This window comes from Streptosporangium minutum (assembly GCF_002149035.1).
Lineage (GTDB): Bacteria > Actinomycetota > Actinomycetes > Streptosporangiales > Streptosporangiaceae > Streptosporangium > Streptosporangium minutum.
On record NZ_NGFP01000013.1, the window covers coordinates 1 to 57000 of the forward strand.

At 70.2% G+C, this 57000-nt stretch carries 50 protein-coding genes, 2 tRNA genes and 1 pseudogene (1 of these 53 only partly in view); 17 read left to right on the top strand and 36 right to left on the bottom strand.

Features of this window, described 5'->3' with window-relative positions; genetic code table 11:
- Positions 1 to 104 precede the first annotated feature (104 nt).
- The 3 genes from CA984_RS04780 to CA984_RS04790 form a co-directional block, all read right to left on the bottom strand.
- Positions 105 to 332 (bottom strand): DUF4287 domain-containing protein, encoded by a 228-nt coding sequence (locus tag CA984_RS04780; RefSeq protein WP_086568675.1) that lies wholly within the window; start codon positions 330 to 332, stop codon positions 105 to 107.
- 199 nt (positions 333 to 531) lie between these two features.
- Positions 532 to 1317 carry a Bax inhibitor-1/YccA family protein gene (locus CA984_RS04785; protein ID WP_086568569.1) on the bottom strand — a complete coding sequence of 262 codons (786 nt, stop codon included), beginning with the start codon at positions 1315 to 1317 and terminating at the stop codon, positions 532 to 534.
- 436 nt (positions 1318 to 1753) lie between these two features.
- Positions 1754 to 3349 (bottom strand): tetratricopeptide repeat protein, encoded by a 1596-nt coding sequence (locus tag CA984_RS04790; protein WP_133061551.1) that lies wholly within the window; start codon positions 3347 to 3349, stop codon positions 1754 to 1756.
- Positions 3350 to 4328: 979 nt separating this feature from the next.
- Here CA984_RS04790 and CA984_RS04795 point away from each other — a divergent pair.
- Positions 4329 to 4811, top strand: coding sequence for a hypothetical protein (locus CA984_RS04795; RefSeq protein ID WP_086568573.1), 483 nt, complete (start codon positions 4329 to 4331; stop codon positions 4809 to 4811).
- A gap of 688 nt (positions 4812 to 5499) precedes the next feature.
- On the opposite strand, the gene CA984_RS04800 is transcribed toward CA984_RS04795, so the two are convergent.
- The 11 genes from CA984_RS04800 to eno form a co-directional block, all read right to left on the bottom strand.
- A tRNA-Leu gene (locus CA984_RS04800) sits at positions 5500 to 5572 on the bottom strand.
- Positions 5573 to 5792: 220 nt separating this feature from the next.
- Positions 5793 to 6650 carry a DUF2382 domain-containing protein gene (locus tag CA984_RS04805; RefSeq protein ID WP_086568575.1) on the bottom strand — a complete coding sequence of 286 codons (858 nt, stop codon included), beginning with the start codon at positions 6648 to 6650 and terminating at the stop codon, positions 5793 to 5795.
- Between the two features lie 121 nt (positions 6651 to 6771).
- Positions 6772 to 7302 (bottom strand): peptide deformylase, encoded by a 531-nt coding sequence (locus tag CA984_RS04810; protein ID WP_207620735.1) that lies wholly within the window; start codon positions 7300 to 7302, stop codon positions 6772 to 6774.
- Between the two features lie 5 nt (positions 7303 to 7307).
- Complete coding sequence (locus CA984_RS04815; RefSeq protein ID WP_086568579.1) at positions 7308 to 7805, bottom strand: glycine cleavage system transcriptional repressor; 498 nt, start codon at positions 7803 to 7805, stop codon at positions 7308 to 7310.
- Between the two features lie 106 nt (positions 7806 to 7911).
- The gene (locus CA984_RS04820) at positions 7912 to 9276 is read right to left on the bottom strand and encodes an NAD(P)/FAD-dependent oxidoreductase (RefSeq protein WP_423229281.1); all 1365 of its coding nucleotides are present in this window, start codon (positions 9274 to 9276) and stop codon (positions 7912 to 7914) included.
- Positions 9277 to 9398: 122 nt separating this feature from the next.
- Positions 9399 to 10196 carry a uracil-DNA glycosylase gene (locus CA984_RS04825; protein ID WP_086568584.1) on the bottom strand — a complete coding sequence of 266 codons (798 nt, stop codon included), beginning with the start codon at positions 10194 to 10196 and terminating at the stop codon, positions 9399 to 9401.
- 164 nt (positions 10197 to 10360) lie between these two features.
- Positions 10361 to 11719 carry a hypothetical protein gene (locus tag CA984_RS04830; RefSeq protein WP_133061552.1) on the bottom strand — a complete coding sequence of 453 codons (1359 nt, stop codon included), beginning with the start codon at positions 11717 to 11719 and terminating at the stop codon, positions 10361 to 10363.
- Positions 11720 to 11949: 230 nt separating this feature from the next.
- A complete protein-coding gene (locus CA984_RS04835; protein WP_086568588.1) occupies positions 11950 to 12909 on the bottom strand; it encodes a Ppx/GppA phosphatase family protein in 960 nt (319 codons plus the stop codon).
- Positions 12906 to 13520 carry a DUF501 domain-containing protein gene (locus tag CA984_RS04840; RefSeq protein ID WP_165781104.1) on the bottom strand — a complete coding sequence of 205 codons (615 nt, stop codon included), beginning with the start codon at positions 13518 to 13520 and terminating at the stop codon, positions 12906 to 12908. Before CA984_RS04840 ends, CA984_RS04835 begins: the two co-directional genes overlap by 4 nt.
- 41 nt (positions 13521 to 13561) lie before the next feature.
- Positions 13562 to 13969 carry a septum formation initiator family protein gene (locus tag CA984_RS04845; protein WP_086568593.1) on the bottom strand — a complete coding sequence of 136 codons (408 nt, stop codon included), beginning with the start codon at positions 13967 to 13969 and terminating at the stop codon, positions 13562 to 13564.
- A 180-nt stretch (positions 13970 to 14149) separates the two neighbouring features.
- The gene (gene eno / locus CA984_RS04850) at positions 14150 to 15427 is read right to left on the bottom strand and encodes a phosphopyruvate hydratase (protein ID WP_086568596.1); all 1278 of its coding nucleotides are present in this window, start codon (positions 15425 to 15427) and stop codon (positions 14150 to 14152) included.
- A 111-nt stretch (positions 15428 to 15538) separates the two neighbouring features.
- Between eno and CA984_RS04855 the strand changes: the two genes are divergently transcribed.
- Complete coding sequence (locus tag CA984_RS04855; RefSeq protein WP_086568598.1) at positions 15539 to 16282, top strand: class I SAM-dependent methyltransferase; 744 nt, start codon at positions 15539 to 15541, stop codon at positions 16280 to 16282.
- An 8-nt stretch (positions 16283 to 16290) separates the two neighbouring features.
- Here the strand turns inward: CA984_RS04855 and CA984_RS04860 are convergent, their stop codons facing one another.
- From CA984_RS04860 to mfd, 3 genes are read right to left on the bottom strand one after another with little or no spacing between them, the layout of a single operon-like run.
- Positions 16291 to 17256 (bottom strand): nucleoside triphosphate pyrophosphohydrolase, encoded by a 966-nt coding sequence (locus CA984_RS04860; RefSeq protein ID WP_086568600.1) that lies wholly within the window; start codon positions 17254 to 17256, stop codon positions 16291 to 16293.
- A 10-nt stretch (positions 17257 to 17266) separates the two neighbouring features.
- Positions 17267 to 17887, bottom strand: coding sequence for a SurA N-terminal domain-containing protein (locus CA984_RS04865; RefSeq protein ID WP_165781105.1), 621 nt, complete (start codon positions 17885 to 17887; stop codon positions 17267 to 17269).
- A 27-nt stretch (positions 17888 to 17914) separates the two neighbouring features.
- Complete coding sequence (gene mfd / locus CA984_RS04870) at positions 17915 to 21445, bottom strand: transcription-repair coupling factor (protein WP_086568604.1); 3531 nt, start codon at positions 21443 to 21445, stop codon at positions 17915 to 17917.
- Positions 21446 to 21793: 348 nt separating this feature from the next.
- On the opposite strand from mfd, the gene CA984_RS04875 reads away from it, so the two are divergent.
- From CA984_RS04875 to CA984_RS04885, 3 genes are all read left to right on the top strand, one after another.
- Complete coding sequence (locus tag CA984_RS04875; protein ID WP_086568606.1) at positions 21794 to 22528, top strand: class I SAM-dependent methyltransferase; 735 nt, start codon at positions 21794 to 21796, stop codon at positions 22526 to 22528.
- 79 nt (positions 22529 to 22607) lie between these two features.
- The gene (gene cysC / locus CA984_RS04880; RefSeq protein ID WP_086568608.1) at positions 22608 to 23837 is read left to right on the top strand and encodes an adenylyl-sulfate kinase; all 1230 of its coding nucleotides are present in this window, start codon (positions 22608 to 22610) and stop codon (positions 23835 to 23837) included.
- 141 nt (positions 23838 to 23978) lie between these two features.
- Positions 23979 to 24932, top strand: a complete 954-nt coding sequence (locus CA984_RS04885) for a sulfite exporter TauE/SafE family protein (protein WP_086568610.1) — start codon at positions 23979 to 23981, stop codon at positions 24930 to 24932.
- Here the strand turns inward: CA984_RS04885 and CA984_RS04890 are convergent.
- Positions 24816 to 25847 carry a glycoside hydrolase family 26 protein gene (locus CA984_RS04890; protein ID WP_133061553.1) on the bottom strand — a complete coding sequence of 344 codons (1032 nt, stop codon included), beginning with the start codon at positions 25845 to 25847 and terminating at the stop codon, positions 24816 to 24818. The two genes, CA984_RS04885 and CA984_RS04890, sit on opposite strands and share 117 nt — an antisense overlap.
- A gap of 354 nt (positions 25848 to 26201) precedes the next feature.
- On the opposite strand from CA984_RS04890, the gene CA984_RS04895 reads away from it, so the two are divergent.
- The 6 genes from CA984_RS04895 (at position 26202) to CA984_RS04920 (ending at position 32807) form a co-directional block, all read left to right on the top strand.
- Positions 26202 to 27482, top strand: a complete 1281-nt coding sequence (locus CA984_RS04895; protein WP_086568612.1) for a YveK family protein — start codon at positions 26202 to 26204, stop codon at positions 27480 to 27482.
- Positions 27479 to 28771: a hypothetical protein gene (locus CA984_RS04900; RefSeq protein WP_086568614.1), complete on the top strand. Its 1293-nt coding sequence runs from the start codon at positions 27479 to 27481 to the stop codon at positions 28769 to 28771. Before CA984_RS04895 ends, CA984_RS04900 begins: the two co-directional genes overlap by 4 nt.
- Positions 28768 to 29667: a hypothetical protein gene (locus CA984_RS04905; RefSeq protein WP_086568616.1), complete on the top strand. Its 900-nt coding sequence runs from the start codon at positions 28768 to 28770 to the stop codon at positions 29665 to 29667. Before CA984_RS04900 ends, CA984_RS04905 begins: the two co-directional genes overlap by 4 nt.
- The gene (locus CA984_RS04910; protein ID WP_086568618.1) at positions 29664 to 30521 is read left to right on the top strand and encodes a sulfotransferase family protein; all 858 of its coding nucleotides are present in this window, start codon (positions 29664 to 29666) and stop codon (positions 30519 to 30521) included. Before CA984_RS04905 ends, CA984_RS04910 begins: the two co-directional genes overlap by 4 nt.
- Positions 30522 to 30603: 82 nt before the next feature.
- Complete coding sequence (locus tag CA984_RS04915; RefSeq protein WP_086568620.1) at positions 30604 to 31908, top strand: lipopolysaccharide biosynthesis protein; 1305 nt, start codon at positions 30604 to 30606, stop codon at positions 31906 to 31908.
- Positions 31905 to 32807 carry a sulfotransferase gene (locus tag CA984_RS04920; protein WP_086568676.1) on the top strand — a complete coding sequence of 301 codons (903 nt, stop codon included), beginning with the start codon at positions 31905 to 31907 and terminating at the stop codon, positions 32805 to 32807. The genes CA984_RS04915 and CA984_RS04920 overlap by 4 nt, the downstream gene beginning before the upstream one ends.
- 44 nt (positions 32808 to 32851) lie before the next feature.
- Here CA984_RS04920 and CA984_RS04925 read toward each other — a convergent pair whose 3' ends face one another.
- The 7 genes from CA984_RS04925 to CA984_RS04955 form a co-directional block, all read right to left on the bottom strand.
- The gene (locus CA984_RS04925; RefSeq protein WP_242675736.1) at positions 32852 to 33664 is read right to left on the bottom strand and encodes a WecB/TagA/CpsF family glycosyltransferase; all 813 of its coding nucleotides are present in this window, start codon (positions 33662 to 33664) and stop codon (positions 32852 to 32854) included.
- Positions 33665 to 33690: 26 nt separating this feature from the next.
- Positions 33691 to 34632 carry a glycosyltransferase family 2 protein gene (locus tag CA984_RS04930; protein ID WP_086568625.1) on the bottom strand — a complete coding sequence of 314 codons (942 nt, stop codon included), beginning with the start codon at positions 34630 to 34632 and terminating at the stop codon, positions 33691 to 33693.
- Complete coding sequence (locus CA984_RS04935) at positions 34629 to 35588, bottom strand: sulfotransferase (RefSeq protein ID WP_086568627.1); 960 nt, start codon at positions 35586 to 35588, stop codon at positions 34629 to 34631. Before CA984_RS04935 ends, CA984_RS04930 begins: the two co-directional genes overlap by 4 nt.
- Positions 35589 to 35819: 231 nt before the next feature.
- Positions 35820 to 37082, bottom strand: a complete 1263-nt coding sequence (gene cysN / locus CA984_RS04940; RefSeq protein ID WP_086568629.1) for a sulfate adenylyltransferase subunit CysN — start codon at positions 37080 to 37082, stop codon at positions 35820 to 35822.
- A 118-nt stretch (positions 37083 to 37200) separates the two neighbouring features.
- Positions 37201 to 38115, bottom strand: coding sequence for a sulfate adenylyltransferase subunit CysD (cysD, locus tag CA984_RS04945; protein ID WP_086568632.1), 915 nt, complete (start codon positions 38113 to 38115; stop codon positions 37201 to 37203).
- A 20-nt stretch (positions 38116 to 38135) separates the two neighbouring features.
- A complete protein-coding gene (locus tag CA984_RS04950; protein WP_086568634.1) occupies positions 38136 to 38903 on the bottom strand; it encodes a 3'(2'),5'-bisphosphate nucleotidase CysQ in 768 nt (255 codons plus the stop codon).
- Positions 38903 to 40369 (bottom strand): sugar transferase, encoded by a 1467-nt coding sequence (locus tag CA984_RS04955; RefSeq protein ID WP_086568636.1) that lies wholly within the window; start codon positions 40367 to 40369, stop codon positions 38903 to 38905. The genes CA984_RS04950 and CA984_RS04955 overlap by 1 nt, the downstream gene beginning before the upstream one ends.
- A 117-nt stretch (positions 40370 to 40486) precedes the next feature.
- On the opposite strand from CA984_RS04955, the gene CA984_RS04960 reads away from it, so the two are divergent.
- Entirely contained in the window at positions 40487 to 40990 is a 504-nt protein-coding gene (locus tag CA984_RS04960) for a 3'-5' exonuclease family protein (protein WP_086568638.1), read from the top strand.
- A gap of 129 nt (positions 40991 to 41119) precedes the next feature.
- On the opposite strand, the gene pth is transcribed toward CA984_RS04960, so the two are convergent.
- The 6 genes and pseudogenes from pth to CA984_RS04990 all read right to left on the bottom strand — a co-directional run bounded on the left by pth (position 41120) and on the right by CA984_RS04990 (position 45232).
- On the bottom strand, positions 41120 to 41725 hold the full coding sequence (gene pth / locus CA984_RS04965) for an aminoacyl-tRNA hydrolase (protein ID WP_012894976.1): 606 nt from the start codon (positions 41723 to 41725) through the stop codon (positions 41120 to 41122).
- 63 nt (positions 41726 to 41788) lie between these two features.
- Entirely contained in the window at positions 41789 to 42406 is a 618-nt protein-coding gene (locus tag CA984_RS04970) for a 50S ribosomal protein L25/general stress protein Ctc (protein WP_086568641.1), read from the bottom strand.
- A gap of 162 nt (positions 42407 to 42568) precedes the next feature.
- Entirely contained in the window at positions 42569 to 43546 is a 978-nt protein-coding gene (locus CA984_RS04975) for a ribose-phosphate diphosphokinase (protein ID WP_086568644.1), read from the bottom strand.
- Entirely contained in the window at positions 43543 to 44994 is a 1452-nt protein-coding gene (glmU, locus tag CA984_RS04980; protein WP_086568645.1) for a bifunctional UDP-N-acetylglucosamine diphosphorylase/glucosamine-1-phosphate N-acetyltransferase GlmU, read from the bottom strand. Before glmU ends, CA984_RS04975 begins: the two co-directional genes overlap by 4 nt.
- A gap of 109 nt (positions 44995 to 45103) precedes the next feature.
- Positions 45104 to 45169 (bottom strand): annotated as a pseudogene (locus CA984_RS49180) (PEP-CTERM sorting domain-containing protein); the annotation flags it as partial.
- A tRNA-Gln gene (locus tag CA984_RS04990) sits at positions 45158 to 45232 on the bottom strand. The pseudogene CA984_RS49180 and the gene CA984_RS04990, both read right to left, overlap by 12 nt.
- Positions 45233 to 45556: 324 nt before the next feature.
- Between CA984_RS04990 and CA984_RS04995 the strand changes: the two genes are divergently transcribed.
- The 4 genes from CA984_RS04995 (at position 45557) to CA984_RS05010 (ending at position 50723) form a co-directional block, all read left to right on the top strand.
- Complete coding sequence (locus CA984_RS04995) at positions 45557 to 46498, top strand: acyl-CoA desaturase (protein WP_086568648.1); 942 nt, start codon at positions 45557 to 45559, stop codon at positions 46496 to 46498.
- A 229-nt stretch (positions 46499 to 46727) separates the two neighbouring features.
- On the top strand, positions 46728 to 47726 hold the full coding sequence (locus tag CA984_RS48565) for a TetR family transcriptional regulator (protein ID WP_278248982.1): 999 nt from the start codon (positions 46728 to 46730) through the stop codon (positions 47724 to 47726).
- Positions 47727 to 47788: 62 nt separating this feature from the next.
- The gene (locus CA984_RS05005) at positions 47789 to 49852 is read left to right on the top strand and encodes an RNA degradosome polyphosphate kinase (protein ID WP_086568652.1); all 2064 of its coding nucleotides are present in this window, start codon (positions 47789 to 47791) and stop codon (positions 49850 to 49852) included.
- The gene (locus CA984_RS05010; protein WP_086568655.1) at positions 49845 to 50723 is read left to right on the top strand and encodes an NUDIX hydrolase; all 879 of its coding nucleotides are present in this window, start codon (positions 49845 to 49847) and stop codon (positions 50721 to 50723) included. The genes CA984_RS05005 and CA984_RS05010 overlap by 8 nt, the downstream gene beginning before the upstream one ends.
- Positions 50724 to 50895: 172 nt before the next feature.
- Here CA984_RS05010 and CA984_RS05015 read toward each other — a convergent pair whose 3' ends face one another.
- Positions 50896 to 52374, bottom strand: coding sequence for a CYTH and CHAD domain-containing protein (locus CA984_RS05015; RefSeq protein WP_086568657.1), 1479 nt, complete (start codon positions 52372 to 52374; stop codon positions 50896 to 50898).
- A gap of 90 nt (positions 52375 to 52464) precedes the next feature.
- On the bottom strand, positions 52465 to 53229 hold the full coding sequence (locus CA984_RS05020; RefSeq protein WP_242675737.1) for a trans-aconitate 2-methyltransferase: 765 nt from the start codon (positions 53227 to 53229) through the stop codon (positions 52465 to 52467).
- A gap of 56 nt (positions 53230 to 53285) precedes the next feature.
- Here CA984_RS05020 and CA984_RS05025 point away from each other — a divergent pair, with 56 nt between their 5' ends.
- On the top strand, positions 53286 to 53828 hold the full coding sequence (locus CA984_RS05025; protein WP_012894986.1) for a MarR family winged helix-turn-helix transcriptional regulator: 543 nt from the start codon (positions 53286 to 53288) through the stop codon (positions 53826 to 53828).
- 49 nt (positions 53829 to 53877) lie between these two features.
- On the opposite strand, the gene CA984_RS05030 is transcribed toward CA984_RS05025, so the two are convergent.
- The 3 genes from CA984_RS05030 to rsmA all read right to left on the bottom strand — a co-directional run.
- Positions 53878 to 55686 carry an ABC-F family ATP-binding cassette domain-containing protein gene (locus CA984_RS05030; RefSeq protein ID WP_086568661.1) on the bottom strand — a complete coding sequence of 603 codons (1809 nt, stop codon included), beginning with the start codon at positions 55684 to 55686 and terminating at the stop codon, positions 53878 to 53880.
- Positions 55687 to 55713: 27 nt separating this feature from the next.
- Positions 55714 to 56616, bottom strand: coding sequence for a 4-(cytidine 5'-diphospho)-2-C-methyl-D-erythritol kinase (locus CA984_RS05035; RefSeq protein ID WP_086568664.1), 903 nt, complete (start codon positions 56614 to 56616; stop codon positions 55714 to 55716).
- Positions 56617 to 56706: 90 nt separating this feature from the next.
- Positions 56707 to 57000, bottom strand: the 3' portion of a protein-coding gene (gene rsmA, locus CA984_RS05040; RefSeq protein WP_031163360.1) for a 16S rRNA (adenine(1518)-N(6)/adenine(1519)-N(6))-dimethyltransferase RsmA. Its footprint extends 552 nt past the window's final position; the window shows 294 of its 846 coding nt (coding positions 553-846); its start codon lies beyond the right edge, outside the window; its stop codon occupies positions 56707 to 56709.

Sequence of the window (57000 nt, forward strand, 5' to 3'; positions counted from 1 at the left end):
GCTCTCCCCGGAGGCCGGAGAAGTCACGCACGCCAAGATCATGACTGCACGTGCGAGGGCCCGCACCGCCGGACGGCGGTGCGGGCCCTGCGAAGATGGACGGCTTACAGGTAGCGACTACGGCGGTGGCGCTCGTGCTCGTGCACGATGGCGGCCGCGTAGCCGTGGGTCAGCCCGTGCTCGTCGGCGAGCCAGTTGGCCCGCTCGTCACAGCGCAGGAAAGACGGGCCGTTGTCGATGGCTTGGAACCACTCTGGGAGGGCGCGTCCCGTGATATCCGGGACCCTTGCGATCAACTTGCTCTGCGTCTCCAGTGAGTGGTTCAACGACATGGGCACCTCCACGGATAGGGCTCCTTTGCTCGACAGTGCATCACGAGTCCGCAGATAGCAAGCCCTCACTAGCTGGTCATCCGTGATGATGCGTCGCTCATTGGTGGCTTCTCGTTCATCGGCTTGCCCACCCCGCGCAAGAAGAAACCCCCGCCGGAGATGCTCCGGCGGGGGTTTTCGGTCATGCCTGATCGCTTGCCTAGTCGCTGCTGGAGAAATAGCTCAGCAGACGCAGGATTTCCAGGTAGATCCAGACCAGGGTGACCGTCAGGCCGAAGGCCATCAGCCAGGAGTACTTCTCCGGGGCGCCGGCGCGCACGCCCTGCTCGACCGAGTCGAAGTCGAGCAGCAGGAAGAAGCAGCCGATCAGGATCGCGGCGATGCTGAACACGTAGGCCAGCGGGCCGCCCGAGCGGATGCCGATGCCGTCCTCGATGAAGAAGGTCGCGACCCAGTTGACGAGCATGAGGCCCATCAGGCCCAGACCCGCCGCCACGACGAACTTGGTGAACTTCGGGGTGACACGGATGATCCGCAGCGAGTACACGGCGAGCATGGCGGCGAAGGCCAGAGCCGTGCCGACCACCGCCTGGAAGACGATGCCGTTGTACAGGTTGTTGTACATGTGGCTGATCACGCCGATGGCCACGCCGTAGGAGACGGCGTATCCGAGGATCAGCACCGGGTTCGTGCTCTGCTTGAACGAGACAATCAGGCCGAGGACGAGACCGGCGATCACACCGACGAGCAGGGCCGCCGTGCCGAGGTTGAGCGCCCAGGCCACCGCCGCGGAGACGACCAGCGTCCCCAGCGTGATGAACCCGCGCACCACCACGTCGTCGATCGTCATGGTCCGCTGCGCGGGGGGCGCGTACGCCGGCCTGTCGTACATCCCCTGAAGCTGGTCAGGGGTGGGGGTCGGCGCTCCCCATGCCTGCTGCTGCCCGTTGGACTGCCGACTGAATACGGGGTTCTTACTCTCCATCGCTGCCTCCACGCTGCGACCTACGCGATCAGCGTATTAGATCGGTTGTCACACGGCCGTATCGTGTTGATATCCATGTCTGTCTCATCCATGTGGCCGTACGGCTACCGCCGAGTGATCCAACGAACGGCCTGCCCGCCAGGTTCCCGTCTCTCACAGCTATCACGGCCCGCTCACCGGGAACCCACCGGAGAGCCGCCGGGCCACCGCCCCACCACGGTCCGGGAGACAGAACGGGCCCGTGACCGCGTCACCGGTCACGGGCCGTTCATCCGCATGGGCGCGCGGTGCCCCGGGAGGGACTCGAACCCTTTTAAGAGGCGCAGCGACTCCATCTCAACATCCCCTCTGACCTGCATCGGGATGCGATTCCTAAGGGTGGTGCCCCATTTTTGCGCCGGGATTTGACCGATCGGCGCCCTGGACGAGTTACAGATCACTCCAGCGCCTGGGCTTCTCCCAATTGGCCCAGATCCCTCAGCACGCAAGCCAGGTTGTTCCGACTGATCAACGTGGACGGGTGCTTCTCACCTAACACCCGACGACAAATCCCCAACACCGCCCGATGCTCGGCCTCAGCCTCCACCAACCGCCCCAAATCCTTCAGCACGCCGGCCAGATTGCCCCGGCTGGTCAACGTGGACGGATGCTCCTCACCGTCGCTGTCGCGGCGAGCCTGAACGGCCTGCTGGAAAGCTGCAGCGGCAAGGCCGTAACGGCCTTGCGCCTGCATCTGCAGGGCAACGGCCTCGGTGTCGGTTGTGACGGCATGACGGAGGATGACGGGAATGACCCGGTCAGGAACATGTGCAGTCGGCCCGAGGCGTTGCTGGTGGCGGTCCACCAGATAGTCGAACACCTCCGTCCTCGCCCCGTTCTCGTCCACCGATTGCAGCAGGGCTGCGGTGGAGCGCCGCTGCCGGGTCGCCCACTGCCAGGCCTGCTCCAGTGGTTCGGGCCGTAGCCGCTGGCCGCCGTGCTCGTCGAGGTAGCCCTGGTGCAGCTCCTCCAGCAACGCCTTGGGGAGGGGGGACAGGTGGCCGGCGCGGCGGCAGTCGACCGCGGCCGCCACCAATGCCGCTCCGCGGGGGTTGCGGCCGACCGCCCAGGCATTGTCATAGGCGTCCTGCAGGTGCGGCCCGGCCGCCAGATACTCGGCGATGCCGTACTCGCCGGCGTAGTCCAGGGCATCGGCGATCCGCTCATCGGCCGCCCGGACGTGGGCGCGCTCCAGCTCCGCCGGGCTGAAGATCCGCTTCAGGCGGATCCGGTGCGCCTGCTCCAGCACGTGGGCGGCCTGATCGCCCAGTCCCCGCTGGGTGGCGTCGGAGTCGGGCGGAAGGTGGGTCAGCTGGTCTTCCTCGGCGCTGCGCAGCGTAGCCAGGATCACCTTGTGGCCCCGGCCGCCGAGGATGCGAGCGAGCTGCACCGAGGTGAGCGTCCCCGAGCGCAGGAAGTGCTCCAGGTCGTCCAGCCACAGCACCGCCTTGCGCGCCCGGCCGATCCGCTCGATGAGGGCGGCCATCACGTCCTTGCCGGCGTTCTTGTCTCCGGGCACGAACACCTGATGGTCGGGAAGCTGGGCGCGCAGCGCCTCGAACCCCGCCCGTGTTTTGCCCGCCGTGGAGTCTCCCACCAGCAGCACGAACCCGCCCGCGGCGAGCTGCTCGCGTAGCTCGCCGTCGACATCTCGCGGCACATAGACCGGCACCCGGTTACCCGCTACCCGCCCGGGCTCCGCCCCCGTCGCCTGAGCCGGGGCACTGGGGTGGACTCCCAGCGGCAACGGATCACGCACCTGCCGCACCTTCGGCACCCGGCCCGACCTGAACGTCAGCAGACCGTCGGCGACCTTGAACCGCTGCTCGTCACGGCGTTGCCCCAGCCGCTTGAGCCGCTCCTGCCAGAACCCGGCCGCTACCAGCGCCAGTGCCGCCACCAGCGCAACTGCCCCCAGCACCCACGGATCGGTGACCTTGAACGCGGCCAGCACCGCCGGAGCGGCCGCCACCAACACCAGTCCGCCGATCACCGCAGCGATCCGGCCCCGCCCCATCCCTGCGCCTCCGGCCCATGTGATCCCGCCGTTGCCAAACCTCCGTAGATCACAGGAAAACGCACATCACCAGCAGCGTCCACCGCTTCGGCGCATCTGCCGCACCCTGGTACGGCCCCGCGCACATCCCTCCGCTCTGATCATCTGCAGCCGGAAGAAAGGCGTTGTGCTCGGGATCTTGTGGCCGGAGCATGGTAGTGCGACTGCTCCTGTGGCGGTCACGCAAGTCCCTGTAGCTCAACTGGATCGAGCGGCCCAAAAACGAAGGGTGTCATGCCAGGAGGTTGCGGATGCACCGGGACCGGGCCTGTGCGGGCAACCGTACGGGTTGGGGAACCTCAGCCCCCGGCAGGGAAGCGCGTTTCCAAACCTGGCAACGTTGATACGGGTTCGAATCCCGTCAGGGACACAGATGGCAGCGGCGTGACCGACGACGAAACTGAAGATAGCGGCTTTACAGACCCGCCGCGAAACCGCTCCGACCAGCAAAAATATTCTTCCGCAAGATAGTTTCGGCAGGCATTCGGCATGATCAGGCCCGTGAGCCCCGCAGAACCACGCTTCACAAGCCCCATCCACCAGTCCGTGTTCATAAGCCGGTCACTCGGGTGACCTGCTGCGTCAGGGCCGCCCACGTGTTCCCCGCAGACACGGGCGGGTGCGCTCTCCCCGGGCCTGATCCCGCCGCCCGGCGTGAACGAGGCGTTGTCGGTGTCCTTCGTCGGCCCCAGCCTGGGGTACGCCAGGATGCGATCGCTGTCGTCCACGAGGACGACGTAGACGAAGGGGCGAAGGGGTGCGAGATCGCGGAGAATGACGGCACGACCCGCCAATAGTGATATCTCAGAGCCAGCGCGAATGGCGGAAAACTGTAACCCTCCCAGCACCTTCGAGCGTCCATAGCGTCGAGAGAGTCTTGGGGGCGTTTCTTCCCGCCCATCACAGAGGAGCCATCATGCAGCCGGTACGGTACCGTCCACCCCCCGCCGCCCTCGACGTTCTGCTGATGCTCTCGAATTACCTGCGCGACCTCAATACAGAGAGCACAGGTCCCTTCCTGGCCCATCACCTCAAGAACGTCGTCTCCAAGAAACCGCTCGAGAACATGGTGCGTGCGAAACTCAGGGAGATCAACACCAACGCGGGCCAGGACGACGAGCTACGGCTGACGCTCAGACTCAGCATGGCGCAAGAGATGTTGGAGCAACTGCGCACCGGAGCGCAGACCGATCCCGGCTTCGCCGAGGTGCTCAACGAGCAGCGGGAGTACGACTTCAACGAGATTCTGCCCGGGGGGAAGAAGACACTCACCCTGGCAGGGGTGCTCGACGAACTGGGCAAGATTGACTTTTTGGGGAACGCGCCCTGCATGAACTATGTGGGTGGCCAGGTCCAGGACTACCTGGACGAGCTGTCCGGCCGCCCGCGTCGCCCGTAGGAACAGCCATCCGGTCGTGGCGGCCAGCCGTACGGCATGCGTGCTCAGCCCGACGTATTCCGGCAGCACCACCGCCACGACCGCGCATTCGCCGGGGGCGGACGCCCATCCACCTCAGCAGCCTGACTACCGTCCAACCCCGTGATCGTTTCCAGTCAGCTCGCCTACTCCATGAAGGCCGGCGCACCGTCAGCATGGCGGCCGGAGCACGGCCGTGCGGGAGAACAATCCCGGACCACACGCGCAGAGTGCCGTTGAGCGCAGGGCCGTGTAGTGGCGCGCCACATCGCCACTTTGGATAAAAGCCACCCGACATCACTCACGGCAGCCAAGACGCCTCAAACTCCTGGCCTTCTGATCCGTAGGGGAACCCTCACCTCGACCCCTTCACTCCTTTGACCTGCCCGAACGCCGAGTCCGTGAGTTGACAGCATCCCCTATGGCAAGGCATTGGGAATGACCATGGCCGCAGAGACCCTCCCACAAGTCGCATAGCGGGTTCGTGCCAGCAGGGCCGGCAGCAACGCCCAGCTGAGCCGGCGCTTTTACAGAGCCCTGGCTGATATAGGGCGGCACCGGCGTTGACACCGCACACCATCGGGGACAGCCGTAGACAGCCGGAGGGCACAGAACGGCCCGTGACCGTGTTTCTATTGGTCACGGGCCTGATCTGGCTGATCACTATCAGTGCCCCCGGAGGGACTCGAACCCTCACTCGAACCCTTTTAAGGGGTTTGCCTCTGCCGTTGGGCTACGGGGACGCCGTAATCATACGTAACAGACCACTCATCCGAGGAGCACAACTTCGCATCATGCGTCACACGAACATGTGACCGGCGTTGTGTCTCTAAGGCCCTTGTACGTAACCGATCCGGGCCGCCGGAGCGCGGCCGCGCGCCCCCGGACCAAGGCGCGGAACGCCGTCGCCCCGGTGCCTGCGGGCCCGGGGCGACGGTGGGAACGAGGGGTCGCGAGTGACGGTCAGCGGCCGCGCCCGGGGTCGTCGACGTCGCCTTCAGCCTCGAGACGCTCCTTGCGCACCTGACCCGAGACGGTCTCCTGCCCGGTGACCGTCTCCTTGGTCATCCGGACCCGTTCGACCGGCACGGTCTCGGTGTCCACCACCGGCCGTTCCTCGTGGAGGGTGACCTCGTGCTCGGCCTCGGTGATCTCCGGCCCGTCCATCGCCGCCGCCCGGTTGGCGTCGGTGATCGGCTCCCGTTCGAGACGCACCTCTTCGTGGCTGACCGGTACGGTGATCTGCTCCTCTTCGGTGACCACGTACTTGCGCAGCCGCGCCCGGCCCGTCTCCTGGGACTCGGTGTGCGCACGGAGTCTCTCCTCCGAGCGGGTCATGGCGTCGTCCTCGCGAGCCGTCGCGTCACCCGTACGGGCCGTCATGTCGTCCTCGCGAGCCGTCGCGTCACCCCCGCTCCACTCACGGCGTTCCCGTTCCCGCCGGCCGCCCGAATGGGCCCACCCTCCTTCGCCGGGCTCGTTGGCCTGTTCCCAGGCCCCTTCCCAGGAGATCTCGTAGTAGCGGTAGAGCTCGCGCTCCTCCTCGGCGGACAGATGACCGCCGGCCTCGACGTCGACGTTGGGAGCGTTCTTGATGCGGGCCTTGTCGTAGCCGACCTCCACATGGTCGGCGACCACATCTGCGCTCTGCACCGGCACGAAGGTCTCCTTCATGCCGAAGAGTCCGGTCTTCACGCACAGCCACTCGGGCCGGCCTGTGGCGTCGTCGAGGTAGACGTGCTTGACCTCGCCGACCTTCTCTCCTTCGACGTCGTACAGCGGGTGATCGATCACCATAGGAATCTGCTCTTGCGTGATCATGGTGTCTTTCCCTTTCTCGTCCGGTCCCCGCGTGGTCTACCACGGAACAAAAGGAGGAAAACGGACTTAAGGAACAGAACTGCTAAATAACTATAAAAACCTTAAAATGCCACAAGAGGGTTTATTCTCCGGTCGGCTCCGTCGCCGGTTCCGCTCTGCGGACCGCCCAGGCGCGGATGACGCGGTCCAGGAAAAGCACGCCGTCGAGATGGTCGAGCTGGTGCTGGATGCAGCGGGCCTCGAATGCGTCGGCGTCGATGGTGACGGGGGCGCCGCTGCCGGGGCGTTCGCCCCGGACGGTGATGCGGGTCGCGCGCAGGACGTCACCGGTCAGGCCGGGGACGGACAGGCAGCCCTCGCGGGCGGGTTCCCAGCGGGAGGCGGCGACCAGCCGGGGATTCGCCACGACCAGCTCCCCGGCGCAGGAACGGGCTCCGGGATGGAGGGAGACGTCGACGGAGAGCAGCCGCCAGCCCAGGCCTATCTGGGGGGCGGCCAGGCCCGTGCAGTGCCGTGCCCGGCGCATGGTGGCGAGGAGGTCGGCCGCCGCGACGACGACCCCGGGGTCGGCGGGGTCCACGGGGAGTGCCCGGGCGCTCAGCACGGGGTGCGGGGCGGCGATCAGCTCGCGGGGGGTCCCTGACGCGGGCACGCCCATCACAGCACGTCCGGCTCGGCGGGACGGAAGGTGATCTCGGAGCCGAGGCCGGCGCCCACCGCGGCCAGGCGGCACATCAGATCCGCCACGTCCACCGCCTCCGGCAGCCGCACGTCCGCGATCAGGACGTACAGCCGGCCGCAGAGACGGGACGTCATGCCGGTGATGTCGCCACCGGCTCCGGCGAGCACCGCGCTGACCGCGGAGATGATGCCGGGGCGGTCGGGGCCGTGAAGCGTCAGCACGTAGCCGAGGCCGTCCGGGTCGCGGCCAGAGTCACGGCGGGACTCGACATCGGTCACGGTGACCGCCACCCCGGGGAAGGCCGAGGCCGGCGGCAGCCCGCCGGAGACCAGCAGCATCATCGCGACATGGCCGCCGAGCAGCGTCATCGCCGAATCCTCGACGTTCGCGCCACACCCGGCGAGCACCGCGGTCACCTCGGCGATCGTTCCCGGTCTGTCCACTCCCAGCACGGTGATCGCAGACAAGCCCACCCCCGCCCCCCTCCCGGCTTGGGCTGGGGCTCAAGGGACGAGCATGACGATCAGCAACAAACCCCGACGAGAACCCAGCAGTTTCCCACCTGTGGGTGCCCGGGACTCAGGACGTCGTGGCCTCGCGGAACTCCGTACGCGGCGCCTCGATCTCTCCGAGTGAGACGGTCTCCCGCTTGAAGAACAGCGCCAAGGTCCAGTCCGCCATCACACGGACCTTGCGGTTGAGAGTAGGCACCCGCGACAGATGGTAGGTGCGGTGCATGAACCACGCAGGCAATCCGCGAAGCTTGACCCCGTAGACGTTGGCGACGCCCTTGTGAAGGCCCAGCCCGGCGACCGATCCGACGTACTTGTGCCGGTAGTCGACCAGTTCCTCTCCGTGGAGCAGGCGGGTGATGTTGTCGGCGAGGACCTTGGCCTGCCGTACGGCGTGCTGGGCGTTGGGCGCGCAGTACTGGCCCGGGTTGGTCACGTCGGGCACCCCGGCCACGTCTCCGGCGGAGAAGGCGTCGTCGACCCCGGCGACGGTCAGGCGGGTGGTCGTCTTGATCCGGCCGCGCTCGTCCAGCGGCAGGTCGCCGGCGTTGACGACCGGGCTGGGCTTGACGCCGGCGGTCCACACGATGGTCGCCGACTCGAACTCCGAACCGTCGGAGAGCTTGACCAGACCGCCCTCGCAGGAGTCCAGGCGGGTGTTCATCTTGACCTCGATGCCCCGCTCGCGGAGCTGCTCGGCGGTCCACTTGCCCATCTCGGGGCCGACCTCGGGCAGGATGCGGTCGGTCGCCTCGACGAGGACCCAGCGCATGTCCTCGCGGGAGACGGTGCGGTAGTAGCGGACGGCGTCGACGGCCATGTCCTCCAGCTCGGCGAGCGCCTCGACGCCCGCGAAGCCGCCGCCGATCACGACGAACGTCAGCGCCCTGCGACGCAGAGCCTCGTCGTCGTCGGACTCGGCCCGGTCGAGGAGTTCGAGCACCCGGTTGCGGAGCGCGATCGACTCGCCGACCGTCTTGAAGCCGATCGCGGCGTCGGCGAGACCGGGGATGGGGAGGGTGCGGGAGATCGAGCCGGCGGCCATGACCACGATGTCGTAGCCGATCTCGTGCGGCGTGCCGACGTTGGGCGCGAAGGTGACCGTCTTGGCCGCGTGGTTGACCTTGGAGACCTTGCCGTTGAGGATCGTCGCCTTCCTCAGCACCCGGCGGAGCGGGACCACCACGTGCCGGGGCGAGAGGTTCCCGGCCGCGGCCTCGGGGAGGAAGGGCTGGTAGGTCATGTGGGATTCGGGAGTGAGGACGGTGATGCGCACGCTGCCGTCGCGCAGTTCCTTGCTGAGCGTGTGCTGCAGGCGCAGCACGGTGTAGAGGCCGACGTAGCCCCCACCGACGACCACGATGTGCTTGGAGTTGCGGTTCACTTCGGCGCCATCCTTAGATCCAGGCTTTGTGAAAGCTTTCACAAGCATACGTCCACCCCGCCGGTCGCGCCATGCGCCCTCCAGGCAACTTGCGCCAGTCTTTCCAAAATCGGGATGAACTATCTCCCTTCTCCCCAAAAGTACGGTCAGCACTCTCTTTATGGTCGAGTTCACGGGGAACGGAGAGCGTTCGCCCTGGTGAAGACCTGGTCAAGCATCTCGGCGGTCACCCGGCCGGTGAAAGTGTTCTGCTGGCTCGGGTGGTAGCACCCGAGAAGCCAGGCCGGAGCCCCGTCGCGGGAGATCTCCACCTCGGCGCCGTGCCCGAAGGGCGGCCTGGGCCGCGGCAGGTCGTACCCGGCGTCCTTCAGCGCGGGCCAGACCGCCTGCCAGGCGAAGCCTCCCAGCGCGACCACCACGCGCACGCCGCCGGCGACCAGCGCGACCTCCCGGGACAGCCACGGGAGGCAGGTGGCCCGCTCCGACGGCTCGGGCTTGTTGGCCGGCGGGGCGCACCGGACGGCGGCCACCATGCGCGTGCCGATGAGCCGCTGCCCGTCGCCCGCGTGGACGCTGGTCTCCCGCGCGGCCAGGCCCGTCCGGTGGAGCGAGGCGAACAGCCAGTCCCCGCTGCGGTCCCCGGTGAAGATGCGGCCGGTCCGGTTGCCCCCGTGCGCGGCCGGGGCCAGTCCGACGATGAGGACCTCCGGCCTCTCATCCCCCCACCCCGCGATGGGCCGTCCCCAGTAGGTCTCCCCGGCGAAGGCCCGCCGCTTGACCGTCGCGACCTCCTCGCGCCACTCCACCAGGCGCGGGCAGGCCCGGCAGACCGACTGCCGGGCCGTGAGTTCGGCGAGGGTACGGCTCCCGGCCGCGAGCTCTCTCACCTCGGAGGGGTCATGGGCGACGGGGGTGTCCGGCCGGGCGGGATCGCCCGGCCAGCCGGATCCGGGAGGAACATAGGTCATGACCTCGATGGTGCCCGATCGGACGAGGTCGATGGGCCGGGAGGCCGAGCGCGTCCCGGTCTCCCAGTGGGGAGAGCTCCGGCCCCGGACAGCGAAAAGCGGCGCCCGCCGGAAGCGGGCGCCGCCTGTTTCAATCAGGACGAGACGCTGAGACGAGACTCGGGTCAGGCCTTCGGGGTCCCATCAGCCTTGGGGCAGACCGCCTCGTAGTCCACGGTGGTCGAGCCGCCGCCGACGATCCCGAACCGGGCGTTGCCGCCCTTGAGGCCGTCCGAAGCGCTGGTGAAGGAGACGGACTTGGTGCCCTCCGAGGTGAACTCCAGGTCCTCGGACTTCACCACGGAGCCGTTGAGGCTCCAGGTGACGGTGAGCTTGATCGGGCCGGTGGCGTAGATGCTGCCGGTGCCGGTGACCGAGCCCGCCGGGCAGCCGGCCTCGACCTGCTTGACCGACGTGCCGGCCTGGATCCAGGCCTTCGACGCCGGCGGGGCGGCCTTGCAGGTGACCTTGCCCTCGACGGTGCCGCTGGTCGAGCCGCCGTAGATCTCGATCGAGCGCTTGCTGGTCCCGGACGCCGAGGCGGTCCAGGAGTCGCTCACGCTGCGGCTCTGGTGGCCGTAGCCACGGCCGTCGAAGTAGACGCTCTGCCAGCCGCCCGCGACACCGTCACGGATCCAGCGGTACTTGACCTCACCACGACCGTGCGAGGCGCTGATCGTGCCGGTGAAGGTGCGGGTGACCGGGCAGTCGCCCTCGTAGTTCGAGGGAGCGTTGACGGAGGCCGAGACCTTCGGCGACCAGTCCCGGCACGAGATCTTGAAGTAGGCGCGGTTGGAGGAGGCGTCACCCGGGTCGAGGATCTGCAGAACCGCCCAGCCACGCAGGTTCTCGTGCGGCCTGATCACGTGGTAGACCTTGCGCGAGCCGTAGACGCGCACGGCGTCCCGGTCGACGACGCGGCCGTTGACGACCCACTGGTAGCGCACCCAGCGCGTGCCGGAGGCGGTGATGCGGCCGATGAGGGTCGCCTCACAGTTGCGCTCGTCGACCCACGCCTGGGCACCGACGGTGTGGGTGTTGACGACGTGCTTGTCGCCGTCCCACTCGTCGTCGCCACAGGAGACCTTGAAGTAGCCCTTGGCGGAGGTGACCTTGCGCGGCGCCAGGACCTGCAGCGCCTGCCAGCCCTTGAGGTCGCCGCCCTTGAAGGTCGAGGACTCCTTCACCGTGACGTACTTGACGCCCTTGCCCTTGAGCACGAACGTCTTGACGGCGCTCTTGGAGCCGTTCCCGCGCAGCCAGCGGTAGGCCACGGTGGTCTTGCCCCCGTAGGCCTTCACCTTGATCCGCGAGGAGAACGTCACCCGGGTGGGGCACTCGTCGGAGTTGGACGGGGAGGCCTTCGTCTTGCTCACCGAGACCGCGGGCCTCGGCGTGGCGGAGGAGGAGGAAGCCACCTTCCCCGCCTGGTTGGTGGAACCGCTGGCCGCCGCTGCGGGCGTGGCCAGAAGTCCTGCCGCCATCGTCGCCAGCATGGCCGTGCTGGCTCCTACGGCGGCTAGCTTACGAGCTAGTCCGGACATGAGGGGATGCTCCGTTTCGTTAGGAACGAAAGTGCGCTCCGGAGACGGTTGCCGCCCCGACACCAGCTGTGCCGGGCCCCACGGCAAAGCCTCGCTAAAGCTTCTTTACCTAACCATAAAACGGAAGGATCCCTCAATACTCCCTCGGCATAGGAAATGTCCAGATGTTGTTAAGGTTTAGACACGGACCAGGCGATTCCATCCAGAATGTCGTGTTCACTGACAACGACATCGGTGAAACCGAACCGTTCCATAATCCGGTCCAGAATCAGCGCACCCGCGCCGATCACGTCGACCCGGCCGGGATGCATGACGGGAATGGCCGCCCGCTTCTCGTGGCTCATCGCCAGCAGTCGCTCGGAAACCTCGCGGACCCTATTTACCGCAATCCGCGAGTGGTGAATTTTATCCGGATCATATCCAGGCAGGTCAAGCGCTATTCCCGCGACGGTGGTAACGGAGCCTGCGAGGCCGACCAATGTGAGCGCCCGCTCCACCGCGACCTCCTGGGCGACCCGGTCGAGCGCCTCGTCGATGTCCGCGACCACGGCCTCCACCACCTCGGCCGACGGCGGGACGCCCGCGTCGCGCAGGTGCCGCTCGGTCAGCCGGACGCAGCCGATGTCGACCGACAGCGCGGCCTCCACGTGCGTGGAACCGAGCACGAACTCGGTGGAACCACCGCCGATGTCGACCACGAGGTACGGCGGGCGGGTGCCGTCGGGGGTGGGCAGGCCGGTCTCGGGCGAGAGCCGTACCAGGTCGCGGGTGGCGCCGGTGAACGACAGCTCCGCCTCCTCGGCGCCCGTGATCACCTCGGGCTCCACGCCGAAGATCTCGCGCACGCCGTCCACGAAGTCCTGCCGGTTGGCGGCGTCCCTGGTGGCGCTGGTGGCCACCACGCGGACCGCGGAGGCGCCGTGCTGGTCGATGAGCTTGGCGTAGCCGCGCATCGCGCCGAAGGTGCGCTCCAGAGCCTCCGGAGCCAGCCTGCCGGTCTCGTCCACTCCCTGGCCGAGCCGGACGATCTCCATCCGCCGCTCGACGTCGGTCAGGGTGTCGGCCTCGATGTCCGCGATGAGCAGACGGACGGAATTGGTGCCACAGTCGATGGCGGCGACGCGGGTCACTTGCTCTCCTCTTCGGTGCTCGCGGTCACGGCCGCCTCTTCGGCGTCCACGGACGGGGACGCCTCTCCGCTCTGCATGGTTCCGGTCCCGGTCCCGGTCCCGGTCCCGGTCTCCGCGACGGAGCAGCAGGGCCCGTCGGCCCACCACTCACCGAGCGCGTCGAGGGCCTCGCGGCCGAAGGGGTTGACACCGGGGACCGCCAGCTCGTGCCCGACCAGGGCGTGCAGGCACTTGACCCTGGTCGGCATGCCCCCGGTGCTCTGCATGTCCCTGGGCAGCGGCTCCAGGCCGTCCTCGGCGGCGGCCTTGTCGCGGCGCGCGACGTAGTCGTCGTGGGCGGCCCGGTAGGCCTGGGCCAGGGCGGGATCCTCGGCGAGCCTGGCCTGCATGGCCCGCATCATCCCGGAGGTCTCCAGCGTGCCGATGGCCGAGGCCGCCTTCGGGCAGGTCAGGTAGTACAGCGTCGGGAACGGCGAGCCGTCGGGCAGCCGGGGCGCGGTCTCCACCACATCGGGCAGCCCGCACGGACAGCGGTGCGCCACCGCCCGCAGCCCCCGTGGCGTCCGGCCGAGCTGCCGCTCCACCGCCGCCACATCGCGATCATCCACCATCCGTGACACCCCCTGAGAAGACGGCACCCAGGTTATCGGGGTCATCCCGCGCCCCCGGCCGCCTTCTGGCCCTTCCCGGTGTCGGCGGCCTCAACCGACTCCCAGAGCGTCTGGTACCACGGCGGCCTGACGACCTTCTTCTCCCCCGTCGTGCCCTTGCCCTCCGAGCGCTCCCTGCCCATGACGACATAGCACTTGTGCCCGGGGTCGCAGTAGAAGAGCCGCTCCCTGGCCTGCCGCTTGATGTAGCCGGGGTCCTGGAGCTGCTTGTGCCGGTCGTCGAGGGCCTTGATGGCCTCAAGCTCCCTGACCTGCTGCTGCTGGAGCTGGGAGATCTGGCGGCGCTGCGCGATGTACTCCCGCACCGGGTAGGCGAGGCTCATGGCGATCGCGCACACCACGATCGCGAGGATCGCCGCCCGTCCGGTCAACTGCGGCCGTTTCGCCATGCACCTCTCCCGTCTGTGCTCCCTGCCGTGCCACGCACGACGGCCCGGGGGCCTTCCCGCGCCACGACCCGGACGCCACCGGCGCCCTCCGTGCTCCGGCACGGAACCGGACACCGGACGGTCTCCGGCGCGGTACGGCTTGTGCCCGACCAAATCGGGCGCAAGCCGTACCGTGCGAAACTACCGCTGGAACCTCGGGAACGCCGCGCGACCCGCGTAGCGGGCGGCGTCGTCGAGAAGCTCCTCGATACGCAGGAGCTGGTTGTACTTGGCCACGCGGTCGGAGCGGGCCGGGGCGCCGGTCTTGATCTGGCCGCAGTTGGTGGCCACGGCGAGGTCGGCGATCGTGGTGTCCTCGGTCTCGCCGGAGCGGTGGCTCATCATGCAGCGGTAGCCGTTGCGGTGGGCCAGGTCCACGGCGTCGAGGGTCTCGGTCAGGGTGCCGATCTGGTTGACCTTGACCAGCAGCGCGTTGGCGGTGCCCTCGGCGATGCCGCGCGACAGCCGCTCGGGGTTGGTCACGAACAGGTCGTCGCCGACGAGCTGGACCTTGTCGCCGATCGCCTTGGTGAGGGCGTTCCAGCCCTCCCAGTCGCTCTCGTCCAGCGGGTCCTCGATGGAGACCAGCGGGTAGTTCGTGACCAGGTCCTCGTAGAAGGCGATCAGCTCGGCGGCGGACAGGCCCTTGCCGTCGATGGTGTAGACGCCGTCCTTGTGGAACTCCGAGGCGGCCGCGTCGAGGGCCAGGCCGATGTCCTCGCCGGGCACGTAGCCGGCCTTCTCGATGGCGACCAGGATCAGGTCCAGCGCGTCGCGGTTGGACGGCAGGTTCGGCGCGAAGCCGCCCTCGTCGCCCAGGCCGGTGGCGTAGCCCTTCTCCTTCAGCACGGCCTTGAGCGCGTGGTAGACCTCGGTCCCCATCCGCACGGCCTCGCGGAACGACTCGGCGCCGATCGGCGCGATCATGAACTCCTGGATGTCCACGTTGGTGTCGGCGTGCGCGCCGCCGTTGACGATGTTCATCATCGGGACCGGCAGCACGTGCGCGTTCGGGCCGCCGATGTAGCGGAACAGCGGCAGCTCGGCGCTCTCCGCGGCGGCCTTGGCCACGGCGAGGGAGACACCCAGGATGGCGTTGGCGCCCAGACGGGCCTTGTTCGGCGTGCCGTCCAGGTCGATCATGACCTGGTCGATGCTGCGCTGCTCGGCGGCGTCGAACCCGAGGATCTCGTCGGCGATCTCGTCGGTCACGCCGAGAACGGCCTTCTCCACGCCCTTGCCGCCGTAGCGCTCATCGCCGTCGCGCAACTCCACGGCCTCGAACTGGCCGGTGGACGCGCCGCTCGGAACCGCGGCGCGACCTTCGCTGCCGTCGTCCAGCAGGATGTCGACCTCGACCGTCGGGTTGCCCCGGGAGTCAAGGATCTCGCGGGCGGTGACGCCCTCGATGGAAGCCACGAAGCGCTCCTAAAGTCGCAGGACAGTTTGCCTCAGAAGCCTATCGATGCCTACCTGTCGGTATGGCGGCCGCCGTCCCCGCCGGGCCGGTCGTGTGCTCCAATCGAAGGCATGAGCGATCTCACGGCGCTCGACCGGATCCGCGGACTGCTGATCCCGGTCCTGCCGGAGCCCATCTCCGATCCCGGATATCTGGACCTCCTCGGTGAGGCGTCCCCCGCCGGGTCCCCGGCACAGCGGCTCATGCGTTCGGGCTTCCTGCCGAGGATCTACGAGCGGTTCTGGCGGCCCGCGCTGGTCGGGGCGGTGAAGGGCCCGCTCGGGCCGGACACCGGGCAGGAGGAGGCACTGGTCCGCGCGATGCTCGCGCTGGGGCCCGCCGACCTGGTGCTGGACGTGGCCTGCGGTCCAGGCAACATCACGCGGGCCCTGGCCCGCGACATCGACGACGGGCTGGTCGTGGGGATCGACGCCTCGGCGACGATGCTCGCCCGCGCGGTCCGCGACACCGCGCCGGGACACATCGGTTACGTGCGGGGAGACGCCGTGAACCTGCCCTTCCGGCCCGCGAGCTTCGACGCGGTGTCCTGCATGGCCGCGCTCTACCTGTTCGACCGGCCCTTCGAGGCCCTCGCGGGGATGGCCCGGGTGCTCAGGCCCGGCGGCCGTATCGCCCTCATGACCACCCGGCGGCTGCCGCTGGCCGGCCCGGTCAACGACCTGGTCGGCGCGGTCTCGGGGATCCGCATGTTCGGCGACCGCGAGGTGACCGACGCCCTCACCCGGCTCGGCTTCTCCGGGGTGCGCCAGAAGGTCTACGGGCTCATGCAGTTCGTGAGCGGGCGCCTGGCCTGACCGGCCCCTCAGGCGTCGTCGGAGGCGCCGCCCGTCTCCCAGGCGCGGACCCGGTCGCGGTAGAGGCGGGCGGTGGCGCGCAGCTCGGCCTCCGGATCGAGGCCGGCCGCGTGCGCCTGCCGTACGAGCTCGAACAGCCGCGCCCCCAGGTCGCCGGCGGCCGGCTCGGCGGGGAGGACGGGGGGAGCCCCGGCGCGCTCGGCGCGGCGCAGGAGCTGGGCTGCGAGGGAGAGGGCGGGCTGCCCCATCGGGACGCCGTCCAGGACCGACCCCGAGTCGCCGCCGTTCTTGGCCGCGCGCTCGGCCGCCTTGATGGTCTCCCAGTTGTCGCTGACCTCCTCGGCGCCCTCGACCCGGGTGTCGGCGAACACGTGCGGGTGTCGGCGGACCAGCTTGGAGACGATCCCCTCGGCCACGTCGTCGATGTCGAAACCGCCGGCGCGGTCATGGGCGACCCGCGCGTGGAAGACCACCTGGAGCAGCAGGTCGCCCAGCTCCTCGCGCAGGGCGGCGTAGTCGCCCTCCTCGATGGTCTCCAGCACCTCGTAGGCCTCTTCGAGGAGGTACGGCACCAGCGACTCGTGGGTCTGCCCGGCGTCCCACGGGCAGCCGGTCCGGAGCCGGTCCATCACCGCGACCAGGTCGAGCAGCCGTGCCCCGGGCAGGTCGTAGGAGCCGGGCACGACCTCGATCACCGGCGGGTCCTCAAGCGCCACGGCCGCGTAGCCGATGGAGCGCATCAGCGCCTCGTCGGCCTCCAGCCACACGACGGTCTCCTCGCGCGCCTGCCGGACCAGGGCGGCCGGATCCGGCGTCACGACCTCGACGGCGATCCCCGCGTCGGCGAGGTAGGGCAGGTGCGGATGGTCCGCCGACCCGGTGCGCACCGGACCATCCTCAAGGACCTGCCACGCGCGGCGGCTGAGCAGCCCCGGGGCGACCCGGGGCGAGGTGGTGACGACGATCAGGGGCATGCCGTCGAGGCTACTGCTGCGGCGCCGCGGCGGGACCCGCGCCGAAACGGCCGCTGTCGAGGAAGATGTTCGGCTGCTCCTGGCTCGGCTGCGCGTTGATCTGCCCGTAACGGGGGTTCCAGGTGATCTTCACGCTCGCCAGGTCCTTGATCGCCTGCTCCTGGCCCCGCTGGAGGGCGGCCTGGTCGCTGCCGCCGCCGTACTTGGCCATGAGCTTGGTCATCAGCAGCTTCGCCCTGGTGAAGTCACGCGCCTGCGAGGGCGCCACGGCCTGCTGGAGCATCTGCTGCTCGTGCTGGGCCTGGCCGCCGGTGGCGGAGATCACCTGATCGATCTCCGCGTCGGTGACCGTGACGCCCTTGCTCTCGGCCACCTTGGTGTACTGCTTGGCGGTGGCGAGCTGGAAGAGCACGACCTGCGGGAGGCTGCCGGGGAACTTCAGGTCCGCCACGGAGACGTTGACCTTCGCCAGCGCGGCCTCGAACTCCCGGACGTTGCCGTCCAGCTCGTTGGAGCTGATCCGGTCACCGCCCACCACCGCGGCGGCGCCGGCCTGCGTCGGAGAGCAGGCGGTCAGCGCGACACCCGCGGCGGCGACCGCCACGATGACACGCACTCGAGTCGACTTCACATGCGATCCCTTCACGACAAACGCCGCTTATTTTACCGGCATGTTCTGGAGGAACATCGCCTCGACCAGATCCCCGCACCACTTGAGCAGATCCAGGTCGCGCAGCGGCTGACCGCCGAGCGGCCTGGTCTTGGGCACGGGCACCAGCAACGTACCGGTTGCCGGCTTCAGCAGCGCCTTCGGGTACAGGCGCTGGAGCCTGACCTGCTGGGAGTCCTTGAGCGTCACCGGGGCGAACCTGATGTGCTGGCCCTGCAGGGTGACGTCGGTCAGCCCGGCCAGGCGGGCGCGGATCCGGAAGCGGGCGACCTCCAGCAGGTTCTCCACCTCCTGCGGCGGCCTGCCGTACCGGTCGACGAGCTCGTCGCGGACCGCGGCGATGTGGACGTCGGCGCCGATCCCGGCGATCCGCTTGTAGGCCTCCAGGCGCAGCCGCTCGGAGGTCACGTAGTCGTGCGGGATGTGCGCGTTGATCGGCAGCTCGACCTTGACGTCCGGCCGCTCCTCCTCCACGGAGGCGCCCGACAGCTTGGCCTTCTGCTCCTGCACGGCCTCCGCCATCATCCGCACGTAGAGGTCGAAGCCGACGCCCGCGATGAAGCCCGACTGCTCGGCGCCCAGGATGTTGCCCGCGCCGCGGATCTCCAGGTCCTTCATCGCGACGTACATGCCCGCGCCCATCTCCGTGTGCTGGGAGATGGTGGCCAGCCGCTCGTGGGCGGTCTCGGTGAGCGGCTTCTCCGGCGGGTACAGGAAGTAGGCGTAGCCGCGCTCGCGGCCCCGGCCGACCCGGCCGCGGAGCTGGTGGAGCTGGGACAGGCCGTAGTTGTCGGCCCGGTCCACGATCAGGGTGTTGGCGTTGGGCACGTCCAGGCCCGACTCGACGATCGTGGTGCAGACCAGCAGGTCGAACTCGCGCTCCCAGAAGCCCACCATGATCTTCTCAAGCTGGTGCTCGTTCATCTGGCCGTGCGCGACGGCGACCCTGGCCTCGGGCACGAGCTCGCGCAGCATGGCCGCGACCTTGTTGATGCTGGAGACGCGGTTGTGGACGAAGAAGATCTGGCCGTCGCGCATCAGCTCGCGCCGGATCGCGGCGCCGATCTGCTTGTTGTCGTAGGGGCCGACGAAGGTGAGGATCGGGTGCCGCTCCTCCGGCGGGGTGAGGATCGTCGACATCTCGCGGATGCCGGTCAGGCCCATCTCCAGCGTGCGCGGGATCGGCGTGGCGGACATGGCCAGCACGTCGACCTGCGTCCGCATGTGCTTCATGGCCTCCTTGTGCTCGACGCCGAACCGCTGCTCCTCGTCGATGATGATCAGGCCCAGTTCCTTGAACCTGACCTCCGGCGAGAACAGCCGGTGCGTGCCGATCACCACGTCCACCGAGCCCTCGCGCAGGCCCTCCAGCGTCGCCTTGACCTCGCCGTCGCTCTGGAAGCGCGACATCGGCCGGACGTTCAGCGGGAAGCCGGAGAAGCGCTCGGCGAAAGTGGACAGGTGCTGCTGGACCAGCAGCGTGGTCGGCACCAGCACCGCCACCTGCTTGCCGTCCTGCACGGCCTTGAACGCCGCCCGCACCGCGATCTCGGTCTTGCCGTAGCCGACGTCGCCGCAGATCAGCCGGTCCATCGGGATTCCGCGCTCCATGTCGCGCTTGACCTCGTCGATGGCCTCCAGCTGGTCGCCGGTCTCGGCGTAGGGGAAGGCGTCCTCCATCTCGCGCTGCCACGGCGTGTCGGGGCCGAAGGCGTGCCCCGGCGAGGCCATCCGGGCGGAGTAGAGGCGGATCAGCTCCCCGGCGATCTCCTTGACCGCCTTCTTCGCCTTGGTCTTGGCCTTGGCCCAGTCGGCGCCGCCCATCCGGTTGAGCGTCGGCGACTCGCCGCCGACATAGCGGGTGACCTCGTCGAGCTGGTCGGTCGGCACGTAGAGCCGGTCGCCCTTGGCGTACTCGATCACCAGGTATTCACGGGTCGCGCCCTGCACGGTCCGCTGCACCATCTCGACGTAGCGGCCCACGCCGTGCTGCTCGTGCACCACGTGGTCGCCGACCTTGAGCTGGAGCGGGTCGACCATGTTGCGCCGCTTGGAGGGCAGCCGCCGCATGTCCTTGGTGGACGCCTTCTGACCGACCAGGTCCAGGTGGGTCAGCACGGCCAGGGTGGGGGTGACGAAGCCGTGCTCGATCAGGCCGGTGCTGACGTGGACGACCGTCCCGTCCGGCGCCCGGTCGAGCGCCCTCTCCAGCCGCGCGGGCAGGTCCACGCCCTTGAGCAGCTCGACCATCCGCTCGGCCGGGCCGTGGCCCTCGCTGAGCAGCACGACGACCTTGTCCTCCTCCAGCCAGCCCTTGATGTCGCCCAGGGCCCGCTGGGTGTCGCCCCGGTAGGCCTCCGACTCGCGCGCCCGCAGGACCAGCCCGTCGCCGAGGTCGTCGCCGCCGAACGGCGCGATCGACCACCAGGGCTGGCCGAGCTCCCGGGCGTGGTCACGGATCTCCTCCAGCGTGCGGAACGCCGCCGCTCCCAGGTCGATCGGCGCCTCTCCCCCGGACGCCGCGTTGATCCAGGAGGCCTCCAGGAACTCCTGGCTGGTCCGCACCAGCTCGTCGGCGCGGCCTCGGATGCGCTCCGGGTCGCACACGAACACCGCCGCCTGCGCCGGCAGGTGGTCGATGAGCAGGTCCATCTCCCCGGCGAGCACCGGCGCGAACGCCTCCATGCCCTCCATCGGGACGCCCTCGGCGAGCTGGTCCAGGATCTCGGCCAGCGCCGGATGCAGCTCGGCGAGCTCCCGCGCCCGCCGCCTGACGTCCTCCGTCAGCAGCAGCTCGCGGCAGGGGGCCGCGAACAGCCCCTCCTCCGCCACCTCCAGCGACCGCTGGTCGGCGACCTTGAACCAGCGGATCTCCTCGACGCTGTCGCCCCAGAACTCCAGCCGGAGCGGGTGCTCCTCGGTCGGCGGGAAGACGTCCAGCAGGCCGCCCCTGACGGCCACCTCACCGCGCTTCTCCACCATGTCGACCCGGTTGTAGCCGTTCTCCACGAGCCGGTGCACGATGCTTTCGAGGTCGGCGTCGTCACCGGCGCGCAGCCGTACCGGGCGGAGGTCGCCCAGACCGCGCACGATCGGCTGCAGCACCGCCCGGACCGGCGCGACGATCACCTGCAGCGGGCCCGCGGCGACGTCGCCCTCGACCGGGTGGGCCAGCCTGCGCAGTACGGCGAGCCGCTGGCCGACCGTGTCGCCGCGCGGCGACAGGCGCTCGTGCGGCAGCGTCTCCCAGGCGGGGAAGACCGCGACGGTGTTCGGGTCGAGCAGGCTGGTGAGCGCCGCGGCGAGATCCTCGGCCTCGCGCCCGGTGGCGGTCACCGCGAGAACGGCCCGCGCCCCGTCCTTGGCCCCCTCCCTGGCCAGCGCGGCCACGGTGAACGGCCGCAGCGCGGGTGGCGCGATCAGCGACACGTCGGAGGAGTCTCCCCCTCGGACGTCCTCAAGAACGGAAGCCAGCTTCGGCTCCCCTGCGACAAGGTCCAGCAGTCCGGAAAGGCTCATCAGATTCGCCCACAGCCCCACGACGGCAACACGACAGGCCCCCGGCCGGTGAGGCACGGGGGGTACCACCCAAGGCTACCGAAGTGCGGGCCGGTGCTCCGGCCTTCAGGCCGGGGCGAAGGCCCGCGGGGAGGCCGCCAGGCCCGCGCGCGCCCCGAGAGTCCCCGGCAGGAGCGCGCCCTGAGAGTCTCCGGCAGGAATGGCATCCTCCTGCCCGCCGGTCCGCCGGCCCGCCGGCCCGCCGCAGGCGGCCGGGGCCTACCTGCCGGACGCCCTCCCGCAGGGAGATCACCGGTGAGGAGTGGGAAATGCGCGACGAATCGTATTGAGTTGACTACTCTTAGTCACATGTCAGAGGTACGGTCGGTCGTCGCACGAGACGACATATTCAGTCGGCGCATCCGCGAGCAGTGGACGGGGCAGTCGGGCCGGCGGCTCGACGTCCTGGTCGCCGGGTGCGGGTGGCCCGACCCGCTGGAGCTGGAGCTGGACCAGATGGAGGCCCGGGTCACCGGGATCGACGAGGACCTGCCGGTGCTGCGGGCGAGCACGTCCACGCGCAAGGACCTGGACTCCTGGGCGCTGGGCGATCTGCGGTCGGTGCCGGTGCCGCCGCGGTCGTTCGACATCGTCTACGTGTCGTTCCTGCTGGAGCGGATCGAGCACCCCGAGCTGGTGCTCGACCGGCTGCTCACCGGGCTGCGGCCGGGCGGGCTGCTGCTGCTGCGGATGCGCGACAGGGCCTCCGCCTACGGGACGTACGACCGGCTGGCGCCCGCCGCGCTGCGGCGGGCGCTGTGGCGCAGGTTCGCCCCGCCCGGCACCGTGGGCCCCCTGCCCTCCTTCTACGGACAGGTCACCTCGCGCGAGGGGATGCACTCCTTCTGCCTGACGCGCGGCCTCATGGTGACCGACGACGTCTCGGCGACGAGCGGACCGGCACTGCGCGGGCCGCTGGGCAGGCCGGCCCGGGTTGCCTGCTCCCTGATGGAGACCCTCTCCAGAGGGCGGCGCCCCTCCTCGCACGATGAGATCATCATGGTGATCCGCAAGCCCCAGAGCCACTTCGCCCGGTTGATCTGAGAGTCACTCGGCTGGTGCGGGGGAAACGGAGTGGGTAAGCTGACGAAATCCGACTAATTCGATCGGGATTGTGGAGCAGATGACGGCGCCTTTCGAGTGGACCCCCGACGCCCGCGAGCTGGCCGATCTGGAGCTGCTGCTCTCCGGCGCCTTCCAGCCGCTGACGGGCTTCCTGACCTCAGCGGACGCGCACGCGGTGGACGAGCACGGCACGCTGGCGGACGGCACTCCGTGGCCCGCGCCCGTGACGCTCGCCCTGCCCGACGACCACCCCGCCGCGCCCGGCGACCGCATCACGCTCCGTGACCCCGAGGGCGCCGCGCTGGCCGTGCTGACCGTCACCGAGCGGGCGGACGGCTCCGTCGCCGGCCCGCTGGAAACGCTGGACGCGCCGGAGCACGGGCCGTTCGCCCGGCTGCGCCGTACTCCCGCCGAGGTCCGCAAGGAACTGGCCGGCCGGGAGGTGCTGGCGGTCACCATGCGCGGGCCGCTGGACGACCTGGAGGAGATCAGGGCGACCGCCGAGGAGCTGGACGCGGCGATCCTGCTGCTCCCGCTGGCCTTCGGCGAGGCGGGCCCCGCGGTGGTCCGCGCCGCGCTCAAGGCCCGCGACCGGCTGCCCGAGGGCACGCTCGTGACCGTGGTGCCCCTCGCGCCCCGGCACGAGCCCAGCATCGACCTGGAGCTGCGCGAGCACGTGGCGGAGGCCTACGGCGCGACGGAGCACCTGGCCGGCCCCGAGCCCGTGACGCTCCCCGGGCCGCCGCACCGGCGGGGACTGGTGGTCTTCCTCACCGGCCTGTCGGGCTCCGGCAAGTCCACCGTCGCGCGAGGGCTGCGGGACGCGCTGCTGGAGCGCGGCAGCCGTACGGTCACCTATCTCGACGGCGACGTGGTCCGTCACCTGCTGTCGGCGGGGCTGAGCTTCTCCAAGAAGGACCGTGACCTCAACATCCGCCGGATCGGGTTCGTCGCCGCCGAGGCCGCCAGGCACGGCGGTCTGGCGATCTGCGCGCCCATAGCCCCCTACGCCGCCACCCGCGACGAGGTCCGCGCGATGGTCGAGGCCGTCGGCGCCGACTTCCTGCTCGTCCACGTGTCCACGCCGCTCGCCGAGTGCGAGCGCCGCGACCGCAAGGGGCTCTACGCCAAGGCCCGGGCCGGGATCATCCCCGAGTTCACCGGCGTCTCCGACCCCTACGAGGAGCCCGACGACGCCGACCTGGTCGTCGACACCACCTCGATCAGCGTGGACCGGGCCGTCCAGCAGGTGCTGGATCCGCTGATCCGGGGAGGGTGGGTCCGTTGAGGCGCGAGTACGGCAGCGCCGACCCGGGGAGGACACGCCCGTCGAGAGGCGAGTACGGCAGCGCCGATCCGGGGAGGGCACGCCCGTCGAAGCGCGACCACAGGACCGTGCACGCGGCCGTCGAGGAAAGGTGAACGACCGATGGGCATCGACTTCCCCCTCGCGGCCGGATCGTTCTTCGTCGCGATCGTCGTCGGCCTGACCGGCATGGGCGGCGGCGCGCTCATGACGCCGATGATGATGCTGTTCTTCAACGTGCCGCCCCTGGCGGCCGTCTCCAGCGACCTGGTCGCCTCGGCCGTGATGAAGCCCGTGGGCGGGGCCGTCCACATGCGCCGGGGCACCGTCAACCTGCGGCTGGTCGGCTGGCTGTGCGCGGGATCGGTGCCCGCGGCCTTCTGCGGGGTGCTCGTGGCCCGGGCGTTCGGGGACGGCGAGCAGATCCAGCAGACGATCAAGTACGCCCTGGGCGTCGCGCTGCTGCTGGCCGTCGCGGGCCTGGTCGCCAAGGCCTGGCTCTCGCGGCGCGAGGGGGAGGTCTCGACCGACCTCGGTGAGATCGTCGTGCGCCCATTTCCGACCTTACTGGTCGGTACAATCGGGGGCCTGGTCGTCGGCATCTCGTCCGTGGGCTCGGGGTCTCTGATCATCGTGGCGCTGCTCGCGCTCTACCCCGCGCTGAAGGCCAACCAGCTCGTCGGCACCGATCTGGTCCAGGCCGTCCCGCTGGTCGTCTCGGCCGCCCTCGGGCACCTGCTGTTCGGCGACTTCCAGCTCGACGTCACCATCTCGCTGCTGGCCGGCTCGATCCCCGGCGTCTACCTGGGCGCGCGGATCTCGGCCCGGGCTCCCGGCGGGATCATCCGGGCGCTGCTCGCGGTGGTGCTGCTGGCGTCGGCGCTGAAACTCCTCGGCGTGGGCAACACGGCCACGCTCTGGATCCTGGCCGGCGCCGTGGCTGCGGCCGCCGCCGGGTGGTCACTGCTCAGGGACCGGGGTCGCGCGGAGGTAGGGGTCGCGGGCGAGGTCGGAGAAGGTCCTCAGGCCGCCGGGAGTGGTGTCGAAACGGGTGTCCCCTCGCGGCGCCCGCGGTGAGTCGAAGTAGACCAGCGCCTTGATCTGGGGGTAGCGCCGCATCTCCTCGCGCACCGAGGAGAAGAACGACTCCTTGAACCCGGGCCGGCCGCGGCGCTCGAACACGCCCCATTCGGCGATCATGAAGGGCTTGCCGGGGAAGCGCGACTGCATCCAGCGGTAGAACCCCGGCCACCCGGCGAACTCCTCGCGGGTCTTGTTGACCAGCCCGTCGAAGGTCTCCACCCTGTCGTCGGCATACGGGTCCATCGCCACCCAGTCGACCACGTCGTCACCGGGGTAGAGCCTCTCGAACCACGGCTTGGCGGCCCAGTTGGGCGCGCCCATGTAGGTCATGACCGTGACCGCGTTCCGGACGCCCCGCTGCCGCAGGCGCAGCACCACGTGCCGGAACATCGCGGAGTAGTCCTCGGCGGTCATCCCCGAGCCCGGCGCCTCGCGCACGTCGTTCTCCGGCTCGTGGTGCACGGTCAGGAAGAACCTCTCGGGGAAGCTCTTCAGGACGTAGTCGGCCAGGCGGTCGATCCGCTGGTCCAGCGCACCCCCGGCGATCTCCGCCCAGGTCCGGTCGGAGGACGGCTTCCAGTTGATCAGCAGGAGCCTGCGGCCCGCGGGGTCGCGCGCGATCTTCCGCTCCTCGGGGGTCGGGAAGAGCTCCGGGCCCCGGTGGTAGACGTGCATGATGGCGGCCGGGCGGCCCATGCGCCCCTCGGCCCGCTCCAGCGCCCGCCCGGGCCGCCTGCCGGTGAAGATCTCCGGCGCGATCCCCCACCACGCCCCGCACGAGGGGATGAGCTTCACGGTGACCTCGCAGGCGGCCCCCGACGGGCGGATGCCCAGCAAACCGTTGACCCGGGCGGCGGCGCGTTCCGGCGACTCCGCGGAGACCGCCGCGGGCTGAGCGCACGCGCCCATTCCCAGGACCAGGACGAGACCTGATCCGCCGATTCTGGCCTTGCGGGAAATTATCCCTAAAGTGGCATTTATCCGATGCAACGGTTCCTCGCAGACACTCCGCTTGCACGTTTCTTGACTTTCTCCGGAGCACACCCTCCCACCCTCCGGACGTGCCATGTCACGGACTTTGCCGGTCCGTGCCGCAGCCGACCGGCAAGAGGCGGGAAATGTCGGATAAACGATAGTTATCGCACCGTGATTAGCAGGATCAATCTGAAGAAAATCTTGTGTAATGGGTCGGGGAAATGGCGACCCGACCTATAGTTCCTAGGGTTCTGAAGCGCCGACGCCGCCCGAAAGGGACCGCAACGTATGAGCCTGCCACCGGACACCCCCGTCCGCCGCTCCGGTGGAGATCTGGCGGACTACGTCTCCCTCGTCCGCCGCAGATGGCCGATCCTGCTGTTCTTCCTCGCGGCCGGGATCGGCGGCGGCGTCGCCCTGCTCCGGCTCACCCCGCCCGCCTACACCGCCACCGCCCAGGTGCTGGTCTCCCCGACGGGCCTCTCCGAACAGACCAACCAGGTCACCAACCGGCAGCGCGAGCCGCTCAACCTCGACACCGAGGTGCAGATCGCCCAGTCCGCCGTGGTCGCCGAGAAGGCCCGGGCCGTGCTCAAGAGCACGCCGGAGCCCGTCGACGTCTCCGTGCCGCCCAACACCTCGGTTCTGGAGATCTCCTACACCGCCGCCGACCCGCACACCGCGGCCGCCGGGGCCGGCGCCTACGCGCAGGCCTATCTGGCCAACCGGGAGGAGTCCGCCACGCAGGCACTGGACGCCCAGCTCAAGGCACTCCTCGCCAAGCTCAAGCAGGTCAACGCCAGCCTGGTCACGGTGGCGGGCACGCTCCCCGGCCTGGCGAGGGGGACGGCGGAGCGGACCATCGCCCTGCAGCGGCAGACCGTGCTCAGCCGCCAGATCTACAACCTCACGGTCAGGTACGACGCGCTCAGGACCGTCCCCGTCACCCCGGGTTCGGTGATCAGCGAGCCGGTCGCCCCGGCCGAGCCCGGCGCGCCCAGCCCTCCCCTGCATCTCGGCAGCGGCCTCATGATCGGCCTGCTCGCCGGGGTCGGCGCCGCCTGGGTCCGCGACCGCCTCGACACCAGGATCCGCACGGGCTCCGATCTCAGGCGCCTGACCGGCCTCGACGTCCTCAGCGCGGAGGAGATCGGAGAGCCGGCGGACCGCGCGGGGAGCGCCGTGCTGCTGATCGCCCTGCCGGGGACGTCCTCGCGTGACGTGGCGCAGGCCGTACGCGGTCTCAACGAGCGCGGGATCCCCGTGCTCGGCGCACTCGCCGTCCCACCGGCCGGGCCGTCGCCCGTCCCGGGCGCCCAGCCCCCGGAGAGCGGACGGACCTCGGAGAGCGGGCGGACTCCGAGGACGGGACGGATCTCGAAGACCGGCCGCGTGCCGAAGACCCGCCGGACCCGCGCCCCCGCCCCGACTGCCGCCTCCGCCTCCGCGCCCGTCGCCTCCGACGGGACGGCCCACCCCGTCACCGGAGGCCGGCCCGCGCCGGCCCAGGCTCCCCTGCCGACGCAGCCGCACCCGCCCGCGGCCGACAAGATGGTCTTCCCGACGTGAGAGGCCTCCACCCGGCGGCCTGGCCGATCGCCGCGCTGCTCATCGGCTACCCCCTCTGGTGGGCACTGGGCTTCGGCGGCCTGTCGGTGATCGTGCTGGCCCCGCCGATGGCACTGGCCCTGTGGCGGCGGCGGCCGATCAGGGCACCGCGCGGGTTCGGGCTCTGGCTGCTGCTGCTGGCGGGCTACCTGGTCAGCGCGCTCATGCTCGACGAGATGCCGCCGGACACCTACGGCGAGCTCGGCGCCGGACGGGTGATCGGCTACCTGATGCGCCTGTTCCTCTACGTCTCACTGATGATCATGGTCCTCTACCTGGGCAACCTGACCGAGCAGGAGTTGCCGCAGCTCACCCTCGTACGGATGCTCGGCGTGCTGTTCGTCACGACCGTCGCCGGCGGCCTGCTCGGCGTGCTGGTCCCCCGGGCCGACTTCACCTCGCCGGTCGAGCGGATCCTGCCCCACTGGATCAGCGGCAACTCCTTCGTCCACAACCTGATCCACCCCACCGCCGCCCAGGTGCAGAAGGTGCTCGGCCACTCCTCCCCGCGCCCGGAAGCCCCGTTCGAGTGGGCCAACGCCTGGGGCAGCAACATCTCGGTGCTGCTCATCTGGTTCGTGGTCGGCTGGTGGGTGTACGGCGGGCCGCGCAGGCGCCTGGCCGTGGTCCCGCTGATCGCGCTGGCCGCCGTCCCGATCGTCTACTCCCTCAACCGCGGCCTCTGGATCGGCCTGGGCATCGCCACCGTCTACCTGTTCCTGCGCCTGGGCGCGAGGGCCCGCGTCGTGGTCCTCTCCGCCACCGCCTGCGGCGCACTGGTGTTCTTCCTCAGCCCGCTGCAGGCGATGGTGGCCCAGCGGCTGGACAGCCCGCACAGCAACGACATCCGCGCCTTCACCGTCACGGCGACCGTCGCGGCTGCGGCCACCTCACCGATCATCGGCTACGGCAACACCCGCAACGCGATGGGCAACCACCGCACGGTCACCACCGGGAAGACCGGCTGGTGCGACGTCTGCGGCCACCCTCCGCTGGGCAGCGACGGCCAGCTCTGGCACCTGATGATCACGCAGGGATTCGTCGGAGCCGCCCTCTACGTGGCGTTCTTCGCCGGGGCCGTCCGCCGCCACTGGCGCGACCGGAGCCCGATCGGCCTGGCCGGGGTCCTGGTGATGATCCTCACCCTGCTCTACATGTTCGTCTACGACGGGCTGGTCACGCCGCTCAACCTGTATCTGATCTCATTCGCGCTGCTCTGGAGGAACTCAATGGCGAGCGGGGCCGCATGAACGACGCCCGCGCCCGGCTGCGCTACCTCGACGAGACCGTCGGCCTGCTGTTCCCCGGCTCCGGCGGGCGCCGGCCGTACAGCGTGCTGCCCCACCCCCTGCTCCCCCGCAGGCTGGCGCCCCGCGCGTGGTGGCATCCCGGCAGGAAGGTCATGGTCGCCTCGGATGAGGGCACGATCGAGACCTATCTCAGCGAGGTGCTGAGCGCCCCCGTCAGAATCGTGCTGCACGTCCGGCCCGCCCTGCGGGCCAACCGGAAGCCGGTCCTGGAGGCCCACGCCCCGGACGGGCTGGCCGCCTTCGTGAAGATCGGCGACACCGACCGGAGCCGCGAGCTCATCGCGAACGAGGCGCGGGCGCTCGACCTGCTCGCCGGCGTGGCGCTGAAGACCGTCGTCCCCCCGGCCGTGCTGCACCACGGCTCCTGGCGCGGTCTGTCCGTGCTCGCGCTGACCCCGCTCCCGGTACGGCGAGGCCGGATCCCCGAAGACCTGCTCATCGGGGCGGTCGGCGAGATCAGCCGGATATCCGGCCACGGGTCCGCCTGGCACGGCGACTTCTCGCCGTGGAACATCGCCCGCGGAGCGGACGGGCGGCTGCTGGTCTGGGACTGGGAGCGGTTCGCCACCGGCGTGCCACTCGGCTTCGACGCCGTCCACCACTTCTTCCAGCGCGCCCTGCGCCGCACCCGCCCGGCGACCGCGGCACGGGCCTGCGTGGCGCAGGCCCTGCCGATCCTGGCCCCGTTCGGGCTGTCGGCGGCGGAGGCCAGGCTGACCGCGATCCGCTACCTGGTCGCGCTGGCCGACCGGCACGCGGCCGACGGTCACGCCCCGCTCGGCCCGGCCGAGCACTGGCTCAACCCCGCCGTCGACTTCGAGGAGGCCCTGACGTGAGACCCAGGCTGAAGCGTTCCGTCCACGCCTTGTCGCGGACCGCCGGACGCCTCACCGCCGGGAGCCGGGTGCTGCCCTCCTTCCTGATCGCCGGGGCGCAGCGCTCCGGCACCACCTCGCTCTACCGGGCGCTGGCCCAGCATCCGCTGATCCTCAAGCCCGTCCTTCACAAGGGCGTCCACTACTTCGACGTGGCCTACGACCGCGGCCTGCCCTGGTACCGGGCACATTTCCCGCTGCAGGCCACGGCCTCCCGGCTGGCGCGCCGGTACGGCTGCCGCCCGCAGGCCTTCGAGTCGTCGCCCTACTACCTTTTCCACCCGCTCGCCTGCCCCCGGATCGCCTGGGACCTGCCGGGGGTGAAGGTGATCGTGCTGGTCCGCGACCCGGTGGAACGCGCCTTCTCCGCCCATGCCCACGAGCTGGCCCGGGGCTTCGAGAACGAGACCTCCTTCGCCAGGGCGGTGGAGCTGGAGGAGAGCCGGCTGGCCGGGGCGGTGGAGGGGCTGTGCGCCTCCCCGTACTCGGTGAACCACGCCCACCGCCACCACGCCTACCTGGCCAGGGGGCGCTACGCCGAGCAGCTCGCCCCGCTGGAGCCGCTGATCGGCCGGGACCGGGTGCTCGTCCTGGACAGCGGGCGGTTCTTCACCGAACCGGAGACCGTCTACGACCGGGTGCTGGAGTTCCTCGGACTGCCGCACATCGGCGACCCGGTGTTCGAACGGCACAACCCCCGGCCCCGGCCCACGCCGATGCCCGAGCCGCTCCGCCGTGAGCTGACCGACCGCTTCGAGGAGTCCGACGCCCTGCTGACCCCATGGCTCGGCACGGAGCCGACATGGCGGCGCTGACCTCCCCCGGGGACGCCCCCGCCGAACAGTGCGCACCCCGACAGGGCGACACCAACACCTCCGCCTCAGGACGGGGGCCGGCGTGGTGGCGCTGACCCTGCCCCGGCTGCCCCGGCTGCCCCGGCTGAACGGGCCCGCGCGGGGCGGGCTGGCCGGGCTGGCCGGGGCCGCGACCGCCGCCGCCGCGCAGTTCGCGGTGGTCGTGCTGGTCACCCGGGCGGCCGGCCAGGAAGCCGCAGGCACCTTCTTCGCGGCGACCGCGCTGTGCCTGATGGCCGCCGGCATCCTGCGGATGGACGCCGGCAACGGGCTGATCTACTTCATCGCCCGCTCCCGGCCGTTCGGATACCGCTGCACCTCCGGCTACGTCCGCGCGGCGCTCGTCCCGGTGGTGACGCTCTCGCTGGTCACGGGGGTGACGGTCCTGCTCAGCGCCCCCGACCCCACGGTCCGGGTGCTGGCCGCGGCGCTGCCGGTGGTGGTGTGCGCGGACGTCGTGGTGGCCGCGACCCGCGGGTTCGGCGCGATGCGGCCGACCGTGCTGCTGGACGGCGTGCTCCAGCCGGTGGCCCAGCTCGTGCTGGTCTCGGCCGTGGTGGTGGCGGGGGCGGGGTCGGTGCCGCTGCTCGCGGCGGCCTGGGCCCTGCCGTCCCTGCCGGTCCTGCTGCTGTCGGCGATCTGGCTGCGCCGGCGGCTGCCGTACACGCCCTACCTGCCGGGGACCGCGCACGACCTGTGGCGCTACACCTGGCCCCGGTCGATGGCCGCCGGGATCCAGGCGGTGTTCCAGCGACTCGACATCGTGGTCGTGGCGATGCTCGCCGGGCCGGTCGAGGCCGCGGTCTACACCGCCGCCACCCGATTCAAGATCGTGGGTCAGCTCGCCAACCAGGGGCTGACCCAGGCCGTGCAGCCGAGGCTGGTGCGGGCGCTGGCCGCGGGAGACCTGGCGCGCGCCCGCGAGCTGTACCAGTCGACCACCATGTGGCTGGTCCTGCTGACCTGGCCGATCTGGCTGGGCTATGCCGTGCTCGCGCCGTGGCTGCTCGGCCTGTTCGGCGACGGCTACGCCTCCGGCGTCCCGGTGGCGCTCGTGCTGGCCGCGACGATGATGCTCGCCACCGCCTGCGGCATGGTCGACGTGGTGTTGACCTCCGCCGGACACACCGGCTCCAGCCTGGCCAACCTGGTCGCCGCCATCACGGTGACCGTGGTCCTGGACGCGCTGCTGGTCCCCGCCTGCGGGGCGTCCGGCGCCGCCCTCGGCTGGGCCGGGGGCATGCTGGTCAAGAACCTGCTCCCGCTGTGGCAGATCCATCGCCGGTACGGCCTGCGCCCCTTCGGCGTCCACAGCCTGGCCGCCCTGAAGGCGTGGCGGGCACGATGACGCCCGTGCTGGTGACCGGGCTGCCGAGGAGTGGGACGAGCTGGACGGGCAAGATGCTCGCGGCGGGCGGCGAGCTGGTCTACGTCAACGAGCCGCTGAACCCCCAGCACCCGCCCGGGCAGTGCCCAGGGGTGCTCAACGCCCAGGTCACCCACCGTTTCCAGTACATCTGCCCGGACAACGACGAGACCTGGCTGCCCGCCTTCGCCGACACCGTCGCACTGCGCTACCGGTTCCTGGCCGAGCTGCGCCGCAACCGCTCGCCGTACGACCTGGCGAGGATGGTCCGGTACGGCACTGCGTTCACGCTCGGCCGGCTGACCGGGCGCCGGGCGCTGCTGGACGATCCGTTCGCGCTGTTCTCGGCCGGCTGGTTCGCCGAGCGGCTCGGTTGCCGGGTGGTCATCCTGCTCCGCGACCCCGTGTCGTTCGTCGGGAGCTGGCAGCGGCTGGGCTGGACGATCTACTTCCACGAACTGCTCGAACAGCCGTTGCTGATCCGGGACCACCCGCACCTGGAGGAGCTCCGCCCGCTGGTGGGCTGCCAGGACCGGATCGCCAAGGCCGTCGCCCTGTGGCGGGCGGCCCGGACCGTCGCCGCCGACCTGGCCACGCGGCATCCGGGAATCCTGCTGGCCCGCTACGAGGACCTGGCCGCCGATCCGCAACGGGGCTTCCGCCGCCTGTACGACTGGTCGGGCCTGACCTGGTCCACCCGCGCCGAGGAGCGCGTCTCCCGCGCGTGTACGGCAGCCGCCACCGATGCCGGCGGCTTCGCCTGGAGCGGTCTTTCCCGCACCGCCTACCGGCCGATGGACTCCCGCCGGGCCCTGGCCACGGCGGCCGACCGGCTGACCCCGGAGGAGATCGATCGGGTCAGAGAGCTGGCCTACCGGTAGGCCTCCCCACCCCCTCGTGCCTGACCACTGTGGGAGGGGCCACGTCAGGAGAACAGCCGCCGGAGCAGGCAGGCGGTGAGCAGCCAGAGCGCGAACGGCAGGTCGTGGAGCAGATATCGGCGGGCCAGCCGGCCGGGCTCGTTGAGCAGCCGGAAGAGCCACTCCAGCCCGGCTCGCTGCATCCACTGGGGCGCCCGGCGCACCGCACCGGCGGCGAACGCGATGGCCGAGCCGCATCCGACGAACCAGGTGCCGGGCAGGTCCTTGCGGAGCATCCCGATGAGCCGGTCCTGCTTGGGGAAGCCGAGCCCGACGAAGACCAACCGGGGCCCGGCTGCCACCACCGCGTCCCTGACCTTCGCGTAGCTCTCGGAGTCGGCCTCGAACCCGTACGGCGGGGCGTCGGTCCCGGCGACGAGCAGCCCGGGATGGCGGGCGGTCAGCCGGCCGGCCGCCTGCGTGGCCACCCCCGGCGGCCCGCCCAGCAGGTAGATCGGATAGCGGTAGAAGGCGGCGGCCTCCGCCAGGGACCAGATCAGATCGGCGCCGGCCACCCGGCTGGGGACGGGCGTGCCGAGCAACTTCGCCGCCCACACCAGCGGCATGCCGTCGGCCACCACGAGGTCGGCCTCCTCGATGATCTCGCGCACCTCGGAGTCGCGGGCGGCGGCCCAGCTGATATCCACGTTCGGGGTGACGAGGTGACCGCCCTCACCGCGTTTCAGCGCGTCGACCACGTGGTCGACGACCTCGCTCTCGGTCATCGGATCGATCGCCAGACCGGCTACGTGCACCCTGCGGCGGAGCCGCCTGCGGGTGGCCTTGTCCGGTCGCGTCCGCTGGCGCGGGACGCTCAACGTCTCATGGACGGTCCTGAACGCCATCAGATGCCGTGCCCGCGGTGATGCAGCGTGCTGAGCACGGCCTGGGCCGACACCAGACCCGCCGCCACGGCGAGCGCGAGGGGCGCGCGGGGTTCGCCGTGCCGCGCGGCGAACGCCCGCCAGGCCCAGCGGCCCGCCTCCCGCCGCCGGCCGAGAGCGGCGTGGTGGAAGGCGAGTTGACCGTAGACCCGCGCCGCGCCGCGCGGATCCACGGCCAGATCAGGATGCCGGGCGAGCATCCACTCCAGCCCGGCGATTCGATCGGCCCAGCGGGTCACGTACAGGGAACCGCCCCAGCGGACGTGTACCAGGGGACGGTCGACATGCACGATCGGGTGGCGCGCGGCGGCGCGCAGCGCCAGGTCCCAGTCCTCGTTCTGGCCGTTGGGGGCGCTCTCGTCGACCCAGAGGGTGCCCCTCCGGAACAGGAACGTCGAGGAGTGGACCATCACCATGCGCGAGCGCACCAGATGGGCACGGGTGACCAGGTCGGTCCCGGCGAGACGGGGAACGCGGCGGGAGCCGTACTCGACCTCGATGGCGCAGCTGGAGAACTCCGCAGCCGGCTCCGCCTCCAGGGCGGCGACCTGGGCGCTGAGCTTGCCGGGCAGCCACTGGTCATCGTCGTCGCAGAAGGCCACCAGGTCCGTGCCGAGCGCCGCGATGCCCGTGTTGCGCGCCCCGGGCAGGCCGGGGCTGAGCCGGTTGGCCACCACCCGGACGCCGCGCGCCCCCGCCGTCTGCCTCCGGGCCGCCGGAAGCCGGTCGGCCAGCAGGCCGGCCACCTGGTCGACGACCGAGACCGGGTCGCCGTCGTCCACGACGATGACGACCTCCACGGCACCGGAATGATCCTGACCGAGCGCGGCGCGCGTGGCCGAGCGCAACTGGTCGGGCCGACGCCCTCTTGTGGGGATGACCACACCTACCGATGGACTCATGCGAGCCTCCCGCGATAGCCGTACTTGTGCATGAGCGGCCAGGTCAGTGCGGCGACCAGGCGTTGGTGCCGGCCTGAGGCGGCGGTGCGCCAGCCCTCGTCCGGGGTCAGCCCGATCCGGCCGACCGTGAAGCGCATGGGGTTGCCCGAGGCCGTGTGGGCCATCGAGAGCTCGGCCCCGCCGTCGGCGAGGAAGTCCAGGCGGGGCCGGAGCCCGATCCTGGCGGCCAGGCGCCTGAGCGTGTCGGCGGGGGCTCCGAGGAGGTCCTCGTAGCGGATCCGGGTGACGGAGACGCCCCGGCGTGCCAGGAGCTCCAGGCTGAGGTTCTGGGCCAGCCAGTGCAGTGAGGTCCGGGCCGGTGACCAGCGGGTCATGGGGCGGCCGTCCTCGGGGCGCGCGACCCGCCGGTGCCAGGAGTGCGCGACCGCCCGGGGGTCGCGGACGACGTGCACGACATGCACGTCGACTCCGGCGGCGGCCAGGCAGAAGGCCAGGGAGGCGTGCTTGCTGGAGTCGATCACGATCGGGCACCCCGCGACCTCGCCCGCCGCGTCGTACAGGCGGCGATGGGCGGCGGCGTACTCTCTCAGCTCGGCGATGCCGGAGGACGGCCAGCCGCCGTCGACCGGCCGCTCCTCGGTGAGGAGCTGGGCCAGGAGGGGGATGCGCCGGGTGCGGTCCACCCGGCGCCGGAGTGCCAGCACCCGGTGGGCCAGCCCCTCCGACCAGCCGCCGAACGCGCGCTCGCCGACCTTGCGCCAGAACGGGCACGAGCCGAACGGCTCGCGGCATCCGCACGCCTCGTCCGCCAGCACACCCCGCGCCCAGAGGTGAACGACCTCTCCGAGCGGCACGACGCCGGGCACCTCACCGAGGAGGCGCTCCAGCAGAGTGGTGCCGCTACGGCCGAGGCCGCCCACGAAAACGACCCTGGCGGGGGTGGGACTGTCAGACACAGGCACGAATCCTTACCCGACGGATACGGAACGTACCGACAATAGCGCGGAGAGTAACCAAGGAGTCAGGGAACAGACAAAGGATCTACCTGGGAAGCGTCCGGCCCGGACCGCGCCACCCGGCGACCACCCCGTCCCGGCAGCACGACGGCCCCCTCCCCCGCGCCGTTGTTGTCGGCGGCGTCGGCGGAGAGGGCCGGCGTGGTGTCTGCGGTGACGCCCGGGACGGGCCTACTTCGCCTCGACGATCATCCCGGCGCCGACGGTGTTGCTGGTGGACTCGTCCACGAGGATGAAACCGCCGGTGAGGCGGTTCCTCGCGTAGTCGTCCACGAACAGCGGCTGGGTGATGCGGAGCGAGACACGGCCGATCTCGTTCAGGCCGAGCGACTGGGCCGACTCGTCACGGTGCAGGGTGTTGACGTCCAGCCGGTAGTGCAGGTCGCGGACCAGGGCGCGGGCCGTCCGGGTGGTGTGCTTGATGGTCAGCTTGGTGCGCGGCCCCAGCTTGGTGACGTCGCTCATCCAGCAGATCATCGCCTCCAGCTCCTGGGCCACGTGCGGCTGGTTGTTCGGACGGCAGATCATGTCGCCACGCGAGATGTCGATGTCGTCCTCCAGCCGCAGGGTCACCGACATCGGCGCGAACGCCTCGTCCACCGGCCCGTCGAAGGTGTCGATCGACGCGATCCGCGTGATCAGGCCCGAGGGCAGGTGCATCACCTCGTCACCCGGCTTCAGCACGCCGCCGGCGACCTGGCCCGCGTATCCCCGGTAGTCGTGGAGGGCGGGATCGGTGGCCCGCTGCGGCCGGATGACGTACTGGACGGGGAAACGCACGTCGACCAGGTTCCGGTCGGAGGCGATGTGCACGTGCTCCAGGTGGTGCAGCAGGGAGGAGCCGTTGTACCAGGGCATGCTCTCCGAGCGCGACACCACGTTGTCGCCGTGCAGCGCCGAGATCGGGATGAACGTCAGGTCGGGCGCGTTCAGCTTGGCGGCGAAGGAGGTGAACTCCTCACGGATCTCCTCGAACCGCTCCTGTGAGTAGTCGACCAGGTCCATCTTGTTCACGGCCAGCACCAGGTGCGGGACACGCAGCAGCGTGGTCAGGAACGCGTGCCGCCGCGACTGCTCCAGCACGCCCTTGCGCGCGTCGATCAGGACGATCGCCAGGTCGGCCGTGGACGCGCCGGTGACCATGTTCCGGGTGTACTGGATGTGCCCGGGGGTGTCGGCGATGATGAACTTGCGCTTGGGCGTGGCGAAGTAGCGGTAGGCCACGTCGATCGTGATGCCCTGCTCCCGCTCGGCCCGCAGGCCGTCGGTGAGCAGCGACAGGTCGGTGTATTCGGTGCCGCGGTCGCGGGAGGTGCGCTCGACCGCCTCAAGCTGGTCTTCGAAGATCGCCTTGGAGTCGAAGAGCAGCCGCCCGATGAGGGTCGACTTTCCGTCGTCGACGCTTCCCGCCGTGGCAAAGCGAAGGATGTCCATCAGAACTGCTCTCCAGAGGTCGTACGGCTTTCGCGGGAAGACTGCGTCGGAAGTGGCCCTCGGCTCTCGCCCGGCCGGCCCTCCACGAGGACCGATCGGCGCGACAGAAGATCACGCACTAGAAGTAGCCCTCCTTCTTGCGGTCTTCCATGGAGGCCTCGGAGGCCCGGTCGTCGGCGCGGGTGGCACCGCGCTCGGTGATCCGGGTGGCGGCGATCTCGCTGATGATCTCCTCGACCGTCGCGGCGGTCGACTGGACGGCCCCGGTGCAGGTCACGTCGCCGACGGTGCGGTAGCGGACGACGCTCTCGAAGAGCTGCTCGTCCTCGTCGCGGGTGATGAACTCGCTGTCGGCCAGCAGCATGCCGTCACGCTCGAACACCTTGCGCGTGTGCGCGTAGTAGATCGACGGGATCTCGATGCCCTCACGCCGGATGTAGTCCCAGATGTCGAGCTCGGTCCAGTTGGACAGCGGGAACACCCGGATGTGCTCACCCTTGCGGATCTTGGAGTTGTAGAGGTTCCACAGCTCCGGCCGCTGGCTCTTCGGGTCCCACTGGCCGAACTCGTCGCGGAAGGAGAACACCCGCTCCTTGGCGCGGGCCTTCTCCTCGTCGCGGCGGGCGCCGCCGAACACCGCGTCGTACTCGTTGTCCTCGATCGCGTCCAGCAGCGTGGTGGTCTGCAGCCGGTTGCGGGAGGCCCGGCGGCCGGTCTCCTCGGCCACCCGGCCGGCGTCGATGGAGTCCTGGACGCTGGCCACGACCAGCCGTGCGCCCAGCTCCTCGGCCCGGCGGTCGCGGAACTCGATGACCTCGGGGAAGTTGTGCCCGGTGTCCACGTGCATCAGCGGGAAGGGGATCGGCGCCGGCCAGAACGCCTTCTCTGCGATGCGCAGCATGACGATGGAATCTTTACCACCGGAGAAGAGCAGACACGGACGCTCGAACTCGGCCGCCACTTCACGCATGATGTGAATGGCCTCTGCCTCGAGGACATCGAGCTGCGACGTGGTGTAGTCGCACTGGAGCATCAGACTCTCCTAGCGGGAATTTATCGGTGCAGATCCCGGATTCCAGCGAGCAACGTTGGCGCTAGTCCCGGTAGGGAAACAAGGATATCCGGCAATGAGGGGTCGCCCTGGTTATACGTCAGGGGCGAGCCGTCAATGCGGCTGGCGTGGGCTCCTGCGGCGAGGGCCACGGCGACCGGCGCGGCGGAGTCCCATTCGTACTGGCCGCCGGCGTGCACGTAGGCCTCGACCTCTCCGGTGAGCACCGCGGAGATCTTGGCGCCGGCCGATCCGATCGGGACCAGGTCGGCGCCGGTGAGGCGGGCCAGGTTCTGGACGAACTCCGGCGGCCGGGTCCGGCTGACCGCGATCCGCGGCCCGGCCTCCGGCCGGACGGCGGGCAGCACGGGGGGTTCGAGGGTCGACAGGGTCCGGCCCTGGGCGGGCAGCGCCACCGCCCCGGCGCTCAGCCTGCCGTTCTCCCAGAGCGCCACGTGGACCGCCCAGTCGCCGCGCCCCTCCTCGGCGAACTCCCGGGTGCCGTCCAGGGGGTCGACGATCCAGACCCGCTCGGCCTTGAGGCGCCGGGGGTCGAGACGCTCTTCCCGGGTCGCCTCCTCGGACAGCACACTGTCACCCGGACGCAACCGTGCCAGGGCGTCCATCAGGAACACGTGCGCGGAGGCGTCGCCCTCCTTGCGGAGCGTGGAGGGGTCGGCGAACCCTTCCTTCTCCCGCAGGGCGAGCAGCCTCTCACCGGCCTCCGTCGCCAGGTCCGTGGCGAGAACGTGATCGTCGCGAATCGTCATCAGTATGCTCCAGCCCCTCGCGCGACAGCCGACCAAGTCTTCCACAGGATCTGCAGGTCCAGCGTGAGGGACCAATTCTCCACATAACGCAGATCTAGCCGCACCGATTCCTCCCAAGATAGGTCAGACCGCCCACTTACCTGCCAGAGGCCGGTCATCCCCGGCTTGACCAGCAGCCTGCGCCGGACGTCGTCGCCGTAGCGGGCGACCTCGTCGGGCAGCGGAGGCCGGGGGCCGACCAGCGACATGTGACCGAGCACCACATTGATCAACTGGGGCAGCTCGTCGAGGGAGTGACGGCGCAGCCGGGCGCCCAGCGGGGTCACCCGAGGATCTTTGCGGATCTTGAACAGCACGCCCTGCCCGTCTCCGGCGAGGTCGATCCGCTGCTGCTCGGCGTCGGCGCCCATCGTCCGGAACTTGTAGATCGTGAACTCGGTGCCGCCCCGGCCCACCCTGGTCTGCCGGAAGAACGCGGGCCCGGGACTCGACATCCGCACGGCCGCCACCAGGCCGACGAGGAGCGGCAGCAGCGCCACCAGCAGCAGCCCCGCCCCGACCCGGTCGAAGAGGTTCTTGACCACCTGGCGCAGGCCCGCGATCTCGGGGTGGTCCACGTGCAGCAGCGGCAGCCCGGCCGCCGGGCGGATCGTGATCCGCGGCCCGGCCACCTCCATCAGCGCCGGGGCGACGACCAGGTCGGTGTCGGTCTTCTCCAGCCGCCAGGCCAGCCGCCGCAGCGCCAGGCCGTCCATCTCCGGGCAGGCCAGCACGGCCACGGTGTCGGCCGCGATCTGCCCGACCACGAGCGGGACGTCGGAGAGGTCACCCAGGACCGGGACCCCCTCCACGTCGCCCATGCCGTCACGCGGCATGCAGACCCCCACGACCTCCATGCCGTGGTAGCGCTCCCGGCGGAACCGGCGGATCAGCTCGGCGGTCGCGGCCCGGTGGCCGACCGTCACGACCCGCCGCATGCAGCGCCCGCGCGCCCGCCTCCGGTGCAGGGAGCGGCGCAGGCCGTAGCGCGCGAGGAGGGTGAGCAGCGTCGTCAGCGGCAGCGCCAGCACCACGTAGCCGCGGGCCACATCGGTCTTGGTCAGGTAGGCGCCGATGGCGAGGGCGGCGGTGAGCATGAAACCGCACTGGAAGACCCGCTGGAACTCCTCCGGGCCCAGGCCGAACAGGCGGGGCTCGTAGGCGCGGTTCAGCGCGACCGCGCAGATCCAGACGGCGGGGAGTGCGGCGCTCAACATCACATAGGGGGTGACGTAGGGAGTAACCTCGCCGAAGCGGACGAACAGCGCCAGGAAGCCCGCGAGGGAGGCGGAGCCCATGTCGGCGGCGACGGCTCGCGCCCGGTATCCGCGCACCCAGCCCGGCATACGCGGACGGGTCGCCGGCACCGGTCTCGGCGCCGCCTGGACGACGGTAACGTCGCGCACGCGCTCCCCCTGCGTAGCCATTCGTGGACGGACAGTCACTGGATGTTAGCGGGCAGAAGAAAGGCCGGAGGGTTGAAGACCGAAACGTATATCTCTGTGGATATTGAAGCGGATGGCCCGATTCCTGGGCCGTATTCGATGGTCAGCTTCGGCATGGCCGTGGCCGGGCGGATGACCGGGAAGGCCTTCGAACCCGTCGATCCGCAGATCCACACCTTCTACGCCGAGCTGAAGCCGATCAGCGGGGACCACGTGCCCGAGGCGCTGGCCGTCAGCGGGCTCGACCGGGAGACGCTGATCCGCGAGGGCGCGGAGCCCTCTGCGGCGATGAAGGACGCCGCCGTGTGGATCCGTGAGGTGTGCGGCAACAGCACTCCGGTGCTGGCGGCCTACCCGCTCGCCTACGACTGGATGTGGATGTACTGGTACTTCATGCGCTTCGACGGTGCCTCGCCGTTCGGGCACTCGCGTTGCCTGGACATCAAGACGCTCTACGCCGCCAAGGCGGGGGTGCCCATCGGCTGGGCCACCAAGCGGCAGATGCCCAGGCATCTGCTCTCCTCGCGGCCGCACACCCACAACGCGCTCGACGACGCGATCGAGCAGGCGGAGCTGCTGCAGAACCTGATGGCCCTCACCTGAGCGCGCCGCCGTACAGCACGGCGGCGCCGCCGTGCGGCACGGCCGGGAAGCACCGGCGTGGCCCGATCGGCCGTACGGCGCGCCGGAACCCGCCGGCCGCACGCCTCTCCCGCCTGGGCGCGTCTCCGGCTACCTGGGGGGTCCGGAGACGTTCAGGTCGCCCGCGTGGAAGGTGTTCTGGGTCGGCTCAAGGCCCGAGGTGATCAGCGACTCGACCATGTCGGCCGCCCGGTCGACCAGGAACGGCAGGTCCTTGCGCTCGGCGGTGGCGAAGTCCCGCAGGACGTAGGCTGCGGCGTCCATCCGGCCGGGCGGGCGGCCGATGCCGAACCGCACCCGCAGGTAGTCCTTGGTGGCCAGGGACTTGGTGATCGACTTCAGCCCGTTGTGACCGTTGTCCCCGCCGCCCAGCTTGGCCCGGAGCGCGCCGTAGGGGATGTCCAGCTCGTCGTGGACCGCGATCACGCGCGCCGGATCCACCTTGTAGAAGTCGGCCAGGGCCTTGACCGGCCCGCCCGAGAGGTTCATGAAGGACAGGGGCTTGGCCAGCACCGCCGGAGCGCCCGCCAGGCGGCCCTCCAGCACCTCGGCCCGCGATCTGTGGACCTTGAAGCGCCCGCCGGCCCGCGCGGCGAGCTCGTCGAGCACCATGAAACCCGCGTTGTGCCGGTTCCCGGCATACTCCGGCCCGGGATTCCCCAGGCCAACGACCAACCAGCGGTCCACGGTCGGCATCCCTTCATATGCGCGTCAGGGCAGCCCGGTGCCGGACTGCCCTGACAGGTGTAGCAGAGAAAACTACTCGGCGGCCTCGGCGGACTCGCCCTCGGCGGCCTCAGCGGCCTCGGCGGGCGCACCCTCGGCGGCCTCGGCCTCCGGCTCGGCGGTCGGCGCCGCGGTGACGTGCAGGACCAGCGTCTCCGGGTCGGCGATCAGGGTGGTGCCCTCGGGCAGCTTCAGGTCGCCGGCCGTGAACTGGGTGCCGATCTCCATGCCCTCGACGTCGACCTCGACGCCCGTCGGGATGTGGGTGGCCTCGGACTCGACCGAGACGGAGACGAGCTGCTGGTCGAGGATGCCGTCGGCCACCTCGCCCACCACGGTGACGGGGATGTCGATGGTGACCTTCTCGCCGCGCTTGACGAGCAGGAGGTCGACGTGCTCAAGGAAGCCCTTGATCGGGTCGCGCTGGACGCCCTTGGGCAGGGCCAGCTCGGTGGCCGCGCCCTCAAGGCGGATCAGCACGTTCGGCGTGCGCAGGGCGAGCAGGAGCTCGTGACCCGGGAGGGCCAGGTGCTGCGGGTCCGTGCCGTGCCCGTAGAGGACGACGGGCACCTTGTTCTCGCGACGGATCTTGCGAGCGGCGCCCTTGCCGAACTCGTTGCGCGACTCGGCCTGGATGACTACTTCGGACACGACGGATCTCCTAGGGATCTTCGACGGTTGGAAAGGTGCGTTCCCCCTCACCCGCCCTAGCGGAAGGCGTTACGAACGCACGCAATCTGCATAGCCTACCGGTGTATTACCGGGCTCCGCCCCGCGACGCGGGATCACGGCGCCCGGCGCCCCGCTCGCGGGTCAGCTGTCACCCTCGAACAGACTCGTCACCGAGCCGTCGCTGAAGACCTCGGTGATCGCGCGGGCGATCAGCGGGGCGATCGACAGCACGGTGAGCTTGTCGAACCTCTTCTCCTCGGCGAGCGGCAGCGTGTTGGTGACGATCACTTCGGAGATCTTGGAGTTCTTCAGCCGGTCCACCGCCGGGTCGGAGAACACCGCGTGGGTGGCTGCCACGAGCACGTTGGTGGCGCCCTGCTCGTACAGCGCGTCGGCCGCCTTGCAGATCGTGCCCGCGGTGTCGATCATGTCGTCGATCAGCACGCAGGTACGGCCGCGCACCTTGCCGACGACCTCGCTCACCTTCACCTGGTTGGCGACGTCGAGATCACGGCGCTTGTGGATGAAGGCCAGCGGGGTGCCCAGCGTGTCGGCCCAGCGCTCCGACAGCCGCACCCGGCCGGTGTCGGGCGAGACGATCGTGGTCGTCTCCAGGTCGAGCTTGTCCTTGAGGTAGTTGAACAGCACCGGCATGGCGAACAGGTGGTCCACCGGGCCGTCGAAGAAGCCCTGGATCTGGGAGGTGTGCAGGTCGATCGACATCAGCCGGTCGGCGCCCGCGGTCTTGAACATGTCGGCCATCAGGCGGGCGGTGATCGGCTCGCGGCCCCGGCCCTTCTTGTCCTGGCGGGCGTAGCCGAAGAACGGCATGATCACGGTGATCCGCTTGGCGGAGGCGCGCTTGAGCGCGTCCACCATGATCAGCTGTTCCATGATCCATTTGTTGATGGGCCCGGTGTGGCTCTGGATGACGAACGCGTCACATCCCCGGACCGACTCCAGGTAGCGGGCATAGATCTCGCCGTTGGCGAAGTCACGCAGCGTGGTGGGGGTCATCTCCACCCCGAGATGGCTGGCCACCTCCTCCGCGAGATCCGGATGCGCGCGCCCGGAGAAGAACATCAGGTTCTTCTCGCCGGTCTGCTTGATGCCACTCACGACTTGCTCCCCTGCTGGTTCCCGGTCTCGGCGGCCCGCAGCGCCGCCTCGGCCGATTTGGTGCCCGCGCGCCTGCGCGCGACCCACCCTTCAATGTTGCGCTGCTGTCCTCGGGCCACCGCCATCGCCCCGGGCGGGACGTCGTTGATGAGCACCGAACCCGCCGCGGTGTAGGCGCCGTCCCCGACGGTGATCGGCGCGACGAGCATGTTGTCGCTGCCGATCCGGACGTGTTCGCCCACCGTCGTGTGGTGTTTCTCGACTCCGTCGTAGTTGACGAAGACGCAGGCGGCCCCGATGTTGGAGCCCGCCCCGATCGTGGCGTCGCCGACATAACTCAGGTGGGGAACCTTCGCACCCTCGCCCACCTGCGCGTTCTTCATCTCGACGTAGGTCCCGGCCTTGGCCTTGCGGGCCAGCACGGTGCCCGGCCGCAGGTAGGCGTAGGGCCCCACCAGAGCCTCGGGGCCGATCTCGGCCTCGACGCAGACGGCGTTGCGGACCACCGCGCCCGCACCGACGACCGTGTCGGTCAGCGTCGTGGCCGGGCCGATCTCGGCGCCCTCGGCGACGGCCGTACGGCCGTGCAGCTGGGTGCCGGGATGGATCACCACGTCCTGTTCCAGGGTCACGTCCACGTCCACCCACGTGGTGGCCGGGTCGACCACCGTGACCCCCGCGCGCATGTGGGTCTCCAGCAGCCGGGAGTTGAGCACCTTGCGGGCGAAGGCGAGCTGCACGCGGTCGTTGACGCCCTCCACCTCGACGTAGTCGGCCGCGATGTGCGCGCCGACGCGGTGGCCGTCCTCCCTCAGGATGGACAGGACGTCGGTGAGGTACTCCTCGCCCTGGACGTTGGAGGTGGACACCCGCTTGACGGCGTCCGCCAGCAGGGCCCCGTCGAAGGCGTAGACCCCGGAGTTCATCTCCCGGACCGCCCGCTGCTCGGGGCTGGCGTCCTTCTCCTCGACGATCTCCAGGACCGCACCCGTGGTGTCGCGGATGATCCGGCCGTAGCCGTACGGGTTGGGGACCTCGGCGGTGAGGACGGTGACGGCGTTGCCGTCCCGCCCGTGCCGCTCCAGGAGCGTGGCGAGGGTCTCGGCGCGCAGCAACGGCGTGTCCCCGTAGGTCACCAGGACGGTGCCGTCGATGCCTCCGACCGTTTCCAGCACGATCCTGACGGCGTGGCCGGTCCCCCTCTGCTCGGCCTGTACGACGGCCTGTGCGTCGGGGCTGGTCCGCGTCAGGTGCGCCTGGACCCGCTCTCGTTCGTGACCTATGACAACAATGAGCCGCTCGGGTTCGAGACCTCGAGCGGCGGTGAGCATGTGGTCGACCAGGGTACGGCCGCACAGCTCGTGCAGGATCTTGGGCGTTTTCGACTTCATCCGGGTGCCCTCGCCTGCGGCGAGGACGATGACGGCGGCCGGGCGCGGCACACTCACGGACGAGGCTCCCTCGGCGTCGCGGCTGAGACATGACAAAGCGGGATGCCAGATGGCTACCACGAGGGCATCGCCTGGTCACCCACTCGACAACGTGAGGATACCTTCCCCGCCGAGAACCCACCCAGCCGACCAGCCCGATCAATAAACCGGACACAAGGGATGGCTCCGGCACCAGGACTCGAACCTGGACAACAAGGACCAAAACCTTGCGGGCTGCCAATTACCCAATGCCGGATCAACCTGGCGGATCGAACGGGGTCCGAACGCCCGGCCCCCCTACGATACCGAGCCCTTGATATCAAACGCGCCTCGTTTTGGGTCTCCATCGACCATAGAGGCGATCAAGTGGGGGAACGATCGCTCGCAGACGGCGGCGGACACACCGTTTAGCAGGTCAAGCTGGTGGTAGACAAGACATGAAACCGCTACGGGATCCACCGGTGAGAGTCAGCTTCCCTCCATTAGTTACTTAGGGATTCCTAACTTACGATGGCGTAGGTTACGGTGGCGTAGCCAGTCGAAGCCCACCATTTTTCACCGAGCCTCCGCGAGGTAGCGCATGACCGTCACGGCAGAACGCCCTGCTCCGGGCCCCAAACCAGACGCCGATCCCGAGCCGAAGACCAAACCCGAGATCATCGTCTTCATGGTGATCGTGGCCGCGCCGCTGATCGCCCTGATCGCCGCCGTACCCTTCGCCTGGGGATGGGGGCTGGGCTGGAGCGACATCGTGATCGCCGGTGTCTTCTACGTCATCACCGGCCTGGGCGTGACCGTCGGCCTGCACCGCCACTTCACCCACGGCTCCTTCAAGGCCAAGCGCCCGCTGAAGATCGCGCTGGGCATCGCCGGCAGCCTCTCCCTGGAGATGTCGGTGCTGGACTGGGTGGCCACCCACCGCAAGCACCACAAGTTCTCCGACAAGGAGGGGGACCCGCACTCGCCGTGGCGGTTCGGGACCGGCTTCCGGGCCGTGACCAAGGGGCTCCTCTGGGCGCACATGGGCTGGCTGTTCGAGACCGACCGGGCCAACCGTGAGAAGTACGCCCCGGACCTGGTCAAGGACCCGGACATCGTCAAGCTCCACAAATACTTCCCGGTGCTGGCGATCACCTCGCTGGTGCTCCCCGGGCTGCTGGGCGGCCTGCTGACCATGTCGTGGTGGGGCATGGCGACCGGCTTCTTCTGGGGCACGCTGGTCCGGATCGGGCTGCTGCACCACGTGACCTGGTCGATCAACTCCATCTGCCACGTCTTCGGCGAGGAGGTCTTCGAGTCGCGCGACAAGTCGCGCAACGTCTGGTGGCTGGCCGTCCCCTCGTTCGGTGAGTCCTGGCACAACCTGCACCACTCCGACCCCACCTGCGCCCGGCACGGCGCGCTCAAGGGCCAGATCGACCTCAGCGCGGGCGTGATCCGCGGGTTCGAGAAGGCCGGCTGGGCCTACGACGTCCGCTGGCCGACTCCCGAGCGGCTGGCGGCGAAGCGCATTGCCGCCTGACGGCTCTACGGGGGCCGCCCTGGCGGCCCGCGTACCGACCACCCCATCCGACAACCCCGCGGAGACCACCTCGCCGGCCCGCGCCATTCCGGCGCCGCCCAGGGGCACCGCGGTGACCGCTCCGGCAGCACGCGCCGCGCCGCCACCGCCCGGCGGTGGCGCGGAGGCCGCCCCGGCGGCCCAGGCCGTGGTTCCCGCCTCACAACCGGGGAGCGCCATTATTAGAACCGTGAGCGAACCCCGACGACGCATGTCAGGCAAGGAACGCCGGGAGCAGCTGATCCAGATCAGCAGGACTCTGTTCGCGGAGAAGGGTTTCGACGGCACATCGGTCGAGGAGATCGCGGCCACCGCGAATGTCTCCAAGCCGGTGGTCTACGAACATTTCGGCGGTAAGGAGGGCGTCTACGCGGTCGTCGTCGACCGGGAGATGCAGAAGCTGCTGGCCATGGTGACGGAGGCGCTCTCCGCCTCGCACTCGCTGATCAAGCTGGAGCGGGCCGCGCTGGCGCTGCTGGCCTACGTGGAGGAGAACAGCGAGGGCTTCCGCATCCTGGTCCGCGACTCGCACGCGGCCTCGGGGACGGGCACGTTCGCCAGCCTGATCAACGACATCGCCAGCCAGGTCGAAGACGTGATGGTCGACGAGTTCGTGGGGCGGGGCTACGACCCGAAACTGGCGCCGATGTACGCCCAGATGCTGGTCGGCATGGTGGCGCTGACCGGGCAGTGGTGGCTGGACGTGCGCAGACCCCCTCGTGAGGAGGTGGCCGCGCACCTGGTCAACCTGGCATGGAACGGCCTCGTCGGACTGGACCCGCGGCCCCGGCTGACCGCCTCCTCCCGCGGCATGGAACAGCGGCGCGCGCCGCTGCCGCCGCGCCCGACCGACAAGGAACTGCGGGAGATGGGCAAGGCCCGCGAACGCGAGGCCAAGGAGCAGGAGAAGGTCCGCGAGCGCGAGGCCAAGGAGCAGGAGAAGCTGGCCCGGGACCAGGAGAAGGCGCGGCTCCGGGAGCAGCGCGACCTGGAGAAGGCCCGCGAACGGGAGATCCGCGAGCAGGCGCGGCTCCTCAAGGAGCAGGAGAGGATCCGCGAGCGCGAGCTCAAGGAGCAGGAGAAGATCCGGGTGCGGGAGGCCAAGGCCGCCGAGCGGGAGGCCGCCCGGCAGACCGGGGACACCGACCGTCCCGGCGAGGGACGGGAGAAAATCGAATCAAGCGAGTAAGCAACAGCGGCAGTTGAGCCTGAATTAACGTTCCGTTCAACCAAAGCGGGCATTCTGGTCATATGTCCGCCGAACCCGCACACCCCGCCGCCGAAGGACTGCTCCTTCCACAAGAGCGTTTCCTCAATCGCGAGGAGAGCTGGCTCCAGTTCAATCAGCGGGTCCTGGAACTGGCGGAAGATCCGTCCCTGCCCTTGCTGGAGAGGGTCAGGTTTCTGGCGATCTTCGCCAGCAACCTGGACGAGTTCTTCCGGGTGCGGGTGGCCGGCCTCAAGCGGCGGATGGCCACCGGCCTGTTGCTACGGACCAAAAGCGGGTTGAAGCCCCGCGAGGAGCTGGCCAGGATCGCCGCCATAGCCGACGATCTCGCCCAGCGGCACTCGGCCTGCTTCCACGACCGGCTCTGCCCGCAGCTGGCCGCCGAGGGCATCGAGATCACGCACTGGGAGGAGCTCGGCCGGGACGAGCGCACCGAGATGCGCAAGCTGTTCCGGGAGCGGATCCGGCCGGTGCTGACGCCGCTGGCCGTCGATCCCGCCCATCCTTTTCCCTATATTTCCGGCCTGTCACTCAACCTTGCCGTTACCGTCCGAAATCCCACGACCGGTCACACCGTGTTCGCCCGGGTGAAGGTGCCGAGCCAGCTCCCCCGCTTCGTGGCGGCGTCCAAGGACCGTTTCGTCCCGCTCGAAGAGGTGATCGCCGCCCACCTCGGCCAGCTCTTCAAGGGCATGGAGGTCGTCGAGCACCACGTCTTCCGGGTGACCCGCAACGAGGACCTCGACGTGGACGAGGACGTCACCGAGAACCTCATGCAGGCGCTGGAACGGGAGCTGCTCAAGCGCCGCTTCGGCCCGCCGGTCCGGCTGGAGGTCGAGGACACCATCACGCCCGAGGTGCTCGACCTGCTGGTGGACGAGCTGGGGGTGGCCGACCACGAGATCTACCGGCTGCCCGGCCCGCTGGACCTGACCGGGCTGCACGCGATCGCCGACCTGGACCGGGGAGAGCTGGGCTTCCGCCCCTTCGTGCCCGCCGAGGTCGTCCACGTCGAGGACGACATCTTCGCGGTGCTCCGCGAACGGGACGTGCTGCTGCACCACCCGTACGACTCGTTCGCCACGAGCGTGCAGCGCTTCATCGAACAGGCGGCGGCCGATCCGAGCGTGCTGGCCATCAAGCAGACGCTCTACCGCACCAGCGGCGACTCCCCGATCGTGGACGCGCTGGTCGACGCGGCCGAGGCGGGCAAGCAGGTCGTCGTGGTGGTGGAGATCAAGGCACGCTTCGACGAGCGTGCCAACATCACCTGGGCGCGCAAGCTGGAGCGGGCCGGCTGTCACGTGGTCTACGGGGTGGTGGGACTGAAGACCCACTGCAAACTGGCCCTCGTCGTACGGCAGGAGCCCTCGGGCGAGCTGCGCAGCTACTGCCACATCGGCACCGGCAACTACAACCCCAAGACCGCCCGGGTCTACGAGGACCTGGGGCTGCTCACCGCCGATCCGCTGGTCGGCGAGGATGTCACCGACCTGTTCATCCACCTGACCGGATACTCCAGCCACTCGGCCTACCGGCGGCTGCTGGTCGCCCCGCACTCGATGCGCGGCGGGCTGCTGGCCAGGATCGAGCGGGAGACCTCCCACCAGCGGGCGGGCCGCCCGGCCGCCATCCGGATGAAGACGAACTCCCTGGTGGACGAGCCGGTCATCGACGCGCTCTACCAGGCCTCCCAGGCGGGCGTCCCGGTCGACCTGTGGGTGCGCGGGGTGTGCACGCTGCGGCCTGGCGTTCCCGGACTGTCGGAGAACATCCGGGTCAGGAGCGTGCTGGGCCGTTTCCTCGAACATTCGCGGATCTACGAGTTCGGCCGGGGACGCAGGCCAGAGATCTGGATCGGCAGCGCCGACCTGATGCGCCGCAACCTGGACCGCCGGGTGGAGGCGCTGGTCAAGGTCACCAGCCAGCAGCAGCGGCTCTACCTCAGCGACCTGCTCGACCGGGCGGCGTCGGAGGAGACCTCCACCTGGTGGCTCAACTCGGACGGGACGTGGACCCGGCACCGGGGCGACGACCTGCAGACCCATCTGATCGGTACCCGGAGGTGGAGGACGATTGATGACTGAGCCGGACGTCCATCCGACTGACATGATCCGCGCCGCGGGCGCGGTGGTGTGGCGGGGCACGGAGTCCGCACCGGAGGTCGCCCTCGTCCACCGGCCGAAATACGACGACTGGACGTTCCCGAAGGGGAAGCTGAAGCCCGGTGAGCACGTCATCGCGGGCGCGTTGCGCGAGGTCGCCGAGGAGACGGGGATCACCGCGCTGCTCGGCCGGTCGCTGCCGCCCATCCACTACCTGAAGGGCAAGCGGCTCAAACGCGTCGACTACTGGGCGGCCCGGGTGGCCTCCGGGGACCGGTACACCGCGGTGGACGAGGTCGACGAGGTGGTCTGGCTGCCGGTGAAGGAGGCCAGGCGGCGGCTGACCTACGAGTGGGACGCCGGGCTGCTCCGCGCGCTCACCGCGGTCCCCCTGGAGACCACGCCGCTCATCCTCGCCCGGCACGGCCTGGCCGGGTCACGCCAGGACTGGGAGGGCGACGACGACGAGCGGCCGCTGGACGCGGCCGGCGCGATGCAGGCCGAGGTACTCGCGGACGTGCTGTCCGGCTACCGTCCCACCGACCTGATCAGCTCCCCCAGCAGGCGGTGCGTGCAGACCCTGGAACCGTACGCCGAGCGGCTCGGCCTGGAGATCCGGCGCGAGCGCCTGCTGTCGGAGACCCACTACGACCCCCGTGCCTGCCTGCGCCTGGTCACCAAGGCGATGGCCTCGGACCGGCCCGCGGTGATCTGCAGCCACGGCAAGGTCCTGCCCGAGCTGATCGCCGGGGTGAGCGACCGGCCGGGGGACGTGCAGCTGCGCAAGGGCGCGTTCATGGTGCTGCACCACGCCGCCGGCAGGATCGTGGGCATGGACCGCTACCTCACCTGACGGCTCACCGCCCGCGGACCTCCCTCACCTGACAGGTCCTCGCCCGCGAACCCCGCACCTGACGGCTCCCCGCCCGAGGACCTCCCTCACCTGACAGGTCCTCGCCCGCGAACCCCGCACCTGACGGCTCCCCGCYCGGGGCCCTCCCTCACCTGACAGGTCCCCGGCGGGGTCAGAGGAGCTTGCCGACGGCCTCCGTGGTCTCGTCCCAGACGCGGGGGAACTCCTCGAAGGCGCGCTCGGCGGCGGCCCGTTCCAGGCCGGTCAGCACGCCGTAGGTGAAGGTGTCCTCCCCCGACTGGCGGGCGGTCTCGGCCTCGGCGGCCAGCCGGCCCTGCGCGACGACGCCGTCCAGGTGGGTGCCGAGCACTTCCTGTACGGATTCCGCCTGTTTGGCGAGCTTGTTCATCCCGAGCGCCTCGGCGGTGTAGCGTGCCCGCTTGGCCGCCTTGCGGACGTCGTGCATGGCGGGCTCGCGCTCGGCGGGGTCGGCGACGGCCTGGGCCCGGTCGTAGGCCCTGGTCACCCGGCGCCAGCTCTTGGCGGCGAGGGCGTCCAGAGTGCCGGCGGGCTTACCGGCGGCCTTGGTGAGCGGGGGGGTGCCCATCAGGTCGTCGAGGGCGTCGAGCAGGGCGAAGTAGCGCTCGCCGCCGAGCACCTCCCTGATCCGGTCGTACGCCTCGTGCTCGGCGTCCAGCAGGTCGGAGCTGAGGCGCGCCCGCACCGGGCCCACGATCAGCGCGGCGTCCAGGCCGTCGAGCCTGCCGGCGAACCGCTCGCGGACGACCTCCAGGTCACGTGCCTCGCCGAGGACCTGGCCGAGCCACCTGAGCTCCTCCTGGAGGCGCTCGCTCCCCTCGACGACCTTCTTGAACGACCTCAGCGCGCTGCGCAGCCGGCGGCTGGCGACGCGCATCTGGTGCACGGCGTCCTCCTCGGCCCGCCGTACCCGGGGGTCCTGAGAGAGCAGGGCGCCCGCCTGGGCGGACAGGTAGCCCATGACGACCTCTCCGGCGGACCCCGGCACGGTCTCGGCGTGCGGCGGCCCGGGGACGGGCGCGGCGGCGTTGAGCAGGCGGGAGAGCTTGCTGGCGGAGTCGGCGGGGGCGGCTCCGGCCTTGGTCAGCCGCTTGCCGGTCTTCCGGAGCAGCTTCTCGTCGCCCTCGATCAGCTCCGCCTCGACCTCGCGCCAGCGCTCGACGTGCGGCTCCGCGCCGAGCACCGTGCCCTTGACCCTGTCGTCGGCGATCTCCACCAGCCGTACTCCGGCGCCGTTGACCAGCTGGGTCACGGCGCGGCGGGTGTCGAGTTCGGCGATCGGGGCGAGGGGGGCGCCCCGGGTGTAGGCCAGCACGAGATCCGCCAGCTCGGAGGGGACGATCTTGACGCTGCGGGTCAGGGGGTGGGTGATCTCCTGCCGGACGCCCTTGGCCTTGGGCAGCTTGAGGTGCCAGCCGGGATCGGTCCCGCCCCTGCGCCGCCGCAGGGTGATGCCCCGCGCGGCGAGCCTCAGATCAGGGGTGTCGAAGTAGAGCGCGACGAGCCGGTGGGTCTTGGGACCGACGGCCTCCGTGATTCCCGGTAGACCGGTCAGTTCGGGGATCTCGTAGTCCACTGGTACGTCGAATTTGTCCTCGATCTCTATTGCCACAGGCCATCCCCTGATTTGCCCAGATATCCACCGCGTTCCAGCAGTATTTATTGATGCCCGGTTATTCGTCTAGAAACTCTGGGCAGTCGATCATTTCTGGGCGACGACGAAGATCCGGCGGAAGGGGAAGACCGTCCCGTACGGCCGCCGCGGGTAGGCCTCGTTGAGCAGGGCGGCGCAGTCGCCGAGGAAGGCGCCTCTCTCACCGGGGTCCAGCCGGTCGAGCATGGGACGCAGGGCGGTACCGGTGATCCACTTGAGCACGGCGTCCTCGCCGGGGAGCACGTGCAGGTAGGTGGTCTCCCACGCGTCCGCCCGGCAGCCCAGCGCGGTGAGCCGGTCGAGATAGCCGGCCGGGTCGTCGACCGGCGACTCCCTGGCCAGATCGCCGAGCCGGTCGCGCCATTCCGTCCGGCACAGCTCGCGGACCAGCGCGTGGCTGGGGGCGTCGAAGTTGCCCGGCACCTGGAAGGCGAGCCAGCCTCCGGGGGCGAGCGCGCCGGTCCAGCGCGACAGCAGCTCCCGGTGCTCGGGCACCCACTGCAGGACCGCGTTGGACACGATCACGTCCACCGGCCGCTCGGGACGCCAGTGCGTGACGTCGGCGACGGAGAAGGTCAGCCGGTCCCTGGCCCGGGCCTTGCCGATCATCGCGGGTGAGGAGTCGAAGCCGTGCACGTCGGCGTCCGGCCAGCGCCTGGCCAGTTCGGCGGTGAGCTCGCCGCTGCCGCAACCCGCGTCGACCACCCGTCCGGGACGCTCGGCGGATATCCTTGCGACAAGGTCGAAGAAGGGCCGCGAACGCTCGTCGGCGTAGCGGCCGTAGATCTCAGGGTCCCACATATCTCTTGACATCAAGATAATTGATATCGAGCGAGATATCTCGATGTCAAGAGAGATACACTCGTGTCATGACCCTGCACCACGCGGACCACGACGCCGACCGCCCCGCGGACGAGGTCGACCGGCTGGTCGCGGCCTGGCGCCAGGAGCGCCCCGACCTGGACGTGGAACCCCTCCAGGTGCTCAGCCGGGTCTCCCGGCTCGCCCGCCACCTGGACCGTGCCCGCCGGGCCTCCTTCGCCGAACACGACCTGGAGAACTGGGAGTTCGACGTGCTCACGGCCCTGCGCAGGGCCGGCGAGCCGTACGAACTGAGCCCGGGAGCCCTGCTCCGCGCGACCCTGGTGACATCCGGGACGATGACCAACCGGATCGACCGCCTCGCCGCCGCCGGGCTGGTCCGCAGGCGCCCCGACCCCGAAGACCGGCGCGGCGTCCTGGTCTCCCTGACCGACGCCGGGCGGATCCGGGTGGACAACGCCTTCGCCGACCTGCTCCGCCGCGAGCGCGAGCTGCTGGCAAGCCTCGGAAAACATGAACAGCAGGCCCTTTCGGGCCTGCTGCGCACGCTACTCGTCCCTTTTGACGCGACCGACACCGGAGCGCACTGAGCACTCTGCCCGCGCAGAGCGGGATAAACCGATTGAGATCAACGGGTGTTCATTCGCCGAGGCGGTCGGCCAGCTCCAGCCACTCCGCCTCGATGCCGTCCTTCTCGGCGAGGATGTCCTTGAGCTCGGCGTCGAGCGAGGCCAACCGGCCGTAGTCGGCGGCGGCATCGGCCATGGAGGCGTGCAGCTTGGCCTCACGGCCGCTCAGCCTGTCGAGCTGGCGCTCCAGACGCGAGAGCTCCTTGCGGAGCTCGCGCTCCTCCTTGGCCGACAGGCCGGACGCGGAGACCTGCGCGCCTCCCGCCGGAGCCGTGTCCGCGGGAGCCGCTGTGCCGGAGGCCGCCCGTGCCGACAGCGCCGCACCCGAGGCGCGCCGCGCCAGGTATTCGTCGACGCCGCCGGGGAGCATGGACAGCTTGCCGTCGCCGAGCAGGGCGACGATCCGGTCGGAGACCCGCTCCAGGAAGTAACGGTCGTGGCTGACCAGGATCAGCGTGCCCGGCCAGCCGTCGAGCAGGTCCTCCAGCTCGTTCAGCGTCTCGATGTCGAGGTCGTTGGTCGGCTCGTCGAGCAGCAGCACGTTGGGGTCGTCCATCAGCAGGCGCAGCAGCTGGAGCCGCCGCCGCTCGCCGCCGGACAGATCGCCGACGACCTTCCACTGGGCGTCGCCCTTGAACCCGAGACGCTCCAGGAGCTGGGAGGCGGTCCACTCCTTCTTGCCGACCTGGATGAACTTGCGGACCTCCTCGACGGTCTCCAGCACCCGGCGCGTGGGGTCGAGCTCGCCCAGCTCCTGTGACAGGTGCGCCAGGCGGACCGTCCTGCCCCGCACCACCTTGCCGGAGTCGGGCTGGACCGTGTCGGCGAGCAGCCGCAGCACCGAGGACTTGCCGGAACCGTTCACGCCGATCAGGCCGATCCGGTCACCCGGGCCGAACTGCCAGGTGGAGTGGTCCAGGACCAGCGGGCCCTGACCGGGACCGCCGGCGTGCAGGGTGACGTCCTCAAGGTCGTAGACCGTACGGCCCAGCCTGGCCGCGGCGAACTTGACCAGCTCGACGGTCTCCCGGGCCGGGGGCTCGTCGGCGATCAGCGCCTGGGCGGCGTCGATGCGGAACTTGGGCTTGGAGGTGCGCGCGGGCGGGCCCCGGCGGAGCCAGGCGATCTCCTTGCGCATCAGGTTCTGCCGGCGCGCCTCGGCGGAGGCGGCGATCCGGGCGCGCTCGGCCTTGGCCAGCACGTAGGCGGCGTATCCGCCCTCGTAGCGCTCGACCGAGCCGTCCACGACCTCCCAGGTCCTGGTGGAGACGGCGTCCAGGAACCACCGGTCGTGGGTGACGACCAGCAGCGCGGTCTTCCGGCCGGACAGGTGCCTGGCCAGCCAGTCGATGGCCTCGATGTCGAGGTGGTTGGTGGGCTCGTCCAGGATGATCAGGTCGTGCTCGTCGATGAGCAGCTTGGCGAGTGCCGTACGGCGCCGCTCGCCACCCGACAGGCTGGCGGCGAGCGCGGTGAGATCGATGTCGCCGAGCAGGCTGGAGAGGATCTCGCGGATGCCCGCGTCACCCGCCCACTCGTGCTCGGGCCTGCCGCCGAGGACGATCTCCTGCACCGACAGCGCCGGGTCGAGATCGTCGCCCTGGGACAGGCTCGCGACGTGGAGACCGCGGTTGTGGGTGACCCGTCCGCCGTTGGGCTTGAGATCACCGGCGATCACCGAGATGAGCGTGGTCTTGCCGCCGCCGTTGCGGCCGACCACCCCGATGCGGTCGCCCGCCTCGATGCCGAGGGAGACGCCGCTGAGCAGCGGCTTGGGACCGTAGGAGTGGGAGACCGACTCAAGATTGACCAGATTCATCGCTCTACAAGCGTATCCGGTCCCGGCCTATACCACCGTCGGACCGGGGACGGGGCCGTAGGCGGTGATGACGTCGCGGGCCACGCCGGCGGCCTTGAGGGACAGGGCCAGCTCGCCCGCGTGGGCCTCGGACTCGGCGAGGAAGGCGCAGGTGGGACCGGAGCCGGAGACGAGGGTCCCGACGGCGCCCTGCTCGCGACCGGTCTCCAGGGTCCGGGCGAGGGAGCGGCGGAGCATCACGGCGGCGGGCTGCAGGTCGTTGGCCAGCTCCGAGCCGAGGGCCTTGGCGTCTCCCCGGCGGAGCGCGGCCAGCAGCGGGTCGGCGGCCCGGGGCCAGGCGATCTCCTCGCCGGTCGCCTCGCGCATGCGGTCGCACTCGGCGTAGACCTTGGCCGTGGACAGGCCGCCGTCGGCCAGGGCGAACACCCAGTGGAACCGGCCGCCCACCTCCAGCGGGGTGAGCCGCTCCCCCCTGCCGGTGCCGACGGCCGTACCGCCGAGCAGCGCGAACGGGACGTCGCTGCCGAGGTCGGCGGCGATCTCCATCAGGTCCTCGACCGGCAGGCCGAGGCCCCACAGCTCGTTGCAGGCGACCAGCGCGGCCGCGGCGTCGGCGCTGCCGCCGGCCATGCCGCCCGCCACCGGGATCGCCTTACGGATGATCAGGTTCACGCCGTAGGAGCGCCCCGCGTGCCTGGCCAGCGCCAGGGCGGCCTGGATCGCGAGGTTGTCGCCGTCCTCGGGCACCTGGTCGGCGGACTCGCCCTCGACCCGGACGCTCATCCCGGTCTCCGCGGTGGCCGTCACCTCATCGAAGATCGAGACGGCGTGGAAGACGTTCACCAGGTCGTGGTAGCCGTCGTCACGGAGCGGCCCGACCGCCAGCTGCAGGTTGACCTTCGCGGGCACACGGACGGTCACGGAGTTCATGAGTCCCTCATCGGCGCTCGCTTGCTCGTCACGGTGTCCGATCGTAACGGGGTCTCCGCCCGCCTCACGCGGATCCCCCGGTGAATCGCCCTACACGCGGTTCTCGGCGATCCGCGCGAAATCCTCCACGGTGAGCTGTTCACCACGCTCCGAGGGGTCGATCCCGGCGGCGCGGAGCGCCTGCTCCGCGGCGGCGGCCGTACCGGCCCAGGAGGCCAGGGCGGCGCGCAGGGTCTTGCGGCGCTGGGCGAAGGCGGCGTCCACGACGGCGAACACGTCCTCACGGGCGGCCCTGGTCGCGGGAGGCTCGCGGCGGGTCATCGCGACCAGGCCGGAGTCGACGTTGGGGACCGGCCAGAAGACCGTGCGGCCGACGGGCCCGGC

Bases quoted from the DNA above. Each gene is read 5' to 3' on its own strand.
- CA984_RS04780 (WP_086568675.1), bottom strand. From the start codon at position 332: ATGTCGTTGAACCACTCACTGGAGACGCAGAGCAAGTTGATCGCAAGG.
- CA984_RS04785 (WP_086568569.1), bottom strand. From the start codon at position 1,317: ATGGAGAGTAAGAACCCCGTATTCAGTCGGCAGTCCAACGGGCAGCAG.
- CA984_RS04795 (WP_086568573.1), top strand. From the start codon at position 4,329: ATGCAGCCGGTACGGTACCGTCCACCCCCCGCCGCCCTCGACGTTCTG.
- CA984_RS04805 (WP_086568575.1), bottom strand. From the start codon at position 6,650: ATGATCACGCAAGAGCAGATTCCTATGGTGATCGATCACCCGCTGTAC.
- CA984_RS04820 (WP_423229281.1), bottom strand. From the start codon at position 9,276: ATGCTTGTGAAAGCTTTCACAAAGCCTGGATCTAAGGATGGCGCCGAA.
- CA984_RS04825 (WP_086568584.1), bottom strand. From the start codon at position 10,196: ATGACCTATGTTCCTCCCGGATCCGGCTGGCCGGGCGATCCCGCCCGG.
- CA984_RS04830 (WP_133061552.1), bottom strand. From the start codon at position 11,719: ATGGCGGCAGGACTTCTGGCCACGCCCGCAGCGGCGGCCAGCGGTTCC.
- CA984_RS04840 (WP_165781104.1), bottom strand. From the start codon at position 13,520: ATGGTGGATGATCGCGATGTGGCGGCGGTGGAGCGGCAGCTCGGCCGG.
- CA984_RS04845 (WP_086568593.1), bottom strand. From the start codon at position 13,969: ATGGCGAAACGGCCGCAGTTGACCGGACGGGCGGCGATCCTCGCGATC.
- CA984_RS04855 (WP_086568598.1), top strand. From the start codon at position 15,539: ATGAGCGATCTCACGGCGCTCGACCGGATCCGCGGACTGCTGATCCCG.
- CA984_RS04860 (WP_086568600.1), bottom strand. From the start codon at position 17,256: ATGCCCCTGATCGTCGTCACCACCTCGCCCCGGGTCGCCCCGGGGCTG.
- mfd (WP_086568604.1), bottom strand. From the start codon at position 21,445: ATGAGCCTTTCCGGACTGCTGGACCTTGTCGCAGGGGAGCCGAAGCTG.
- CA984_RS04875 (WP_086568606.1), top strand. From the start codon at position 21,794: ATGTCAGAGGTACGGTCGGTCGTCGCACGAGACGACATATTCAGTCGG.
- cysC (WP_086568608.1), top strand. From the start codon at position 22,608: ATGACGGCGCCTTTCGAGTGGACCCCCGACGCCCGCGAGCTGGCCGAT.
- CA984_RS04885 (WP_086568610.1), top strand. From the start codon at position 23,979: ATGGGCATCGACTTCCCCCTCGCGGCCGGATCGTTCTTCGTCGCGATC.
- CA984_RS04890 (WP_133061553.1), bottom strand. From the start codon at position 25,847: ATGGGCGCGTGCGCTCAGCCCGCGGCGGTCTCCGCGGAGTCGCCGGAA.
- CA984_RS04895 (WP_086568612.1), top strand. From the start codon at position 26,202: ATGAGCCTGCCACCGGACACCCCCGTCCGCCGCTCCGGTGGAGATCTG.
- CA984_RS04905 (WP_086568616.1), top strand. From the start codon at position 28,768: ATGAACGACGCCCGCGCCCGGCTGCGCTACCTCGACGAGACCGTCGGC.
- CA984_RS04920 (WP_086568676.1), top strand. From the start codon at position 31,905: ATGACGCCCGTGCTGGTGACCGGGCTGCCGAGGAGTGGGACGAGCTGG.
- CA984_RS04930 (WP_086568625.1), bottom strand. From the start codon at position 34,632: ATGAGTCCATCGGTAGGTGTGGTCATCCCCACAAGAGGGCGTCGGCCC.
- cysN (WP_086568629.1), bottom strand. From the start codon at position 37,082: ATGGACATCCTTCGCTTTGCCACGGCGGGAAGCGTCGACGACGGAAAG.
- cysD (WP_086568632.1), bottom strand. From the start codon at position 38,115: ATGCTCCAGTGCGACTACACCACGTCGCAGCTCGATGTCCTCGAGGCA.
- CA984_RS04950 (WP_086568634.1), bottom strand. From the start codon at position 38,903: ATGACGATTCGCGACGATCACGTTCTCGCCACGGACCTGGCGACGGAG.
- CA984_RS04955 (WP_086568636.1), bottom strand. From the start codon at position 40,369: ATGGCTACGCAGGGGGAGCGCGTGCGCGACGTTACCGTCGTCCAGGCG.
- CA984_RS04960 (WP_086568638.1), top strand. From the start codon at position 40,487: ATGGTCAGCTTCGGCATGGCCGTGGCCGGGCGGATGACCGGGAAGGCC.
- pth (WP_012894976.1), bottom strand. From the start codon at position 41,725: ATGCCGACCGTGGACCGCTGGTTGGTCGTTGGCCTGGGGAATCCCGGG.
- CA984_RS04995 (WP_086568648.1), top strand. From the start codon at position 45,557: ATGACCGTCACGGCAGAACGCCCTGCTCCGGGCCCCAAACCAGACGCC.
- CA984_RS05005 (WP_086568652.1), top strand. From the start codon at position 47,789: ATGTCCGCCGAACCCGCACACCCCGCCGCCGAAGGACTGCTCCTTCCA.
- CA984_RS05010 (WP_086568655.1), top strand. From the start codon at position 49,845: ATGACTGAGCCGGACGTCCATCCGACTGACATGATCCGCGCCGCGGGC.
- CA984_RS05020 (WP_242675737.1), bottom strand. From the start codon at position 53,229: ATGTCAAGAGATATGTGGGACCCTGAGATCTACGGCCGCTACGCCGAC.
- CA984_RS05025 (WP_012894986.1), top strand. From the start codon at position 53,286: ATGACCCTGCACCACGCGGACCACGACGCCGACCGCCCCGCGGACGAG.
- CA984_RS05030 (WP_086568661.1), bottom strand. From the start codon at position 55,686: ATGAATCTGGTCAATCTTGAGTCGGTCTCCCACTCCTACGGTCCCAAG.
- CA984_RS05035 (WP_086568664.1), bottom strand. From the start codon at position 56,616: ATGAACTCCGTGACCGTCCGTGTGCCCGCGAAGGTCAACCTGCAGCTG.